Annotated in this window: 58 protein-coding genes and 1 pseudogene (1 of these 59 cut by a window edge); 42 read left to right on the plus strand and 17 right to left on the minus strand. The window is 56.3% G+C overall.

Annotated features, from left to right (window positions below; all coding sequences use genetic code 11):
- The 6 genes and pseudogenes from PMI26_RS25865 to PMI26_RS25845 form a co-directional block, all read left to right on the plus strand.
- Positions 1-434: aldehyde dehydrogenase family protein (locus PMI26_RS25865; RefSeq protein ID WP_007970764.1), on the plus strand; the 434-nt coding region annotated here is incomplete at its 5' end.
- 159 nt (positions 435-593) lie between these two features.
- Positions 594-1,033, plus strand: a pseudogene (locus tag PMI26_RS0129355) (4-hydroxy-2-oxovalerate aldolase); the annotation flags it as partial.
- 98 nt (positions 1,034-1,131) lie between these two features.
- A complete protein-coding gene (locus tag PMI26_RS25860; RefSeq protein ID WP_007970768.1) occupies positions 1,132-1,896 on the plus strand; it encodes an SDR family oxidoreductase in 765 nt (254 codons plus the stop codon).
- A gap of 75 nt (positions 1,897-1,971) precedes the next feature.
- Entirely contained in the window at positions 1,972-2,436 is a 465-nt protein-coding gene (locus PMI26_RS25855) for an SRPBCC family protein (RefSeq protein WP_007970770.1), read from the plus strand.
- Between the two features lie 54 nt (positions 2,437-2,490).
- On the plus strand, positions 2,491-2,883 hold the full coding sequence (locus tag PMI26_RS25850) for a nuclear transport factor 2 family protein (protein WP_007970772.1): 393 nt from the start codon (positions 2,491-2,493) through the stop codon (positions 2,881-2,883).
- Between the two features lie 103 nt (positions 2,884-2,986).
- Entirely contained in the window at positions 2,987-3,895 is a 909-nt protein-coding gene (locus PMI26_RS25845) for a LysR family transcriptional regulator (protein ID WP_007970773.1), read from the plus strand.
- A gap of 71 nt (positions 3,896-3,966) precedes the next feature.
- Here the strand turns inward: PMI26_RS25845 and PMI26_RS25840 are convergent, their stop codons facing one another.
- On the minus strand, positions 3,967-4,905 hold the full coding sequence (locus tag PMI26_RS25840; RefSeq protein ID WP_007970774.1) for a LysR family transcriptional regulator: 939 nt from the start codon (positions 4,903-4,905) through the stop codon (positions 3,967-3,969).
- Positions 4,906-5,040: 135 nt separating this feature from the next.
- Between PMI26_RS25840 and PMI26_RS25835 the strand changes: the two genes are divergently transcribed.
- A complete protein-coding gene (locus PMI26_RS25835) occupies positions 5,041-5,916 on the plus strand; it encodes a LysR family transcriptional regulator (RefSeq protein WP_007970775.1) in 876 nt (291 codons plus the stop codon).
- On the opposite strand, the gene PMI26_RS25830 is transcribed toward PMI26_RS25835, so the two are convergent.
- The gene (locus PMI26_RS25830) at positions 5,879-7,240 is read right to left on the minus strand and encodes an MFS transporter (protein WP_007970777.1); all 1,362 of its coding nucleotides are present in this window, start codon (positions 7,238-7,240) and stop codon (positions 5,879-5,881) included. The two genes, PMI26_RS25835 and PMI26_RS25830, sit on opposite strands and share 38 nt — an antisense overlap.
- Positions 7,241-7,343: 103 nt before the next feature.
- Here PMI26_RS25830 and PMI26_RS25825 point away from each other — a divergent pair, with 103 nt between their 5' ends.
- On the plus strand, positions 7,344-8,240 hold the full coding sequence (locus tag PMI26_RS25825; protein ID WP_007970779.1) for a LysR family transcriptional regulator: 897 nt from the start codon (positions 7,344-7,346) through the stop codon (positions 8,238-8,240).
- Positions 8,241-8,294: 54 nt separating this feature from the next.
- On the opposite strand, the gene salA is transcribed toward PMI26_RS25825, so the two are convergent.
- The gene (gene salA, locus PMI26_RS25820) at positions 8,295-9,557 is read right to left on the minus strand and encodes a salicylate 1-monooxygenase (protein WP_007970780.1); all 1,263 of its coding nucleotides are present in this window, start codon (positions 9,555-9,557) and stop codon (positions 8,295-8,297) included.
- Positions 9,558-9,688: 131 nt separating this feature from the next.
- Between salA and PMI26_RS25815 the strand changes: the two genes are divergently transcribed.
- The 6 genes from PMI26_RS25815 (at position 9,689) to PMI26_RS25790 (ending at position 15,253) form a co-directional block, all read left to right on the plus strand.
- Complete coding sequence (locus tag PMI26_RS25815) at positions 9,689-10,618, plus strand: LysR family transcriptional regulator (RefSeq protein ID WP_007970782.1); 930 nt, start codon at positions 9,689-9,691, stop codon at positions 10,616-10,618.
- A 195-nt stretch (positions 10,619-10,813) separates the two neighbouring features.
- Entirely contained in the window at positions 10,814-11,578 is a 765-nt protein-coding gene (locus PMI26_RS25810) for an SDR family NAD(P)-dependent oxidoreductase (RefSeq protein WP_007970784.1), read from the plus strand.
- 172 nt (positions 11,579-11,750) lie between these two features.
- Entirely contained in the window at positions 11,751-12,698 is a 948-nt protein-coding gene (locus PMI26_RS25805; RefSeq protein ID WP_007970785.1) for a SphA family protein, read from the plus strand.
- 161 nt (positions 12,699-12,859) lie between these two features.
- Positions 12,860-13,804, plus strand: coding sequence for an alpha/beta fold hydrolase (locus PMI26_RS25800; RefSeq protein ID WP_007970786.1), 945 nt, complete (start codon positions 12,860-12,862; stop codon positions 13,802-13,804).
- A gap of 83 nt (positions 13,805-13,887) precedes the next feature.
- Positions 13,888-14,622 carry a pirin family protein gene (locus PMI26_RS25795; RefSeq protein WP_007970787.1) on the plus strand — a complete coding sequence of 245 codons (735 nt, stop codon included), beginning with the start codon at positions 13,888-13,890 and terminating at the stop codon, positions 14,620-14,622.
- A 25-nt stretch (positions 14,623-14,647) separates the two neighbouring features.
- Complete coding sequence (locus PMI26_RS25790; RefSeq protein ID WP_007970788.1) at positions 14,648-15,253, plus strand: isochorismatase family protein; 606 nt, start codon at positions 14,648-14,650, stop codon at positions 15,251-15,253.
- 63 nt (positions 15,254-15,316) lie between these two features.
- Here PMI26_RS25790 and PMI26_RS25785 read toward each other — a convergent pair whose 3' ends face one another.
- The 5 genes from PMI26_RS25785 to PMI26_RS25765 are packed head-to-tail and all read right to left on the minus strand — an operon-like array spanning position 15,317 to position 21,170.
- Positions 15,317-16,435, minus strand: coding sequence for an FAD-dependent monooxygenase (locus tag PMI26_RS25785; RefSeq protein WP_007970789.1), 1,119 nt, complete (start codon positions 16,433-16,435; stop codon positions 15,317-15,319).
- 46 nt (positions 16,436-16,481) lie between these two features.
- On the minus strand, positions 16,482-18,002 hold the full coding sequence (locus PMI26_RS25780; protein WP_033047433.1) for an MFS transporter: 1,521 nt from the start codon (positions 18,000-18,002) through the stop codon (positions 16,482-16,484).
- A gap of 19 nt (positions 18,003-18,021) precedes the next feature.
- Positions 18,022-19,203: an efflux RND transporter periplasmic adaptor subunit gene (locus tag PMI26_RS25775; protein WP_007970791.1), complete on the minus strand. Its 1,182-nt coding sequence runs from the start codon at positions 19,201-19,203 to the stop codon at positions 18,022-18,024.
- Between the two features lie 48 nt (positions 19,204-19,251).
- Positions 19,252-20,088, minus strand: a complete 837-nt coding sequence (locus PMI26_RS25770) for a pirin family protein (protein ID WP_007970794.1) — start codon at positions 20,086-20,088, stop codon at positions 19,252-19,254.
- A gap of 11 nt (positions 20,089-20,099) precedes the next feature.
- The gene (locus tag PMI26_RS25765; RefSeq protein ID WP_007970796.1) at positions 20,100-21,170 is read right to left on the minus strand and encodes an alkene reductase; all 1,071 of its coding nucleotides are present in this window, start codon (positions 21,168-21,170) and stop codon (positions 20,100-20,102) included.
- Between the two features lie 403 nt (positions 21,171-21,573).
- Between PMI26_RS25765 and PMI26_RS31775 the strand changes: the two genes are divergently transcribed.
- Complete coding sequence (locus PMI26_RS31775) at positions 21,574-21,825, plus strand: DUF1214 domain-containing protein (protein ID WP_033047428.1); 252 nt, start codon at positions 21,574-21,576, stop codon at positions 21,823-21,825.
- Between the two features lie 932 nt (positions 21,826-22,757).
- Here the strand turns inward: PMI26_RS31775 and PMI26_RS25760 are convergent.
- Entirely contained in the window at positions 22,758-23,075 is a 318-nt protein-coding gene (locus PMI26_RS25760; protein ID WP_007970800.1) for a helix-turn-helix domain-containing protein, read from the minus strand.
- A gap of 91 nt (positions 23,076-23,166) precedes the next feature.
- Between PMI26_RS25760 and PMI26_RS25755 the strand changes: the two genes are divergently transcribed.
- Positions 23,167-23,601 (plus strand): hypothetical protein, encoded by a 435-nt coding sequence (locus PMI26_RS25755; RefSeq protein WP_007970801.1) that lies wholly within the window; start codon positions 23,167-23,169, stop codon positions 23,599-23,601.
- Between the two features lie 168 nt (positions 23,602-23,769).
- On the opposite strand, the gene PMI26_RS25750 is transcribed toward PMI26_RS25755, so the two are convergent.
- Positions 23,770-23,964 (minus strand): hypothetical protein, encoded by a 195-nt coding sequence (locus PMI26_RS25750; RefSeq protein WP_007970803.1) that lies wholly within the window; start codon positions 23,962-23,964, stop codon positions 23,770-23,772.
- Between the two features lie 117 nt (positions 23,965-24,081).
- Positions 24,082-24,522: a hypothetical protein gene (locus tag PMI26_RS25745; protein WP_007970804.1), complete on the minus strand. Its 441-nt coding sequence runs from the start codon at positions 24,520-24,522 to the stop codon at positions 24,082-24,084.
- A 295-nt stretch (positions 24,523-24,817) separates the two neighbouring features.
- Between PMI26_RS25745 and PMI26_RS25740 the strand changes: the two genes are divergently transcribed.
- The 9 genes from PMI26_RS25740 to PMI26_RS25700 all read left to right on the plus strand — a co-directional run bounded on the left by PMI26_RS25740 (position 24,818) and on the right by PMI26_RS25700 (position 36,316).
- Positions 24,818-25,822 carry a site-specific integrase gene (locus PMI26_RS25740; protein WP_081500931.1) on the plus strand — a complete coding sequence of 335 codons (1,005 nt, stop codon included), beginning with the start codon at positions 24,818-24,820 and terminating at the stop codon, positions 25,820-25,822.
- A 765-nt stretch (positions 25,823-26,587) separates the two neighbouring features.
- The gene (locus tag PMI26_RS25735; RefSeq protein WP_007970807.1) at positions 26,588-28,993 is read left to right on the plus strand and encodes a glucose/quinate/shikimate family membrane-bound PQQ-dependent dehydrogenase; all 2,406 of its coding nucleotides are present in this window, start codon (positions 26,588-26,590) and stop codon (positions 28,991-28,993) included.
- Between the two features lie 104 nt (positions 28,994-29,097).
- Positions 29,098-30,390 (plus strand): carbohydrate porin, encoded by a 1,293-nt coding sequence (locus tag PMI26_RS25730; RefSeq protein WP_007970808.1) that lies wholly within the window; start codon positions 29,098-29,100, stop codon positions 30,388-30,390.
- Positions 30,391-30,706: 316 nt separating this feature from the next.
- Entirely contained in the window at positions 30,707-31,399 is a 693-nt protein-coding gene (locus PMI26_RS25725; protein WP_007970809.1) for a 3-oxoacid CoA-transferase subunit A, read from the plus strand.
- 8 nt (positions 31,400-31,407) lie between these two features.
- On the plus strand, positions 31,408-32,049 hold the full coding sequence (locus PMI26_RS25720; RefSeq protein WP_007970811.1) for a 3-oxoacid CoA-transferase subunit B: 642 nt from the start codon (positions 31,408-31,410) through the stop codon (positions 32,047-32,049).
- Between the two features lie 169 nt (positions 32,050-32,218).
- Positions 32,219-32,647 carry a MarR family winged helix-turn-helix transcriptional regulator gene (locus tag PMI26_RS25715; protein WP_007970813.1) on the plus strand — a complete coding sequence of 143 codons (429 nt, stop codon included), beginning with the start codon at positions 32,219-32,221 and terminating at the stop codon, positions 32,645-32,647.
- 51 nt (positions 32,648-32,698) lie between these two features.
- Complete coding sequence (locus tag PMI26_RS25710; RefSeq protein ID WP_007970815.1) at positions 32,699-33,955, plus strand: M20 family metallopeptidase; 1,257 nt, start codon at positions 32,699-32,701, stop codon at positions 33,953-33,955.
- Positions 33,956-33,962: 7 nt separating this feature from the next.
- Complete coding sequence (locus PMI26_RS25705) at positions 33,963-34,607, plus strand: trimeric intracellular cation channel family protein (RefSeq protein ID WP_007970816.1); 645 nt, start codon at positions 33,963-33,965, stop codon at positions 34,605-34,607.
- Positions 34,608-35,059: 452 nt separating this feature from the next.
- Complete coding sequence (locus tag PMI26_RS25700; protein ID WP_007970821.1) at positions 35,060-36,316, plus strand: OprD family porin; 1,257 nt, start codon at positions 35,060-35,062, stop codon at positions 36,314-36,316.
- 95 nt (positions 36,317-36,411) lie between these two features.
- Here the strand turns inward: PMI26_RS25700 and PMI26_RS0129365 are convergent, their stop codons facing one another.
- Entirely contained in the window at positions 36,412-36,876 is a 465-nt protein-coding gene (locus PMI26_RS0129365) for a transcriptional regulator, SarA/Rot family (protein WP_033047430.1), read from the minus strand.
- A gap of 242 nt (positions 36,877-37,118) precedes the next feature.
- Between PMI26_RS0129365 and PMI26_RS25695 the strand changes: the two genes are divergently transcribed.
- From PMI26_RS25695 to PMI26_RS25680, 4 genes are all read left to right on the plus strand, one after another.
- Complete coding sequence (locus PMI26_RS25695; RefSeq protein ID WP_007970823.1) at positions 37,119-37,739, plus strand: TetR/AcrR family transcriptional regulator; 621 nt, start codon at positions 37,119-37,121, stop codon at positions 37,737-37,739.
- A 122-nt stretch (positions 37,740-37,861) separates the two neighbouring features.
- Entirely contained in the window at positions 37,862-39,370 is a 1,509-nt protein-coding gene (locus PMI26_RS25690; protein WP_007970824.1) for an efflux transporter outer membrane subunit, read from the plus strand.
- A complete protein-coding gene (locus PMI26_RS25685) occupies positions 39,367-40,554 on the plus strand; it encodes an efflux RND transporter periplasmic adaptor subunit (protein ID WP_007970825.1) in 1,188 nt (395 codons plus the stop codon). Before PMI26_RS25690 ends, PMI26_RS25685 begins: the two co-directional genes overlap by 4 nt.
- A 12-nt stretch (positions 40,555-40,566) precedes the next feature.
- The gene (locus tag PMI26_RS25680; protein WP_007970827.1) at positions 40,567-42,087 is read left to right on the plus strand and encodes an MFS transporter; all 1,521 of its coding nucleotides are present in this window, start codon (positions 40,567-40,569) and stop codon (positions 42,085-42,087) included.
- A 24-nt stretch (positions 42,088-42,111) separates the two neighbouring features.
- Here the strand turns inward: PMI26_RS25680 and PMI26_RS25675 are convergent, their stop codons facing one another.
- Positions 42,112-43,014 (minus strand): LysR family transcriptional regulator, encoded by a 903-nt coding sequence (locus tag PMI26_RS25675; RefSeq protein ID WP_007970828.1) that lies wholly within the window; start codon positions 43,012-43,014, stop codon positions 42,112-42,114.
- Between the two features lie 166 nt (positions 43,015-43,180).
- Here PMI26_RS25675 and PMI26_RS25670 point away from each other — a divergent pair, with 166 nt between their 5' ends.
- The 5 genes from PMI26_RS25670 to PMI26_RS25650 all read left to right on the plus strand — a co-directional run bounded on the left by PMI26_RS25670 (position 43,181) and on the right by PMI26_RS25650 (position 46,971).
- Positions 43,181-43,378: a tautomerase family protein gene (locus PMI26_RS25670; protein ID WP_007970831.1), complete on the plus strand. Its 198-nt coding sequence runs from the start codon at positions 43,181-43,183 to the stop codon at positions 43,376-43,378.
- 81 nt (positions 43,379-43,459) lie between these two features.
- Entirely contained in the window at positions 43,460-43,813 is a 354-nt protein-coding gene (locus PMI26_RS25665; RefSeq protein ID WP_007970833.1) for a putative quinol monooxygenase, read from the plus strand.
- Between the two features lie 70 nt (positions 43,814-43,883).
- A complete protein-coding gene (locus PMI26_RS25660) occupies positions 43,884-44,498 on the plus strand; it encodes a nitroreductase family protein (RefSeq protein ID WP_007970836.1) in 615 nt (204 codons plus the stop codon).
- A 97-nt stretch (positions 44,499-44,595) separates the two neighbouring features.
- On the plus strand, positions 44,596-45,963 hold the full coding sequence (locus PMI26_RS25655) for an MFS transporter (protein WP_007970837.1): 1,368 nt from the start codon (positions 44,596-44,598) through the stop codon (positions 45,961-45,963).
- A 54-nt stretch (positions 45,964-46,017) separates the two neighbouring features.
- A complete protein-coding gene (locus tag PMI26_RS25650; RefSeq protein ID WP_007970839.1) occupies positions 46,018-46,971 on the plus strand; it encodes an alpha/beta fold hydrolase in 954 nt (317 codons plus the stop codon).
- 27 nt (positions 46,972-46,998) lie between these two features.
- Here the strand turns inward: PMI26_RS25650 and PMI26_RS25645 are convergent, their stop codons facing one another.
- Positions 46,999-47,898: a LysR family transcriptional regulator gene (locus PMI26_RS25645; RefSeq protein WP_007970841.1), complete on the minus strand. Its 900-nt coding sequence runs from the start codon at positions 47,896-47,898 to the stop codon at positions 46,999-47,001.
- Between the two features lie 109 nt (positions 47,899-48,007).
- Between PMI26_RS25645 and PMI26_RS25640 the strand changes: the two genes are divergently transcribed.
- From PMI26_RS25640 to PMI26_RS25625, 4 genes are read left to right on the plus strand one after another with little or no spacing between them, the layout of a single operon-like run.
- Entirely contained in the window at positions 48,008-48,637 is a 630-nt protein-coding gene (locus tag PMI26_RS25640) for an NADPH-dependent F420 reductase (RefSeq protein ID WP_007970842.1), read from the plus strand.
- A gap of 19 nt (positions 48,638-48,656) precedes the next feature.
- On the plus strand, positions 48,657-49,499 hold the full coding sequence (locus tag PMI26_RS25635; protein WP_007970844.1) for a DODA-type extradiol aromatic ring-opening family dioxygenase: 843 nt from the start codon (positions 48,657-48,659) through the stop codon (positions 49,497-49,499).
- Positions 49,492-50,163 (plus strand): alpha/beta hydrolase, encoded by a 672-nt coding sequence (locus PMI26_RS25630; protein ID WP_007970847.1) that lies wholly within the window; start codon positions 49,492-49,494, stop codon positions 50,161-50,163. Before PMI26_RS25635 ends, PMI26_RS25630 begins: the two co-directional genes overlap by 8 nt.
- 16 nt (positions 50,164-50,179) lie before the next feature.
- Entirely contained in the window at positions 50,180-50,581 is a 402-nt protein-coding gene (locus tag PMI26_RS25625) for a DoxX family protein (protein WP_007970848.1), read from the plus strand.
- Between the two features lie 77 nt (positions 50,582-50,658).
- Here the strand turns inward: PMI26_RS25625 and PMI26_RS25620 are convergent, their stop codons facing one another.
- Complete coding sequence (locus PMI26_RS25620) at positions 50,659-51,540, minus strand: LysR family transcriptional regulator (protein ID WP_007970850.1); 882 nt, start codon at positions 51,538-51,540, stop codon at positions 50,659-50,661.
- Between the two features lie 157 nt (positions 51,541-51,697).
- Here PMI26_RS25620 and PMI26_RS25615 point away from each other — a divergent pair, with 157 nt between their 5' ends.
- From PMI26_RS25615 to PMI26_RS25600, 4 genes are read left to right on the plus strand one after another with little or no spacing between them, the layout of a single operon-like run.
- Complete coding sequence (locus PMI26_RS25615) at positions 51,698-52,714, plus strand: LLM class oxidoreductase (RefSeq protein WP_007970852.1); 1,017 nt, start codon at positions 51,698-51,700, stop codon at positions 52,712-52,714.
- A complete protein-coding gene (locus PMI26_RS25610; protein ID WP_007970854.1) occupies positions 52,711-53,511 on the plus strand; it encodes a sugar phosphate isomerase/epimerase family protein in 801 nt (266 codons plus the stop codon). The genes PMI26_RS25615 and PMI26_RS25610 overlap by 4 nt, the downstream gene beginning before the upstream one ends.
- A 15-nt stretch (positions 53,512-53,526) precedes the next feature.
- The gene (locus PMI26_RS25605) at positions 53,527-54,333 is read left to right on the plus strand and encodes a sugar phosphate isomerase/epimerase family protein (RefSeq protein ID WP_007970856.1); all 807 of its coding nucleotides are present in this window, start codon (positions 53,527-53,529) and stop codon (positions 54,331-54,333) included.
- Between the two features lie 44 nt (positions 54,334-54,377).
- On the plus strand, positions 54,378-55,361 hold the full coding sequence (locus PMI26_RS25600) for an LLM class flavin-dependent oxidoreductase (RefSeq protein WP_007970858.1): 984 nt from the start codon (positions 54,378-54,380) through the stop codon (positions 55,359-55,361).
- Between the two features lie 139 nt (positions 55,362-55,500).
- On the opposite strand, the gene PMI26_RS25595 is transcribed toward PMI26_RS25600, so the two are convergent.
- Positions 55,501-56,283 carry a (S)-acetoin forming diacetyl reductase gene (locus PMI26_RS25595; protein ID WP_033047432.1) on the minus strand — a complete coding sequence of 261 codons (783 nt, stop codon included), beginning with the start codon at positions 56,281-56,283 and terminating at the stop codon, positions 55,501-55,503.
- A gap of 87 nt (positions 56,284-56,370) precedes the next feature.
- Positions 56,371-56,908: the end of a carbohydrate porin gene (locus PMI26_RS25590; RefSeq protein WP_007970863.1), read on the minus strand. It continues 794 nt past the right edge of the window; 538 of the gene's 1,332 nt are visible here — the last part of the coding sequence; its start codon lies beyond the right edge, outside the window; its stop codon occupies positions 56,371-56,373.

Raw genomic sequence — 56,908 nt, forward strand, 5'->3', positions numbered from 1 at the left:
TGGCCAAGGTGCAAGAACACATCGCCGACGCCCTGAGCAAAGGTGCGACTGTACTGGCCGGTGGCAAGCCGATGGAAGGCAACTTCTTCGAGCCGACCATCCTGACCAACGTGCCGAACAACGCGGCCGTAGCCAAGGAAGAAACCTTTGGCCCACTGGCTCCACTGTTCCGCTTCAAAGACGAAGCCGAGGTGATCGCGATGTCCAACGACACCGAGTTCGGTCTGGCTTCGTACTTCTATGCTCGCGACATGGGCCGTGTATTCCGCGTGGCGGAAGCCCTGGAATACGGCATGGTCGGCGTCAACACGGGGTTGATCTCCAACGAAGTCGCGCCGTTCGGCGGCATCAAGGCCTCGGGTCTGGGCCGTGAAGGCTCCAAGTACGGCATCGAAGATTATTTGGAAATCAAATACCTCTGCCTGGGCATCTAAGCTCGGTAAAGGCAGTGCTTCAAGCGCAAAGGGCACGAGAGCGCTGTCCCTTTGCGCCGCTTCAAACGGACCTATCCTTTGTGGCCGGGAACGCTGTGGCAGTCGATCATCGCATGCTGCCGCCGTTGCTTCCCCGCCACTTAATCCTTGAACCACGCCCCCCATGCGAAGACGGGTATCCATGCCCACCACAACCTGAGCTTGGGCGTTGCCAACTCCATCGTCGCGGTGGTCAGGGTTGTGATCGCGTTGACGCCAGTCTGGCTGGGATGGGGGCCGGTGCAGGCAACACACCATTGGAGGTGTTCATCGCCGCTGCCGAGCAACTGGGCTGGAACCATGGCACCGATCTTTACACCCTGATGGATGTCGCCGATGACATCGCCGCCCTTCAGGACCGTCCAGTGGGTGTTGATCGCGAGACGCTGGCGCTGGGTTATGCAGGCGTTTACTCCAGCTTTCTTCGCCATGCCGAAGCGGCTGCCCAGCGCTACGGGTTGCGTACCGTCGACATCCTGGTCGAATTGGGTCGGCGAAAAATGGTCGGTGGGCAAGAGGACATGATCGTCGATGCGACGCTGGATTTGACCCGCTGCTAATTGGTGCAACAGCGCAACAGTCTTTGGTGGTTTTACGGGATTCCCGATCGTTGCCCCGGTAAATACAGTAAGTGGCATTACAAAACGAGAGTGTGGATATGAGCAACCTTGACGACTGGAACATCATTGTCACTGGCGCCTCAGGCGGTATTGGCCGTGCTTCCGCACTGGCTTTTGCCAAAGCGGGCGCCAGAGTTGTGCTGCTTGATCGCGATGCCCTAGGCATCGAAGAAACCGCCAGCGCTGTCACGGCTGCCGGTGGCAAGGCTTATTCAATCATCTGCGACGTTACCGACGAAGACGCTGTGGCCGCAGCAGTCGATGATGTCGTCACTCGATTTGGCCGTCTGCATGGCGCGTTCAACAATGCAGGGGTCGAGCAAAGCAATTTGCCTCTGCATGAAATTTCGTCTGCGGCGTGGAATCGCATTATCCGCATCGACCTGACCGGTGTTTTCTACTGCATGAAGCATCAGATCCGGGCCATGTTGAACAGTGGCGGTGGCGCCATCGTGAACACCGCTTCGTCCCTGGGCTCGGTAGCGATTGCCGCTGCCTCGGACTATATCGCTGCCAAGCATGGGGTGGTCGGGTTGACCAAGGCTGCGGCCGTCGACTATGGCACCCTCAACATCCGGGTCAACGCAATCATGCCAGGGATCATCGAAACGCCAATGATTGTGCGTGCGAGTGAAGAGCCCAATTTTGCCAAACAGTTCGCTGCATTGCGCGAACGACACCCTATCGGTCGTTTCGGAAAACCGGAAGAAATCGCCAAGGCTGCGCTATGGCTGCTGTCCGATGACGCCAGTTTTGTGACCGGTACGGCAATGGCCGTAGACGGTGGTTATCTCACCGTTTGAGCCCCCCTGAAAGACTGTCCCTGACGCTCGACAGGGAGTCGATCACTTTTGAACCTGAAACCCCGGAGTACCCCCATGATCAATGTAAGTCGTCGCTTGAAAGTCAATGCCCCTGAGGAGTCGGACGGTGTAAACCTGAACCGCAGCCAGGTATGGGAAGGGTTGGTGAGCAAGGCTCGCAATGCGGTGCCGTTCGTTGATGCCATTACCGAATGTAATGTCGTTGAGGACCAGGGCAATACCTTTATCCGCGAAGTGGTGCTTTACGGTGAGCGCCTTCAGGAAATGGTCCTTCTTACTGAAGAGCAGCAAGTCGAGTTCGTACGCCTCTCCGGTAATGCCCGTGGTCTGATCAAGAACGTCATCGAGGAAGAGGATGGCGAACTGTTCCTGCGCTTCTCCTTCGATTTCTCCCTGCCGGGCGTACCGGCGGGCAGCGAGAAGGAAGTCGAGTTCTCAACCGGCATGCAGACGTCCTACCTGAGCGCCGTACGATCCACCCTGCAAGCCATCCGTAACAAGGTCAGCAAAGCGGCATAAGATTCACCGCAGCGACCAGAAATGAAAAAACAAAAACAAGAAATGAGGCGTGCAATGAACCATGAATTGACAGGTATGTTTGAAAGTGTCGATCGGATGTCGGTCGAAGGTTTTTTGAGTTATCTGACCGATGACGTCGTGTTTCGGTTTGGCAATTCCCCGGAAGTAGTGGGGAAAGAGGGTGTCAGGGCGGCGATTGAGTCATTTTTTACCCAAATAGCCTCGCTGGAACACATTCTTCAAGGCGTGTGGAGCGAGGGCAACACGACAATCATGCGTTTTGATACCTATTACACCCAGCATGACGGCACGATTATCAATGTTCCTTGTTGTGTCGTTGTTCACTTCAATGCTTCCCGATTGATCAATGATTATCGAATTCACATTGATATTTCGCCCCTGTTCAGCAGCGCATCTGCTGGTAATGTTATCCAAGCGTCTGCATAACCACACATGAGTGCCAGTTGAGCTGCACTCGCCGGTCGAAGCCCACGCAGCTTTGCTGGCGAGTGCAGTGTTTTGGTTTGCGAATTTCAGTAAAGGCATTTCGATGAAGGATTTGAACCTGCTCTATACCTTTGAGGCGTTGTGGCGAGACCACTCAGCCTCCATTGCGGCGCAGAATCTGGGTGTTACGCAGGCTGCCGTCAGCGGTTCGCTCAAGCGGTTGCGAAACGATTATGGAGACAGGTTGTTTACGCTGGTCGGTCGCCGAATGGAGCCGACGCCATTTTGTGTCCATATCGCGCCGCGACTGTTGGCCTCCCTTGCGATGGTCAGGGAGGCAGGAAGCCAAATGCCGGTGTTCGATCCGAAAAATTGTGAAAAATCATTCGTCTTTAGAATGCGCGACATTGGCGAGGTCGTTTGTTTGCCGCCCATCTTGAGCGAATTGTCCAGGGTTGCACCTCAAGCTCGAATACACACCGTCGTGGGTGGGATGGATGAGACGCTCAATGGCCTGTCCACTGGCAGAATCGACCTGGCGCTCGGCTTTTTGCCGACCCTTCAGACTGACATTCACCGTACGCCTGTTATTTCTCAGTATTACGTCTGCGCCATGCGCAAAGACCACCCCTTGGCACATCGCGGCTTGAGCCTCGAAGCCTTTGTCGCCAGTGAGCATTTGTTGGTGGAGTCAGGTGGTGGCGGGCACCAGGCACTGGAGCGTGCTTTGGTCGATGCGGGCGGCAGAGACTGCATTAAAATGCGCACCCCTCAGTTCTTGTCCGCTCCGCACTTGCTGTTGGATACCGACATGATATGGACGTTGCCCATTTCCCTGGGTAAAACCCTGGCGCGCTTTTATCCTCTCGTCATACACCCTCTGCCCCTGCAAATACCCTCGTTCGAGATTGATCTGTACTGGCATGACCGATTTCACCGAGACCCTCAGAACAAGTGGTTGAGAGAAATGGTCGGCCAGGTACTGCGCAGCCAACAATCAGCCTGGCAATAGTCGCTTTCAAAGGGAACCGTGGCCATCAAGGCGTTGTGTTCCCCTCGCTCAAAACATCAACCGGCGCGGTATCAAGCGACACTCTCAACGGTGATGCTTCGTTCCTGGATGCTCTGGGGTAAATGGAGGCTCAGGTAGTCGATCAGGCTGCGAACGGAGGGCAACATACCCTTCGGTTTGGGGTAGAGCAGATGGATGATATGCGTTGCACCGCTCCAGGAGGGGATAACGACTTCCAGGGCCTTCGCGCGAACAGAGGCTGCAGCTATGGGTTCCGGCAACAACGCGACGCCCAATCCATTGACGGCGGCCTCCAGTTGCATGCGTAGATCATCGAAGATCAGACGTGGCTGATGGCTGACCAGCAGCTCCTCACCTGACGAACTGCTGAGGAACCATCGGCCGACGCCGTCATGGATGTCACCAGGACGAGAAAGCGTCTCGATGTCCGACAGGGCCTGGATCGTGGCAGGTCGCCCGACACGATCGAGAAAGCGCGGGCTTGCGACCAGGATCTGCCTGGTTGCCCCTAATTTCTTTGCGACCAACCCGGCCGTTTCTTCAATCCGGGTACGCGATCGCAAGGCCACGTCGAAGCGCTCTTCAAAGAGGTCGACCTCTCGATCGACTGCATTCAACTCAAGCCGTACCTTTGGGTGTTTCTCCATATACCCAGGCAGCAGGGGGGCCAGGTAACTCTGCGCCATCACCTGAGGACAGCTCAACCGTACCAACCCGACGGGTTCTCGTCGAAGATGTTCCACACTTTCATAAGCGGTATGCGCACCCTCGACAACGGGCTGGCTGAGCGTAAAGAAATGATGGCCGGCTTCGGTCAGCGAAACCTGGCGCGTTGTGCGATGTAACAGCCTGGCCCCCATTCGCAATTCAAGATCCGCGATATGACGACTGAGCAACGTTTTTTCAATGCCCGTTGCCCGTGCCGCTGCCGAGAAACCTCCATGTTTGACCACCAGTACGAAGTAATAAAGGTCATTAAGGTCTTTCATGCAGTTGACGCTCTCCTGCGGGGGTCGTTGAGCAACCGTTAACGGCAAAGGCTGATGTAACCATCATTGATCAAACTGGATGCGGGATAAACTAGCTACAATTGAAATGACTGATCCACTGATGGAGCAATCAACATGGAACTTCTGAACGACATGGCGTTGTTCGTCGAGGTCGTCAAAGCCCACAGTTTTCGCAAAGCCGCAGAAGCGATGGCGATGCCCAATTCGACCTTGTCGCGACGCATCAGCGGGCTTGAAAAGGCCATTGGCTTGAGACTGTTAAATCGCACCACGCGCAAGATCGAATTGACGGAGGCGGGGCAGTTGTACTTTGACCGGTGCAAGCGAATCGTTGACGAGGCGCGGCTGGCGCACGAGCAGCTGGGTGAAATGCTCGCGCATCCAAGCGGCCTTTTGCGCGCGTCACTGCCGGTGGATTTCGCCAACATTTACCTGGCACCGCTCATTGCTGAATTCGCTCGACGGTACCCTGGCATTAGCTTTGAATTCGACCTCACGCCACGCCAGGTTGACCTGGTCAGCGAACCCGTCGATGTGGTTATTCGCATGGGCGAACCGGCAGATTCGAATCTGATTGCACGCAAGCTGGCGAGCCTCACTCGTCGTTTGTACGCCTCGCCTCGTTATCTGGAACTCAATGGAGAACCCAGCGATCCGTCCGAGCTGGTAAACCACGAATGCTTGCGCCTGCGAAAGGCTGGCAAGTGGCAGCTTTCCCATTCAGGCGAAGTGGTTGAGGTCGAGGTGGGAGGACGGTTTCAACTGAATAGCGTCGGGATGCTTCGGCGATTGGCGACACTGGATCTGGGGATAGCGCTGCTACCTGAAGGCATTGCAGCGGACGATCTGCGCACTGGCTTGCTGCAACCGGTACTGCCCCAATGGCAGGCCAATCCGATCCCGGTGTATGCCCTCACTGAAACCCGTCTTTTGCCTGCAAAAACTCAACGTTTCATTGAGTTTCTGCGTGAGCACCTTGAGCACGCTTGATTGTCGGGTTCCGTCGAGTGCTGAGCCAATAAAGACCACCAATGGCTGTTGCGCCGATCAGCACAGGAAGCGCCAACCAATGGAAGAAGACCTGTGCTGTACCCGCGGTGGAAATAAACCAGGCGCCCAGCGTCGAGCCGACAATTGAACCGCAACGGCCGACGGCCATTGCCCAGCTCACCCCGGTCACGCGGGCGGCGGTGGGGTACAGGGTGGCTGACACCAGGTTGAGGCCGTTTTGCGCACCGGCTACACCGAAGCCGATGAGAAATACCATGGCAGCCAATTGATAGGGATCACCCATCAGATAGCCCGTGACGGCAATGACCACAGCCGTTACCGAGTACGAGAACGTCAGTACAGGGTAGGGGCCGACGCGATCCATCAGCAGGGCCATGAGAATGGCGCCGACGGTACCGCCCAGCGGCACCATGGCGCCAATACGCGAAGCGTAAGCGATATCGTAGCCGGCCTCTTTGAGCAGGGTAGGCAGCCAGCTGGTCAGCAGATAAAACACAAAGAGCGAGCAGAAGAAGGTCACCCACAGCAGCAGTGTGCGGACCAACCGACCGTCGATGAACAGGTGCGAGATCGGGGACCTGACCTGGGCCGGGCGTTCGTCATCGAGGATCGTTACACCGCTCCAGCTCTTTCGGGTGATGCGTTCGACCACCCGGCGCAAGGCGTCGGCGTGCTTGCCCAAGGACGCCATAAACCGAACCGACTCGGGCATTAACCAAGCCAACAGTGGCAGTAACGCCAGCGGCATGACGCCACCCAGTACCAGCACAGAACGCCAGCCGAATGCAGGAATCATGTGCGCGGCGAGCATGCCGCCCAAGGCAAGGCCCGCCGTGAAGCCACTCCAACTCAAGGTCACCATGATCATGCGTCGGCGGGCGGGGGAGTATTCGGCGCTCAAGGCAATGCACGCCGGCATCGCACCACCCAGGCCGATGCCGGTGATGAAACGCAGAACCGTAAGCGACTCGATCGATTGGGTGTAGGCGCTGGCCAGGGTGGCGAGACCAAACACCAGCACTGATATCAGTAAAACGCTTTTGCGCCCGATGGCATCGGCGAATGGCCCCAGTATCAGGCTGCCGACCATCAGACCAAACAGCCCTGTCCCGAAAACCGGTGACAACTGGGCAGGCAACAGACCCCATTCTTCGCGCAACGACGGGGCGATGTAACCAATGGCTGCGGTATCGAAACCATCCACCAGGACGATGAGGAAGCACAAGGCAAGGATGACGATCTGGTATGGCGAGATCTTCGCGCTGTCGATGATCTCGCCAATTCGGGCGTTGTCAGGGTTCATGCGGCTACCTTTTATTTTTTTTATCTGGACGTGATCGTCGCCAAGCGCTTTAAATAAAGGAAGCCAATTCTAATTATTCAAACTATCTGGTTTTGTTATACCTATGCGCACCGACCTCAACCTGCTCCGCGTCCTGCTAGCCGTTTATGAAACCGGCAATGTCACCTCGGCGGCGAAGCGGCTAGGCATGAGCCAGCCCGCAACCAGTGCGGCACTGGCTCGCCTGCGTCACTCACTGGGGGACCCACTGTTCATTCGCTCGGGTAACGTGATGGAGGCGACGCCACGGGCGCAAGGCATCATTGAGCGCACCCGCGAAGTGATCGAAATAATCGACCGGGACATCCTCAGCGGACCGACCTTCGACCCTGCTACCAGCGACCAGGAGTTCGTCTTTTGCCTGAGCGAAGTGGGTGAAGTGGTCTTTCTACCTGCGCTATTCCAGAGCCTGCGCAGCGCGGCACCGAATTCCCGCATTCGAACCGTCAGCCTGGCACCTGATGAGCTTGTGGAGAACCTGCATGAAGGCCGGGTCGATGCGGTGCTCGGCTATTTCCCCGACCTCACAACCCCCAACATTTACCAGCAGCGATTGTTCTCTCATGACCTGGTCTGTCTGATCCGTCTCGATCACCCTCTGGCAGGGGAGCGACTGTCCCTGGAGGATTTCCGCAGCCTCGAGCATCTGCAGGTACGTGATGGCAGCCGTCGCCAGGAAATGTTCGAAGCCCACCTGACCAAAGCAGGTATCCACCGCAACATCGTGCTGCAGACTTCTCACTACATGAGTGTGCCATCGATCATCGAACGCTCCGATTTGATCGTGGTGTTGCCACGCACCGTCGCCAACATGTACACGCACAATCTGAACGTGCGAATGGTCGAGCCTCCCGTGGACATTCCACGCTACGACCTCAAGCAGTACTGGCATGCACGTTTTCATGAAGCGCCGAGAAGTGTCTGGCTGCGGCGCTTGATCATGTCGGTATTCAATGGGTGACTATCAGGTCAATCTGGAATGATTGACCTGGCAGAAGGGGCGAGAAAAACGCGTTTAGCAGAGTGCCAGGGCTTTTTTCACTTCATCGTCCAGACTATGTTGCCAAACCCAATCTAGGCGCTGTTCCAACGCGTCCTTCAATTTCCGGGAATCGCGACCAACGGTTGGGTTCTTGTATTCGTACAACTCACCGGCTTCCCAGGACGTGCGCTGAACGCGCGAGGCACGCTCGCGTCGGACCTCATCGTAGGCCGCCAGCAGTGCGGGTACATCCGCCGCTGAAGCCGCCTCGTTCGAAAGCAACTCTGCCAGGAAGTAAGCATCTTCGAGGCCCTGGCCTGCGCCAGCACCCTGGTGTGGCAGCATCGCGTGCGCCGCGTCGCCAATGAGTGCTACTCGCCCGTGGACATAAGTGGGTAACGGCTCCACATCGTGAAGGGCCCAAAGCGTCGGGTTTTGAATGCATTGAAGTAGCGTTTTTACGGCAAGCCCTGAGCTTTCGAAACTGTTCAGCATTTGCTCTTTCGAAGCTGCTTTCACCCATGGCATGTCGGCCGGCCAGGAGGGATGTTCGACATGGCGGTCGGACACAAAGGCAACGATGTTGATCAGACGCCCCTTTTTAACGGGAAACGTCAGGACGTGGGCGTCTTCGCTCAGGTACATCTGAGGCACGTTGAGTAAGTGCTCATCCAGTGCTGCCGCACGATAAGCATCACGGAGTACCGCCGTTTCCACCAATCCCCTGAACGCTGACGTGCCGGTGAAGCGCGGCTTTACGGCTGAATGGCCAGCAGCAGCAAGCAGGGGATTACGCAGGGCTGATTTGATTCCGTCTGCGGCAATGACAACGTCGGCTGGGTAGGAGCTGCCGTCGGAAAACTTCAGTGATACTTCGTTATTGTTTTCTTCATAGCCGACGACTTGCCTGCCCAACGACGCAATGCCTTGCGGTAGGCGCTTGGTCAACAGATCGATGAAGTCGGCGCGATGGACAGATGATTGCCCTACGCCCGGCGCAACGCTGGTACCTATCAGTGAGGCATCGTGCGCATGACGCCACTCGAACCAGACGTCCTGCCAGGGGGCAGAAGTGCTGTCGGCAATTTCATGGTAGTCCTCGCCGATACCGAGCTGCTTGATAGCCTGTACAGCATTGGCGCCAAAAGAAACGCCGGCGCCGATTTCACCGAAAGCGGGGGCGACTTCAAACAGCTTGACGTGTGTCATTCCCTTTTTTATCAGGCCTAGTGCCAGGGCCGTCCCGGCAATTCCTCCACCCACGATGGCTACACGTAGCGCATGCTTGCGGTTCATTGAGTCACCTTTCTATTGTGATTATTGGTGGGCCATTTTTCGCAACTTTGATGCGCAGCGTCCAAGACTTTGTCCCTATGCACCATAGCCTCGCGGCTATACTAGGGAACCTCCCTGGTAGAAAGGCCGTCATGGATATCCGTCAAATCAAGCGTTTTATCGCGGTGGCAAGAACACGGAATTTCACCAAGGCAGCGCAGTCGCTGCACGTCGCGCAGCCGTCACTTAGCAAGCAGATCCATCTGCTCGAGGAAGAGTTGGGTTTTCAACTATTCCTTCGTGAGACACGCCCCATTCAGCTGACCCCGGCCGGTCAGCGATTCTATGAAGATGCCATAGCACTCGTTGGCAAATTCGAACAGATGACGGCAAATGCTCGTCAGACGGCCTTGGGCACACGTCAGACGTTCACGATCGGTTTCGTTGCCTCGGCCTTATATGGTGCCCTCCCGACGATTATTCGCCGTTTGCGAAGAGTTCGGCCGGACCTGGACGTGAAATGGGAGGAAATGACATCTGGTGAACAGATGGTTGCGCTACGGGAAAGGAAGATCGATGTAGGGTTTGGACGCATCCACACGGAGGCAGCCGAGGTCGATCGAATAGTGCTCAGAGAGGAGCGCCTTATGGCTGCCATAGCACCGGCCTTTGAGCTTGCTTCCATATCTACCCCTGTTTCACTAGCTGAACTGGGTGGCTGGCCGATCATTGTTTATCCCTCCCGATTCCATCCAAGCTTCGCTGATCAGGTGTTGAACATGATCAGAGCGAAGGGTGGCGAACCCTCGGAGGTACACGCAGTAGGCGATCTTCAGACAGCGTTAGGATTGGCGTCCGCGGAGTCGGGTTATTGCATCATTCCCGCCTCGGCTCGCCACCTCAGACGTGAGCTGGTTTATCGACTTGTAAGCGACAAAGAAGCGGTCTCACCGTTGATCATGAGTTACCGCCTTGATGATAACGATAGCGTCGTAGAACTCATCAAAGAGTTAACACGTACGTTGTACGCCGAAAAACCGGAGTGGTTAGAGCCGGAATATAATCGCATTTTGAATTTCTGACCCTGCCTGTCATTTCCCTTTTAGACCCTTTCACCGTGATTGGAGCGTGAGCGCAACAGTCCTTGGTGATTTTCGTGCCTAGTCAATAGGTAGTGGTCTACCTACAGTTCGGCAACTCATTAACCACCACGACTGATCGGGTGTGTTACTGCAAGATCTATTCTTATAAAAACAAGCAAGAATAACGGAGTGCTTATGAGTCATCGTCTGCAGGGTAAAGTTTGCATTATTACAGGTACTGGCGGGTCAATGGGGCGAGCGGCTGCATTAATGTTCGCGCAACAAGGCGCCAAAGTAGTGGGGTGTGACATATATCATGAGGCGGCTCAAGAGACGGTTGATGCCGTGAAGTCCATAGGTGGGGAGATGGTCTCATTAAACCATTGTGACTTGACGGACCCTGCCAACTGCACCCGTCTAGTTGAATTGGCGGTGTCGGAATACGGGCACGTCGATGTGTTATTCAATAATGCGGCGATGGCCTATTTTGGATGGATCGATCAGATATCAGACGATGAATGGCATCGAACAATCGATCAGGAGCTGAATCTGGTTTTCCACCTCGTACGTGCAGCCTGGCCGGAGTTAATCAAGTCTGCGGGCGCTTCCATTATTAACACGGCATCTGTTTCGGCATGGTCGACCTACCGCATGCTCCCTGGAATCGCGCATAGCGCGGCCAAAGGCGCTGTGCTTTCCATGACTCGCCAACTGGCACTGGAAGGCCGGGTCCATGGTTTGCGCGCCAACAGCATTTCCCCAGGTTTGATTGAGTCCAAGCAAACAATCCCGTTGCTGCAGGATCCCGAGTGGGCAGAAACGATGGTGGGCAAGGTGATGCTGGGACGTTTGGGTAAGCCCGAAGAAGTTGCGGCCACCGCTGTGTTCCTGGCCTCTGATGAAAGTTCTTTCATCACGGGTACTGATATTCGGGTCGATGGTGGAACCACTGTCTGGTAACTCTGCCTGACATTAAACTTGATTAATCAACTGGGCCTGCCTGAAACAAGGAGGGACTCTATTGCCTTGCAAATAATAAACACCCATTAGAGGCAGGCCCGTTGTTCTGTTTGTTCTGTTTGTTCGCATGAATCTTCGTAATCAAAATAATAATCCATACGAGATCATCCTTATGTTGCGCGTAAAAACACTGCGGCTCAGCAAACGCTCTCCCTTGCTCTGCACGGCAGCCATACTGCTGACTTGTACCCAAACTCACGCCACCGAAAATAACGGAACCGCTTACCCACTCGGTCTTGACACCGTATTGGCTGGGCGAATGCCGCCGCCAGGGTTAACCACCTTTTTTTATAGCTCCGCTTACGAGTCGACTGAACTAAAAGGTGCCAATGGGCGCAGTATGGCCGGGATTGAAGACTTCAATCTCAGTTACCAGTCACTCGCGGTATGCCTGGACTACGTTTATTCCGACTACACGTTATGGGGCGCAACACTGGCCAGTCGTGCCGCCTTACCCTACATAAAAGGGCAGGTGAGTTTTTATACCGAAACACCCCAAGGGCGTGTCCGCAACAGTGGCAAGGATGAAGGCTTCGCCGATCTAGCGTTTACGCCACTGTTTCTGGGCTGGAGCTCTCCACGTTTCCATCAGATGCTGGGTGTGGATTTTTATGCGCCCACCGCTTCGTATGACAAGGATCGGCTGTTCAATGTGGGAACCAATGTGTGGTCCTACTCGCCGTGGTACTCCTTCACGGCAAACCCGATAGATGAGGTGGAGATAAGCGCCAAGATTCTCTACATGATAAACGACAAGAATCGTGCGACTGATTACCGGTCGGGGCGCGAGATTAATGCTGACTATCATCTTGGCTACAGCTTGAACAAAAATTGGCAGGTTGGGGTCAGTGGGTATTTGTACAAGCAGGTGAGCGATGATGAGCGTCACGGTGAGTCGGTGTGGGAGGATGGCAATCGAGGTCGAGTGGTTGCTTATGGCCCTGTTGTGAAATATCAAACCCCCGAATTTGGCGTACTGATGAAGTGGCAGCATGAAACGCTTGTCGAAAACCGGGCCCGCGGCGAGCGACTCTGGCTCCAGGCGGTCGTGCGTTTTTAAGCCTGGTCTATTGGCCACAACTGCGAAGCAGGGGCGCCAGTCGTGGCCCTTGCGCCGTGATTGGTGCATCAGCACAACAGTCCTTGGTGATTTTCCTGTCTAGTCAGTCTCTGGTGCCTCATTTATGGTCTGGTGATTAGATCAATCAGGCGGGCTTTGGGATGCAGCAAAAGGAACACTTCAAAACGCTGAGCGGCTTCGGCTCCGTGCACGACGTACCCAAGCTGCCAACCGGTTTTACTGACGTCTTCGAAAGCTACGAGATCGCGGCCAACGGCGTGAAACTGCACGCCGTCATTGGCGGGCAGGGCAAGCCGTTGCTACTGCTTGGGGGCTGGCCGCAAAACTGGTTTGCGTGGCGTTACCTCATGCAGCCGCTGGCTCGCACGTTCACCGTGATCGCTGTCGATCCGCGGGGTGTCGGGCTCTCGGAAAAAGCGCAGGAGGGTTATGACTCAAGGACCTTGGCCCAAGACATGTTTGCGCTAATGGACGCCTTGGGGCATGAGTCTTTCGCCATGGCTGGCCATGACATCGGCATGTGGACCGGTTATGCCATGGCACACGATCAACCCGCCCGAATCGAGCGCATTGCGCTGGGCGAGGCGCTTATTCCAGGCTTATCCGACTCTCCGCCATTGCTGCCTGAGCAGCGCTGGCTCAGTGATTTTCTCTGGCATTTCAACTTCAATCGGGCGCTGGGCATCAACGAGCAACTGGTCAGTGGTCGCGAAGAACTCTACTTCGGTCACCAGTTCGCGACGAAAGCAGGGTCGCCACAGGCGGTACCTCGTTACGCGATCGACTTCTACATCGAACAACTCAAGCGCGATCCACAAGCCCTGCGGGCCAGCTTCGACTATTACCGCGCAATCGATCAGTCGATTCCACAGAGCCAACAGCGCAAAGCAACGCGCCTGACCTTACCGGTGTTGGCATTTTCGGGCGCGCTTGCCTGTGGCGACAGCGTTGAAGCCGAGTTGCGCACGGTCGCATCGAATGTCGAATCCGTGGTCATTCCGGATTGCGGTCACTATCCGGCGGAGGAACGCCCGGAGGCATTGCTGGCTGCGTTTGAGGCTTTTTTCGCGCCCTATGCACGATGACCAATTGCCGTTCGGTGAGAGATGGTGGGGCTACACTCATTATTGCGCATTGAACGACACCACCAGTACCAGAGGCTGCTGTCATGTCTGTCGTTATCGCCCCGCTTAGTCGCGCCAACCTCGGCGGCCATTTCCACGGTTTTGGTCTGCGCACCGAGGCAGAATTGATCTCCCCCTTCATCGGGGTCGACCACTACTGGATGGACGCGCCGACCTTTGGGCCACACCAGCATGCCGGCATTTCGGCGGTGTCCTACCTGCTTCCCGATTCCGAGACGGGCATGGCCAACCGTGACTCGATCGGTACCCAGAACGTGATTCAACCGGGCGGCCTGCACTGGACTACCGCCGGCGGTGGCGTGGTGCACGAAGAGGTTCCGGTCGAAACCGGCAAAAAGGTTCACGGACTGCAGATCTTCGTCGCTCTCGCTCCGTCGAACAGGGACATCGCTCCGTTCCCGCTGATACTCGAAGCGCAGGATGTGCCAGTCATGCAGGAGCCAGGTGCCAAAGTGCGGGTGCCGTTGGGGAGCTATCGTGAGATGCGCTCCCCGCTGAGTCCACCGACCGAGGTAACGATGCTCGACATCTCTCTGGAGGAGGGTGCCGAGCTGAGTGTGTCTATTGCCGCAGGCCAGTGCATGTTTGCCATGCCAATCGACGGCACGGTGGAGGTGGAGGCCCAGCGCTTCAATCGCGAGGACCTCAAGCTTCCGGTGTTCCCGGCGCAAAATACTCCACGCGAGGTCAAGTTGAGAGCCCCGCAGGGCAGTGCCAACGTCGTGCTGTTCAGCGGACCTCCGCTACCCTTTTTTTGAACCCAACGAAACGAGGATTTGTACTATGGCTGCCGTACGATTCACTGCAGAGAACGCCGCGTTGTTACTGATCGACCATCAGGTCGGCACGATGCAACTGATCAAAAACATCGACCGTGAGTTTGCCGCCAAGCAGTCGATTGCGCTGGCCAAGATGGCGAAGATCCTCAACATGCCGGTCGTGATTACGTCCAGCCAGGAAGATCAAGCCCAGGGCCCGATTCTTCCGGAAATCGCCGCGATACTCCCAGAAGCGCACGCGGCACGGATCAAGCGTCCCGGTGTGGTCAACGCCTGGGAATACGCCGACTTCCGCGATGCGGTGCTCGCCACTGGGCGCAAGCATCTGATCATGGCCGGTGTGACCACCGACGTTTGTCTTATCTTTCCGGCAATCGATGCTGCGCTCGAAGGCTTTGCCGTGCAGGCCGTGCTGGATGCTTCGGGCTCGCCCAGCGATCTTTCCGAAGAGTTCGCCCGTCAACGAATGCACGATGCTGGCGTCGTGCTCACCGCCACCAATACACTCATGGCGGAGATCGGACAGGATTGGTCCACACCTAACGGACAGCAACTGATTGGCTTGTTGTTCACCGATGTATTCCCGGCCTTGGGTGCCGGCATCCAGTAAAACTGCAATCCTGTCGCGCTGCTCGAAGTGCATGGCTCGTCGAGCAACGCGACAGTTCCCAGATCAGTTCACTTGCGCATAGCGAACATATTCGGCGCTGATCCGGTTTGAATGGCTGACCAGCCCGCGGACGAAGGGTAATCGTGCTGCCTCATAACGGGCCAGCACAGCGGCAACGGGTTCGTCTGCGCTTTGGTCTGCGAGCATTTGAGCCAGCACCGCCGCATCTTCCACTCCGGTCAAAAAGCCGCGCCCGGTCATCGGAGAAACGACGTGGGCAGCGTCGCCGATGATGGCCAGTGCGCCACGTGCCAACCGCTGCGGCTTGTATTCGGCAATCGGAGCGCCGCTCAATACATTCGCTGAGCGCACGCCGACAGTCACTGCCTCTGCCCACATTTCAGGCCAGACCTGAGGGACCTGGGCGACCAAGCCAGACCTCACGTCTTCATCGATCGTCCCGCGTCCGAGTGTGCCCACGATGTGGCCATCGGCGGTCAGACAGCCGGTGCTACGGAGCAATGCCTCCTGATGTACATCGAACCATGCGAATGTGACTTGACGCTGACCTGGCTCCATCGAGCCGTCGCGACCTGGAAGCACCGCGGCAACCAGACGATATCCGCCCACGAACTCAATCCATAGGCCGCCGTCCGATGGCCAGGGGACGGGACGCGTCAGCGCTCGCTCCTCGACCAGCCCACGCCACACCAGATAACCGGCGTAGCGGGCAAGCGGTGCGTCGGGCGTGATTGCCTGGCGAACTATGCTGCGATATCCGTCCGCCCCGATCACTGCGGCGGCAACCCTCTGCGTTCCGTCGGCAAAGGAGAGTTGTGCCCGATCGCCAAGGTCTGTGACCGAGGTGACGGCGTTGCCTTCTTCGAGGACGATGCCTGGTGTTGCGACAGCCCGGTCCCGTAGCCAGTTGTAAAGCGCCGGCCAAGTCGTCAATTCGCGATAGGCGGGTACCACGGGCAAAATGGGCGCAGCACGCGGATCATGGCCAACCGTCGCCGCGACCACGTCAAGATCGACACTCAGGCTGTCGCCACCGTGTACACGCCCGATGGAGCGCTCAACGACACGAACGGGCAAGCCCCTGGTCGCGCAAGCGAGCGCCAGCGTGAGGCCGGCAAGGGATCCGCCGACAATTATAATTCCCGGGTGTGTGGTGTTCATCGCGTGTAAGCACTCATAACGTCAACCTTCGTGAAAATATGCCGGTTCATCTAAAGGTCTTTTGCGTGACTGAAATGATCAGCGCGATCACCGCCACGCCGATCACGACCCAAAAGTATTCCATGCTGGCGACCAGGGTCGATTGCTGCTGCAGCATTTGTGCGTGCATCGCCACCGAGATTTGGTTCGCTGTCGTGGCGCCCACTTCGGATGACAGTGCTTGCGCCAGCTGTTGAGTCTGCTCCACATAGAGAGTGTCGCTGGCGCTGAAGTGCACGTTGAGGTTGTTGTATTGCAGGGTCGTACGCCATTGCAGAAACAGTGTGGCGGCCGTGGTGCCAATCGCCATGGCGATCTGTCCCATCATGTTTTTGATCTGATAGGCATGCGCGAAGAGCTTCTCTTCTTGCATCACGTCCCGAAAGGTCTGCATGGCGGCAGTCGACATGACCAACATCACAAAGCATCCATTGAGAATCAATGCCGGCAGAATGTTCGACCACATATTGGCGCTGGGCGTCAGCGAGGATAGCAGCCAGCCAAAGCCACCCAACGCGATGAATCCCAGAATGAAGAACTTCTTCGGGGCAGGGTACTTTGGAAGGAGAGTGGCCATGATGACCCAGGTGGCCAGGGTGCCGGTCAGTCCGATGGCCTGGAATGTACCGATGGTGTCCCAGGAGTAGCCCAGTCCCGTTTGCAGGAAGTACGGCAAGATGTAGTTATTGGCGCCCAGTAAAACGTAGGCGTAGCAAAACAGCGCCACACCCTGGAGGTAACGAGGCTGCATCAAGTCTCTGACTTTCAGGAAAGGCGTGGCCTTGTTGTGTTCGGCGTGGAAGAAGGTGTACATCCCCAGTGCTGCCAAGAATGCGCAACCGACGATGATGAAGGTGTCGTTATAAAAGTCGTAGTAGGACCGCTGCAAAATGTAGAGCAGAAAGAAACTGCTGACCGACAACAAGAGAATGCTTGCCAGGCTCGAGGGGGTTCGGTCCTCCTCGGGGATAGGGCTCGTCGGCAGAAAACGCACGCAAAGTGCTGCTGCAACCAGGGCGCCGACGATCAGTATCCAGAAGATGGCGTGCCAGGTATTTTCAGCCACCACCCACGACGAGATAAAAGGCGCCGCAGCCGTCCCGCCAGCGAGCCCGGTGGCAAATACTTTGATTCCAGTGAACCGGCCCGGGCCTGGGGGAATCAGGTTGATCATGAGGCGTGCCGACGTCATGAACGAGGCCCCACCCAGGGCCATGATGACTCGGCCTACGGTGAAACTGGTCAAATCAGCACTCACACCACACACCAAAGCGCCCAGCACGAAAACGCTGATTGAGCCGAGCATGAAATTGCGCCAGCCCAGGCGCTCCGTCAGCCAATGCTGTTTCGAAATCACCACTACTGCGATACAGGCATACAGGGCGGCCACCAGGCTGAATTCTTCAGGGCTGGCCTCGATTTCGCCGCGAATCGGTGCATTGGCAAAAGCGATCATGCCCGCCTGTAAATAATCCAGCGCACAAAGCAAGCCCACAGTGAACAACAAGGCAGCGTGTTTTCTGTATATGATCCGCCCAGTCAAAGCTTCAGGTTTTTGGGGCATGGTCACTGCCCTCATTGGCACTGATCACGTGTTCCACAACGTCATTGGCGTCCTTAAGTTCGTTCTTGAAAATCTCGGTGCTGTAAACCGGTTGCTGTGCACCGGTCTTGTTCAGGACGGGGCCATTGCGATCGGATGTATCGACTGAAACCCGCATGGATAAACCGAGGCGCAAGGGGTTTTGTGCGATTTCCTGCGGCCGCAAGGCAATCCTTACCGGCACCCGTTGAGTCACCTTGATCCAGTTGCCCGTAGCGTTCTGGGCCGGCATCAAGGAGAAAGCGCTGCCGGTACCGGCATCCAGGCCGATGATGGTCCCGTGGAAGATGACGCTGCGGCTGTAGGCATCCGCACGCAGTTCAACGGGTTGGCCAATACGCAGATCTTCAATCTGCGATTCCTTGAAATTGGCATTGACCCAGACTTGATCAACCGGCACCACCGACATCAGTGCGACGCCCGGACTGATTTTTTGTCCGACCTGCACACTGCGTTTGGTGATCACGCCGGCAACCGGTGAATAGATCTGGGTGCGATGCAAGGCGATGTAGGCATCACGCAGGTTGCTTGCCGCGACCAGCACATCCGGGTGAGTGCGAAGCGTGGTGTCGTCGACCATCGCGCGCCGAATGGAGAGCGCGTGTTGGGTGCCATCAAGCCCTGCTATTGCGTTTTTGAGTACGTCGGCGGTGTGGCTGATCTCTTCACGAGAAACGGCACCACTGTCGGCGAGTTGGTTGCGCCGACGCAAATCATCCCGAGCCTTGCGCACGTCGTTTCGACGCTGCTCGACTTCGGCCAGGAGTTGCTGGACCTGATAGTACTCAGTGCGTGCCAGGCGTACTGCGCGAGCGAGGTTCGACTGGGCGCGCTCGTACTGAATTTCGGCGTCCACGGCGTTCAATGTGACCAACGGCGCGTTGCTATCGACATGATCGGTGTTGTCGCCGTTGATTGCCGTTACGGTACCGCTGACTTGGGAGGTCACCTGAACCACATTGCCGTCGACATAGGCATCGTCGGTGGATTCGCTATCCAGTTTCAGCAGGTAGGCAACGCACAAGGCAACGACCATAAGGACGATGGCCAGGATCAGCAGCAATGTGGGGCGGTGCGATGTTCGCTGTTGAGTGGTAGCGGCTGGGGAGGGCGTAGTTGTCGTCATAGCGTCATTTACCTGCCAGGGAGGGCGCGTTGTTCGGTCAACATTGAGTTAACGAGGTTGCAGCTTTCCGAACGCACCGCGCTGGTAGCCATCAATGGCTTCGGTCAGCGCAAGCTGAGAAGCGAGCGCCAGCGAACCTTGCCAATACACGGGTTGATTCAACGGGACACCTGAAAACAGCACAGCCTTGGCGTTGCCCTTGGGGGCGCTCAACCTGACTGCGCGATCGTCATGCAGCGGCAGATTCACCGGCAGCGTGAGCTCGATGAGATTGAAGGGGAGGTCGTCGACCCACACTTCGCCGTCAATCGGCATCACGAACGCCACATGACCCTCGGGAATCGGGACGCTGACTTCAGCGCCGTCCTCGAGCGAGATGTCCAGCACGGTCACTTCGGTGGGCACCGATAATGGCGACGACACTTGGGCGAAACTGCCCAGCGGCACGCGCACCTTGACCCCTGGCAACCGCACCACGGGCACATCCTGCGCTTCGAGACTGAGCGCAAACGGAGCGTCCGCTTGGCGCTCCTGCGGCAGGTTGATGAAAATCTGCAGCATGTGCACCGTCTTGCCCGGCTCGGCCGGCACCTCCTCGTGCACCACCCCTTTACCCGCCGCCGTCCAGTGCAGCCCACCGGGTCGAATCAGGTTGCGGTTGCCCAGCGCGTCGCGGTTATCAATCCCGGTTTCGGAATCAAGAAACAGATAGGACACAGCCGAGAACCCGGCATGTGGGTGTGGTGGAAAAGTTGGCCCGCTGATCCAGGCATGATCGACAGCAAGGAACGGGTCGATAGGCTTGGCGAACTGACTTCCACGCAGACTGAAAGCCCGGAACTGACTGCCGTGATTCATGCGCTGCAGGCGTGCGATGGGTAACATGGCTGTGCTCCTCAGACGCGTTCCGCTGCGGGCAAAGTCGGGTAGTCGATATACCCTTGCGCACCCGGTGCGTAGAACGAATTCTTGTCCGGAACATTGAGCTCGGCGCCTGTGCGAAAACGCTCGGGCAGATCCGGGTTGGCGAGGAATGCGCTGCCAAACACGGCAGCATCAGCGCGGCCATCAGCGATCAGTGATTCGGCGGAGTGTTGATCGAGCCCGCCACCGATCAGGTAGCTGCCGTCAAACAGTGGACGTAACAAGCCGTGGTAGTCGACATTGGCGCCGAACAGGGCGACATGCAGATAGGCAAGATTCAGCCCATGCAGGTGTTCGACCAGATAGGTGTAGGTTTCTTGCGGGTTGGCATCGACGATGTCGTTGAAATTCATTTCAGGGGAGATCTTGAGACCCACCCGGTCACCACCGATTTCCGTCGCAATTGCGGACAGCGCGTCCAATACAAAACGCACACGGTTTTCAACCGATCCACCGTATTCATCCGTGCGCTGATTGCTGCCAGTCGAGAGGAACTGTTCAGGCAGGTAGCCCGACGCGGCATGCAACTCGACACCGTCGAAGCCAGCTTCAATGGCCAGACGCGCCGCTTGGCGATAGCCTTCAATGACTGCGGCAATCTCAACCACGCTCAGCGCATGGGGGGTAACGAAATCCTGAAGGCCCGTTGCGGTCCAGGTCTGGCCAGCGGGTTTGATCGCGGAAGGGGCCTGTGGCAGGGCGCCATTCGGTAGCAACGAAGGGTGCGAAATGCGACCGCTGTGCATCAACTGCATGAAAATCCGTCCGCCACGAGCATGCACGGCCTCAGTGACGTGCTTCCACGCAGCGACCTGCTCGGCGGTTTCGATACCAGGGGTACGGACATAACCCTTGCCCATAGCGATGGGGAACACGCCTTCACTGATGATCAGTCCGGCGCTGGCACGCTGAGCGTAGTAAGTCGCAACCAGTTCGCTTGGCACACCGTCATCGTCGGCGCGTGAGCGCGTCATCGGGGCCATGATCATGCGGTTGGAGAGGGTGTAGCGACTGAGCTGGACTTGGGAAAAGAGAGAATTCATTGCGGGCTCCTCAGTAGTGATGGGGCCATAATTGATCAATCCTGATCCGGGATAAACTGGGTGAAATTGAATTGACTGATCCACCATTGGAGCAATTTCTCTAGTGGATTCCGCGATAGCGGTCAGAAAATTGAGCTGAACCTTCATGCGCGACGTTCAGCATGGTAATCAGCGGCGTTTGTTCCTGTGATGAGGGCAGGGGAGAGAGCTTTAGGGAGGGGCGATATTCTCGAGATAACGCCCGACGTACTCGTCTCTCACACGAGCGGCAGATCCCTGGGCCATATAGTAAGTACGCTAGGGGCGATTGCTCATCGTCTCGACCGTCAATTTGCGCTCATGTTTAGAATCGTTGCAATTGAATGGCCACCAATCAGGATTCACTACGGACTCTCTTGAGATATTGCTGGACAGTAAGACGCTCGTTGCTGAGCTGGAGAAAATTGAGCTTGTGGAAGCCACCGAAGGTGTCGAACTGCGGCATAACACTGACGGCTCACTCGACCTCTATATACAAAACGAGAGTCCGGGCAATGACAAAGAAGCCAACTGGCTGCTCGCACCCAAAGGCCCGTTCAACCTGACCATGCGTCTTTATGCGCCTTCTTCTGACGCACTCACTGGAAAATGGAATCCGCCGCCAATCACTACCTGACCATCCTGCACAAGTAGCGGCACGTGCTGACCGGAAGAGAAACGGTTCTGAACCAATTTCACTGGAAGGTCTTCATTAAAAGGCCGTCATGAACATTTGGTACATGGCTCGTCGAGAGAACGGACGTCAGAAACGGTTTTGTCGAATCAGTGGCTTAGGCAGCTCATGAACATCTATGATATGACCTGTCGTTTAACATAATATACATTATGCGTACTCATAGGTATTCCACACAGACCGTCTCCCAGGTACATTTTAACCCCCAGCTACTGTGAATGTCAGCTAAAGACGGGAATGCTCGGCCTTTTAAAAACTCCACTTAAATCAATAAGATAGAAACACACCATCAGATCACTTTTTTATTGAAAACATCCGTTTCTTAGCGAAAATGTGTTCCAAAGCACTGATTAAATTGAAGAAATTCGTCGTGGTATTGCAACGGTAATAGCACCGCCGCTTAGCATTTGAAAACGGAACTGGTTGCGGGAAAAATGGGTAAATTGAGCCGTTTTTTCAGGATGGCGCTCCGTTCAACGCTAGGCAACCCGATCGGTGAAGAAATTTATTCCCCAAATTTATTCCTCTTTTAACTGTTAAATAGGTACTGCCATACAAATCCCCACCGGTCCCTCCAGTCGCCACTCAATGACTAACCAGAGGATTTATCCTGCTAAGAGCGGAATTATCGATGACGATTCACCGTAATTCGTGCCCCCGTGGATTGTTAAGATTACGCTTGGCACATCGCCTCAGGTGCAAATTTGGGCACTGATTGCGGTGAAAGCCAGCGAAGCGCGTGCCTACTCCCGGTTTTTGTCGCTACTCACGCGATAATAGCAGCGGACAAATCGAGATTTTCCGCTGACTCATTGATAATTCAACTAAACGGCTATTTAGTTGAGCTAATTCCATGCGCTCTATGATTATGAGGGTCAGATGTCACACCTGCCCTCCTTTTCCATTGTCGATGACATTCCAATGAGTTGCAGCTCATTCTCTACATGGGATAGAAATCTCCTGATATCCCCGGTGTTTTCTTTCCGCATATAGCATGCCGCCACCAAGCTGACCGGATGGATGCCGAGAGCGCTGCAAAGCTCTTCGAGCTTATCAAGCGTCGGGCTGGTGCCGCCTCGCTCGAGCAAGCTGACATTGGTCCGGCTACTGACAAGAGCAAAATCCTCCTGCGTAAGGTTTTTCTGAAGGCGAACCTGCCTAAGCGTTGCCCCAAATGCTTTCCTCAGTTCCATTTTGCGATCTCACAAAAGGAACGATAAAGCTTCATTGCACAATATATGACTACAACATATATTGGTCATTTGTGACACTGAGAGGCCTGCCATGAACCAGGAGCATGGACGATCGATGATCTTTTCCAGCCTATTCAACGACGATTTTCTTGCACGCCCCTTCGTTCGACAGACGGTAATGTGTCCATGGTTTTATCTGCACGCAGAGGTTCGTGAAGGCAAGGAGTTCGTGGGTGAGATGCTCATGGTCTCTTCGTTTGACTCACTGAAAGATATCCTTGAGCAGCAGCATGACTCCTTTCGAATTCGGTCTATCCACTATGTCACCCCTGGTTTTGTCAACAAAACTGGTCAGTGGTGCATGGAACCGCTTCTTGAGGCGAGCGAAGCGATCAATCAAGATGGGCAGAGAATACCGATTTTGACAGTTGCTGGCCGGTCGTATTCGCAATTGGAAATCAGCACCGAGATAGACCCAGCGAACGTCAAGGTATTGTTCACCCACAAGGCGGACGGGCATGACTGATTTTCCAGTAAAAAGGTCTCTGCCTCAGTCGTGGTGCCTGCCGTGCCCTTTCACCTCTGACGCACTCAGACGTGGTTTTTACGACTCAAGATATTGTAGGAAGCTGTGGTGCCTCAAAAGAGTGATCACATAAACCAAGCAATGCTCGATTTTTCATATCATCGGCAATCAGCCACGCGACGATGGATCGTCAAAAACCTTCGTACGCTTCAAGGGCACACCGGCGAAAGCGGTGCCTTCTACCTTACTAAAAGCATCAATAGCATCGACGTTAAAAAAGCTACGATACTTGGACGACTTTTGCAGACGCTCAAGCTTGGCTCGGGCATTAGCTGCGATATCGCTATCGACTTTAGCGCTCATTCTTTGCTCCCTTTTAAAGCACCGATACGTAAAAAAACCTGACGGAGACCTTGTCCGCGGTTTCGATACGCGTCTCGAGGATTTAGGCTGGCATTACCTCCTAACACTCAAAGACCGTCACTTTTTTCGGCGACGGGATTCTCGTTCAGTGAAATCAAAGCTCAATCCTGCGAGTGGGCCACACGGTTCTTGATCCGGATGATAATGGAGCAGGCTTTCACACAATTTGATATCCAGCTTATTCAGTGAAAGGCTGGCCTCGCTATCCTCAACCTCAACCTCAACCTCAACCTCTGACTCACTTTCCTCGTCTTCCGATACCAAAGATTCAGGGCTAGTCAAATAAAGAGCGAGCAATTTATGGTGTGGGTAGCGGTTCTCAAAATTCCTGACCAACCCCTTGAAAATGCTTTCACCCGTGGGTGTGCCAGCAACTCGGCGAATCACATAGTCAGCGATAGCCAGGCGCACCTCGATCTCGTTTGAATCGAGTGGAAGATCCTCGTACCCATCTTCAAATCGGCTATAGGGACGACATCCAACGGGCTTATCAGTCATCGTTCAGACCTCCTGCGCGGGTTTACTTTGATAGGTCAAACGGCCGTACACGAAACTCCGGTATTACGATTGAAGTGATCGTTTTTGCGGGATCTAGGTGCTACCTTCAAAGTACTTCAACACCAAAACAAATGGAACCACCGGAATCTCGTGTACGGCCAGCGAAATCCAGGAGAGAACGACCTGCGATCCCTTTCAGGCTGGAGGCCTCTGATATCCGATCAGCTGAGATTTCAGTTAACCAAGAGTGATCGCAGCGAACGTTCAGGAGACGCCAGTCTTTGACGAAATATTGATGATCAAGCGTCGAGCAATCGAGATGAGCAAGGCGGATCAGTACCTGCAGGCCGGCACCCGGGACAACACCCGGCGCAGTTACCGTGCCGCGGTGGAACACTTCGAAGTAACCTGGGGCGGCTTTCTGCCCGCGACCGGCGATGGCATCGTGCGTTATCTCGCCGAGTACGCCGATCAGCACACCATCAGCACGTTGAAGCAGCGTTTGGCCGCCCTCGCCCAATGGCACATCACCCAAGGCTTCCCCGATCCGACCAAGACGCCGGCGGTGCGGCAGATGATCAAGGGCATTCGCGCGCTGCATCCCGCCCAGGAAAAACAAGCCACTCCCCTGCTCCTGCAGCACCTGGAGCAAGCCGCTCAGTGGCTGGAGCAAGAGGCTGCGCAAGCGGCCGCCCGCCAGGATCTGGAAAGCCTGCTGCGTAGTCGGCGTGATATCGCCTTGGTGTTAATCGGATTCTGGCGGGGTTTTCGCGGGGATGAGCTGTCACGCTTGCAGGTAGAACACACTCAGGCGCAAGCCGGCGTGGGCATCACCTTTTACCTGCCGCACAGCAAAGGCGATCGCCAGCACCGCGGCACGACGTTTCGTACCCCGGCGCTAAAGAAGCTCTGTCCGGTCCAAGCTTACATTAACTGGATCACGGTCGCCGGCATTGTGCAAGGCCCAGTCTTCAGAAAGCTCGATCGTTGGGGGCATCTGGCTGAAGACGGCTTTCACGCCAACAGCCTGATTCCACTGCTGCGGCGAATTTTTAATCGCGCGGGCGTGTCTGGCGATCTGTACACCAGCCACTCGCTGCGTCGCGGTTTCGCCACCTGGGCAGCGGCGAACGGGTGGGATATCAAAGCGCTGATGACCTACGTCGGTTGGAAGGATATGAAGTCAGCTATGCGTTACATCGACACGGCAGATTCCTTCGGGGCGTTGGCGATAAGTCAGCCGCTCACTTCATCAGCTATTCCCCAAGACCAAGCGTTGACAGTGGTTGAAAATCCCTAAGGGCGGGATGAGGTATCGCGAATAAACTTGTTTCACCGTTGATGGAACGGTTGGACTCGGTTCGGTGGCGGGTGGCCACGATGAACAAGCCCGGCACATCGCCGATAGCATCCTGCCCTCCCTGCTCAATCGTGGGTTTAAATCTGAGCAAATCGCCATTCTTTATCGTGCCGCCTGGCTTGGAAAAAAAGTTGCTCAAGCGCTTGAGGCGGTCGGGACGACCTTTGTCCGCAACGACAGCGGTGCACTGATAAAAAGTAACTCACGTCTCGCCCGTGTAATCGAGTCCTGTGCTGCTTGGGTGACTGGTGGTTTGAGCAATGCAGATCCGCCTTATTGCCGGTTACCTAATAGCATCGATTGGGCGGAGGGTACTCCCCATTTCCACAACTGCTGTTCGACACCTTCGAGTGCCTCCACGAGCTCAATTTTTCCAGCTCAGCAACGAGCGTTCTACTGTCCAACAAGATCTCAAAAGTTTCTATGACAGTTGCCGCGCCGTTGACAGCTAATTGTCGGTAATTCGGGGCTGAGTCTGTTCGATTCGCACTACCACGCCGTGATCCATACCTGTCATAAATCCGCTCTCCCCTAACTAAAAAGAGCCTTATGTTTACGTTCAACGATCCCTGCAATCCCTGAGGCGCGCGGCTCTTCGATCGGGCGCGTAATTGAGCAGTGAAATACGCTTCATTCCGAATTATGATTTAACTAGATAGTTAGCTATCTATATAATGCACAGATCATTTCATCGGGACACTTAACGTGAAGCAGAGTCATCGCCTTTCGGGCATATCAAAATTTATTCTGGTCGGGCTGGGCGTGATCATCGCCCTGCTCGGCTTGGCACTGGCTGCAGGCGGCGTGAAATTGGTCAGTCTGGGAGGTTCCTGGTACTTCTTAGTAGGTGGTCTGGTAATGGCCACTTCCGGTCTGCTGATCGCTTGTTTCAAACCGGCGGGTGCCTGGCTGTTTGCAGCTTTTCTGGTGGGTACAGCAATGTGGGCCATCAGCGACGCGGGCCTGGTGTTCTGGCCGGTGTTCTCGCGCCTGTTCATGTTCAGCGCGATCGGCCTGGCCGTGACGTTGGTCTATCCACTGCTTAAGCGTGCCAACGGTGGCGTTCCGGGCCGTGGCGCCTATGGCATCGCTGCAGTACTGGCGATCGGGCTGGCGGTGGCCGCCGGCAATATGTTCGTTGCACACCCGACAGTCGCCGCGACCGGCACAGGCCCAGGACTGACGCCGGTCGAGCCAGCCAACGCGCAAAAGGACTGGGCTCACTACGGTAATACCGAGGGCGGTAGCCGCTTTGCGGCGCTGGATCAGATCAACCGCAATAACGTCGACAAGTTGAAGGTAGCGTGGACGTACCACACCGGCGACGTCGCCGAGAGCGATGGCAATGGCGCCGAAGACCAGCTCACCCCTTTGCAGATCGGAAACAAAGTGTTCATCTGCACCCCGCACAACAATCTGATCGCTCTGGATGCCGACACCGGCAAGGAACTCTGGAAACACGCGATCAACGCGAAGTCGAAAGTCTGGCAGCGTTGCCGTGGCATGGCTTATTTCGATGCCACAAAGGACATCGCTCAGCCAGGCAACTCGAGCATCATCGAAGCCAAACCTGCCCCGGCAGCCAACTGCCAGCGCCGTCTGTTGACCAACACCATTGATGCCCGCCTGATCGCGGTCGATGCCGACACCGGCGAGTTCTGCCAGGATTTTGGTAACAACGGTCAGGTCGATCTGAAGGCAGGCCTGGGTGATGTGCCGGACAGCTATTATCAGTTGTCTTCCGCACCGCTGATGGCCGGCACCACCGTGGTGGTTGGCGGTCGCGTGGCCGACAACGTGCAAACCGACATGCCGGGCGGCGTGATCCGTGGGTTCGATGTGATCACCGGTACCATGCGTTGGGCATTTGACCCGGGCAACCCGCAGGATCGCAACGCGCCGGCCGACGGCAGCACTTACGTGCGCAGCACGCCGAACAGCTGGGCGCCGATGTCCTATGACCCGGCGACCAACACGGTGTTCCTGCCGATGGGCAGTTCTTCCACCGACATCTATGGTGTCGAACGCAGCAAGCTCGATCATACCTACGGCGCCTCGATCCTGGCGCTGGACGCCTCCAGCGGTGAAGAGCGCTGGGTGTTCCAGACCGTTCACAACGACCTCTGGGACTTCGACCTGCCGATGCAGCCGAGCCTGATCGACTTCACCAAGGACGGCAAAACCGTACCGGCGCTGGTCATCGGCACCAAGGCCGGGCAGATCTACGTGCTCGATCGTGCCACCGGCAAACCGCTGACCGACGTTAAAGAAGTACCGGTCAAGGCGGCAAACATCCCTAACGAACCCTACTCGCCCACCCAGCCAAAATCGGTGGGCATGCCGCAGATCGGTGCTCAGCACCTGACCGAATCCGACATGTGGGGCGCGACGCCGTACGACCAGCTGTTGTGCCGAATCGATTTCAAATCGATGCGTTATGACGGCCTGTACACCGCGCCTGGTACCGACAACTCGCTGAGTTTCCCGGGTTCGCTAGGTGGCATGAATTGGGGCAGCATATCCACCGACCCGGTGCACGGTTTCATCTTCGTCAACGACATGCGTCTGGGCCTGTGGATTCAGATGATCCCGTCGCAGAACAAAGGCCAGGCCACGTCCGGTGGCGAAGCGCTGAACACCGGTATGGGCGCCGTGCCGCTCAAGGGCACGCCGTATGCGGTGAACAAAAACCGCTTCCTGTCGGTCGCCGGCATTCCTTGCCAGGCACCGCCGTTCGGCACGCTGACCGCCATCGACATGAAAACGCAGAAAGTTGCCTGGCAGGTTCCGGTCGGTACCGTTGAAGACACCGGCCCGCTGGGTATTCGCATGCACCTGCCGATCAAGATTGGTCTGCCGACCCTCGGCGGCACCCTGTCGACTCAAGGTGGCTTGATCTTCATCGCCGGTACTCAGGACTTCTACCTGCGCGCCTTCAACAGTGGCAATGGTGAAGAGGTGTGGAAAGCTCGCCTGCCAGTCGGCAGTCAGGGCGGCCCGATGACCTATGTCTCACCGAAGACCGGCAAGCAGTACATCGTCATCACTGCCGGTGGTGCGCGCCAGTCGACCGACCGCGGCGACTACGTGATGGCTTACGCCTTGCCGTAAGCCGCTGTGCCCGCCTCACTGGCGGGCAATCTCTCTGTGCGCGGCACCTGCGGGGTGCCACGCCGCTTTGCGAAATCATTCAAGATTCCACCAGGAAGACTCACATGTTTTTGGCTGTTCGCTTTTCTCATGCAGGCTGGGGCTTGCTGTTGGGCCTGACCTGCAGCACCTCCCTTCCTGCCTTCGCTGATACCGATTCGAACCTTTTTACCCGCAGTACCCTGACCGGCGATTGGGGTGGTCTGCGCCACCAGATGGATCAGGAAGGCATCAAATTCACCGGTGATTACAGCGGCGAAACCGCCTACAACGCCGATGGCGGCCTACACCGTTCGGCTCGTTACTCGCAGAACATCAAGCTCGGCGCGCAGTTCGACCTGAGCAAACTGTATGGCGTGGAAAACGCCGGCAAGATTCAGCTGACTATCAACGACCGACGCGGTAATAGCGCCTCCGAGGATCTGGTCGGCAACCGTCTGCCCATCCAGGAAAACTACGGCGGTCTTTACACTCGCCTGACTGAACTGAGTTACGAGCGCAGCCTGTTCACCCCGGCGCTCAATGTGAAGCTGGGTTACATGGCCATGGGTAACGACCTCGGTGGCCTGGACAGTGGCATTCTCTGCAACTTCATGAACGCCGGTTTCTGTGGTCATCCGCTGAACATGTCCGGCGGTAGTGGCTGGACCAACTACCCCAACGCCCACTTGGGCGTGCGCATGAAATACGACCTGTCGTCGTCTTGGCAGCTGCGTGTGGCGGCCTTCAATGTCGATCCTGAGAGCAATGGCAATTCCAGCCGTGCCTGGCATCTGGGCCCGAAACATACGACCGGCACTGTGGTGCCGATCGAACTGGTGTACAAGCACGCGGGTGAGTTGCCTAGCGAGTACAAGTTTGGCTACTACTACGATAGCTCCGACGTGAAACGCATCGGCAGCGATAAAGAAGTGTCCGGCCGCGGCGGTTATTATCTGCTGGTTGAGCAGGCCGTGTGGGGTTCGCAATCGTCCGAGGGGCGCAGCCTGCACGCCTTCGGCCAATACTCGTCGGCCAGCGAAGCAGCTTCACCGTTCACCAAGTGGTACGGCACCGGTGTGGTTCTGTACAAACCCTTCGAAGGTCGCCCGCGTGACACCGTCGCTCTGGGCTATGGCCGGGCTGTACCTAACCCGCGCAGCCGCGATGTGCAGGAAGACGCCGCGCTGGCCAATGGCACAACGTTCCCGAATTTGGACAGTGCCGAACAACTGATCGAGCTTGGCTATGGCTACCAAGCCACTCCTTGGTTGACGCTTCGCCCGAACGTGCAATACATCATCGAACCGGGCGCATTTTCCGGGCAAGACATCGACAATGCACTGGTGCTCGGTTTTCAGGTGAAAGCTGCGCTCTGAACTCTCGATCAGGGAACCTCAAAGAAACAGGAAAACCGGTGTATGACCGGTTTTTTTGTTGTTCGGTTATCCTCCCCGTCGACCGTCTCTCGCTGACGGCCGCGACACGCCGAAACCCTGCGATTGACGCCAAGGTCTTTTACTCATTCCCGTTCAACTATTCACGGTTTCGTTCGCTAATCGCACGACATCTCGTGCCGGGACACCCACCTCCACCCGTTGTTTGGCACGCTATGCACACCTAGCAGTCACGATGATCCAATCGGGTTTTCCATCAGATCATTCTGTTCAGCCAACACAAAAACGGGAGTACGTCTTGATCAACAAAACATTTGAATCCGTCGCTGCTGCACTGGACGGTATTGCCGACGGTTCGGTCATCATGGTGGGTGGCTTCGGCACTGCCGGGATGCCGTCGGAGTTGGTCGATGGTGTCATTGCTTCGGGTGCTCGCGAGCTGACCATCATCAGCAACAATGCCGGCAACGGTGAGATCGGTCTGGCCGCATTGCTCAAGGCCGGGCGAGTGGCCAAGGTCATCTGTTCGTTTCCACGCCAATCCGATTCCTATGTATTCGACGAACTCTACCTGGCAGGAAAGGTGCAGCTTGAGGTTGTGCCACAAGGCAATCTGGCCGAACGCATTCGCGCGGCAGGCTCTGGAATCGGTGCGTTTTATTCGCCAACCGGATACGGCACGTTGCTGGCCGAAGGCAAGGAAACCCGGGTGATCGACGGTCGCAACTATGTGCTGGAAATGCCGTTGCATGCCGATGTCGCACTGATCAAGGCTGAAAATGGCGATCGCTGGGGCAATCTCACCTATCGCAAAGCCGCGCGTAATTTTGGACCGATCATGGCAATGGCAGCGAAAACGACAATCGCCCAGGTCAAGCGAATTGTCGAGTTGGGAGAGCTGGACCCCGAGCACATTATCACGCCGGGGATCTTCGTTCAGCGCGTGGTTGCAGTGCCGCTCTCCCCTATCTCGAATGCCAACGTCAACTGAGGCTCGCCATGACTGTTATGAAAAAACTATCACGTAGCGAAATGGCCCAGCGTGTGGCCGACGATATTCTCGAAGGCTATTACGTGAATCTGGGCATTGGCGTACCCACGCTGGTGGCCAACTACTTGGGTGACAAGGAAGTGTTCCTGCACAGTGAAAACGGTGTACTCGGCATGGGACCGAGTCCTGCGCCGGGTGAGGAAGACGATGATCTGATCAACGCGGGCAAACAGCATGTGACGCTGCTACCCGGTGGCGCCTATTTTCATCACGCCGATTCGTTCTCGATGATGCGCGGCGGGCACATCGATATTGCTGTGCTTGGCGCCTTCCAGGTTTCGGTCAACGGCGACCTTGCCAACTGGCACACCGGCGCCGAAGGTTCCATTCCGGCAGTCGGAGGTGCGATGGACCTCGCGACGGGGGCACGTCAGGTGTTCGTCATGATGGATCACCTGACCAAGGCGGGCGAAAGCAAACTGGTGCCGCACTGCACCTACCCTCTTACCGGTATTGGCTGCGTGACCCGCATTTATACGGACCTGGCTATTCTGGACGTCACTCCCAAAGGCTTGCAGGTCAGAGAAATTGTTGCCGATATCAGCTTTGAGGCACTGCAAACCCTCAGTGGCGTGTCGTTGATTCGATAACGGATCGAGTTAGCGTTGTCACTCATGAATGTGCCGGACGGTTTTGTGCTTGTCCGGCAACGGGTATTCAGGGCTCCAGTGCTTAAGCCAAAGAGCGGCCAGTCACTGAAATTATAGTTGAATATTTCAACTATATAGCTATACTTCAGCCATCCGACTGGAGCCTGCCATGTATTCCGACTTTCTGAATTTCAAACTCGATATGACCAGTGCTTTGCTGATGGAGCGCGCGAATGACGTGTACCTTCAGCATTGGGATCTGGATGTCCGAGGATTGCGGGTTTTGCGTTTGATTCAGGCTAGCCCTGACATCACTCCGAAAGAAGTTTCATCGCGGGCCTTCCTGGAAAAGACACTGCTCTCCAAGACTTTGGCGCTGCTGGAGTCGCGTGAGCTCATCTCGCGAGCCCCTCACCCGGTCGACCGCCGTAGCGTTGGTTTGCGCACAACCGCCGAGGGCTCGCGGATCGCTGACGAGTCCTCTGTCGTCGGCTCCGAACTTGAAAATCAGCTTGTTTGCGCGCTCACGCCCAAGGAACGCGTGGCCCTTGATGGCCTGCTTTCAAAGCTGATGGAAAGTCTGCTTCCGCCTTCCTGACACCGTCTGCCGCTCACTTTTTTCGCCCTCTTTTACTTTAAGGAGTACCCCATGTCGTCCCTCGAAAAGTTGATTCCCGATCTCGATGCCTTGTTGCCTGAGCTGGAGGAGATCTACAAGGATTTGCACCGTCATCCTGAACTGTCGATGTATGAGTATCGCACCGCGAAAATCGCCGCCGACTACCTGGTGCGTTACGGGTACGAGGTAACACGCGAAATTGGTGTCACCGGCGTTGTCGGCGTGCTGCGCAACGGTGAGGGCCCGGTGGTAATGCTGCGCGCCGACATGGACGCGTTGCCCATGGCCGAGGCAACAGGCCTGCCCTATGCCAGCAACGTGGTCACCCGTGATGAAGATGGTGTGGAGGTTTCTGTCTGCCACTCGTGTGGGCATGACATGCATGTCACCTGGTTGATGGGGGTTGCTCGGGTATTGTCCGAAAACCGCGATACTTGGCGGGGTACTCTTCTGGCTGTTTTCCAACCGGGTGAAGAAGTGGGTGTGGGCGCGCAGAACATGATCGACGACGGCATGCTCGATCGCTTCCCTAAGCCAGACATCATTCTTGGTCAGCATGTAATGGTGGGGCCAGCCGGTACTGTGGGACACCGCAGCGGCACCATTCTTTCGGCCGGTGACAGTCTGAAAATCAAAATGTTCGGCCGTGGCGCCCATGGCTCACAGCCGCAAACTTCGGTAGATCCGGTAATCATGGCGGCATCAACGGTGCTGCGCCTGCAGACCATTGTATCGAGGGAAATCTCCCCGCTGGATCAGGCAGTCCTGACTGTCGGCTCGTTACAGGCTGGCACCAAGGAGAACATCATTCCGGACAATGCAACCTTGAAACTCAATATGCGCACCTACGATGAGGGCGTGCGCGAGCACATGCTCGGCGCCATCAAGCGTATCTGCTGCGCCGAATGCTCTGCATCCAATGCTCCACGCGATCCGGAGATCACAACAATCAACCGCTACCCGTTGACGGTTAATGATGAGCGCGCCTCTACCCGTTTGGCTGATGCATTTGGCGCCTGGTTTGGTGACAGAGCCTATGAAACGGCGCCGGCAGCGGCCAGTGAGGATTTCAGTGTGTTCGGCCGAGCCTGGAAGGTGCCCTACGTGTTCTGGTTCGTAGGTTGTACAGATCCTCAAGTGTACGAACAGGCCAAGGCCAAGGGAAAAATAAACAGCATCCCAAGCAATCACTCGCCACAGTTCGCACCTTTACTGCACCCCACATTGCGTACGGGGCTCGAAACGATGCTTTGCGCAGCATTCGCCTGGTTCGATAACGCTGAGTAGCGCAGCAATGGACACTCACCTCATATACACCGTCATAGATCTGCTAGGTACATTCGCATTTGGTGTAAGCGGCGCAGTTGCCGCACGCCAGCAGCGATTGGACCTGTTCGGCATCGCCTCCATCACGTTCATCGTCGCATGCGGTGGCGGGATTCTTCGCGACCTCTGCTTGGGTACACTGCCGCCAGCCGGGCTGTCGAGCTGGCGCTATCTGGTCGTGTCGCTGATCGCTGCTGCGTGGGTGGTGTGTGCTTATCCGATGGTGTGTCGAATGAAATCCCCCGTACAACTGTTCGACTCAATTGGCCTTGGGCTGTTTGCAGTGGCAGGCGCGAAAAAGGCACTGGCCGTTCAGGCCGGTGCCGAAGTCGCGATAGTACTGGGGATGGTCAGCGCTGTCGGAGGCGGAGTACTCAGAGATATTTTGCTGTCACGCGTGCCAAGTATCTTGCAGCGGGAGATCTACGCGTCGGCCGCTTTGGCAGGCGCAAGTGTTGAGGTTTTGCTCAGCTACAGCGGTGCAAATTCGGTAGTGATTTCGTGGTTGACTGCCGCGGGATGCACCGTGTTGCGGATGGCATCGCTTCACTACGGTTGGCGACTGCCTTCCATTGACAATGATTCTGACGGCTACCCAGGCAGTGGTCATTAGCCCCGGCACCCACTGGGCCCGATTATTACTTGTATGGTTGTAGCCTGGCGTTGGCAACGCGGCTATCAACGTCACGCAGGATGCAAGTAACACGCTGCGGATGGCGCACATAAAAAAGGCCCGCGCGTGGGCGGGCCAAAAAAAACACCAAAGGAGTGATGAATTGGAGATTCACCTGCACTAGGGTCGAGAGCCGCACCCTCTGCATTCATCCCGGTCAGCTTACCTGCATTTCGAACGCCTATATCATTGATTTAATAGATAATTAGAATCAAAAATAGGACTTATCTTCGAGGCGCTTTCAATAGTATTTATCGTCCCGCTGCAACGGGTGGGAACTCCTAGACGAACAATTTCTCCTGCCAGCAACCCATTTTTGATTGTGGTTATCAGCGACTTTTGCAGCCTCCTGCCAACACCAAAATCAAGAAAACAGCTATTGGGAGTATCTGATGTTTAATCCTAAACACGTCGCGATCGCGTGTACGTTGATGTCGGTAGGCACGCCCTGTGCGTTTGCAAGCGATCAGTCCGACGCCAAGGGCTTCATTGAAGACAGTGATCTGAAACTGCTGTTGCGCAACGCCTACTTCAATCGCGACTACAAGAACGACACCAATGACGCCAAGGTATGGGGCCAGGGCTTCATTGGTACATTCCAGTCTGGCTTTACCCAGGGAACAGTCGGTGTCGGCCTGGATGTTTATGGCTTGCTCGGTGTGAAGCTCGATAGCGGTCGCGGGCGCAATTACACAGCCTTTTTTGACGCCGACAGCGATGGCCACCCTGTCGACGACCTTTCAGAGGCAGGGGCGACACTGAAACTGCGCTTTTCCAACACCGTATTGCGCTACGGCAACCAGTTCCCGTCTATGCCAGTGCTCGCATACGACGACTCGCGTCTGTTGCCCGAAGCCTTTACGGGCACGCTTGTCACAAGCAAGGAAATCGAAGGGCTGGAACTGAATGCCGGACGGTTCACCGCGGACAGCCCGATGGGCGATCCGTCACGGGATCCGAATCATCTCAAGAGCATCGATGTGATTGGCGGCAGCTACAGTGTGACCGACGCCTTGAGTGTCGCGGCGTATCACTCCGACGTTAAGGACACCTACAAGAAATACTATGGCAACGTAAATTATACCGTGCCGTTTTCCGATTCCCAGGCGCTGAACCTCGACTTCAACATCTACCGCACCGACTACGCCAATGGCTCTCAAGCGGCATTGGATTTTGGTGGCGATGGCGTCAATGACACCAACACTATCTGGAGTCTGGCGGCTAAATACAGCGTCGGTGCGCATGCGTTTATCGTCGCCCATCAGCGTAACAGCGGCGATGCCGGCTACGCCTATGACTATGGCGACGGTGGTAGCGCCATTTATGTCGCCAACTCTTACTACTCTGATTTCAACCTGAAAGACGAGCAGTCGTGGCAACTGAGTTACGAGCTGGACTTCGCGGAGTTCGGCGTGCCGGGGCTTGCATACAAGACAGCATATGTACGCGGCAGCAACATCGATACAGGTGGAGAGCAAGACAATACAGAGCGTGAGTTCTTCAACCAGGTCAAATACGTGGTGCAGGAGGGCTCACTCAAGGATCTGTCATTCAAGTTGCGAAACTCGATTTACCGGGCAGACCGCGATGTCGGCCCTAACCTGAACGAGGTCCGAGCCTTCATCGAATACCCTCTAGACATACTCTAAGCAATCGCTCGGTGTAACTGAGCGATTCATCGAAAGTGACGCGGCGGCTTTGAGATTCAATAGCCGCCGCGACTCCATGGGTATCGCCATGCCGATTAAACGGCCGGATTTCTTTCCCGCAGCAGGTTTTTGACCAAATCCCCAACGGGGGCTAGAGTTGGGCCAGCGAAAAGTGCAGCCATTTGCTTTACATCGGTGCCGACATTACTCAGCACGTTTCGCCACTGCTCATTCAACGTGTTTAGAGCAAGCTCATATATTTCAAGACCCTCGTCAGATAATTGCAAAAAAACCATTCGTCTATCCGGACGGTCGCGACGACGCTGCACGTAGCCAACTTTTTCAAGTTTCTCCACACTTGAAGAAACTTTGGATGACATGATGTTTAAATGCCTGGCGCACTGGTCCATAGTGACTGTATTGCCTTGGGCCAAGCTATCAAGGATACGAAAATCCAGAACCGCCAGATTGTGGCTGGCAATGGACTTTTCTATCCAATCTCCCATCGCTTTATTAACGCTCTCAAGTACATTAAATACGTCAATTAAATGCGTAGCCACTCGTACCTCCAAACGTCTGTCGCGTGGGTATTTCTAATGAAAATCAGCAATAAATTAATAGCGCATGATCAAAATAATTATCACTGTAACATCAACTTCAGCAACAGATCATAACCTGGCACCATACTGACTATTCACGGATTGAATACTTGAAATGAGCTTCTCTTATTGACTGAAGGTATTTTTGAACTTATAAATACTCACAGTTTCTATAGGCCCTGCAAAACCATTCAGAACACAATATGACTTCCAATTCCGACCAGCCCAAACCCGTCAAGGCGCGTAGCCGATCCTCCATCGGCGCTGTGCGCAGCCCTCAGAGTACAGAAGCCATTCTTGAGGCAGCTGCGGCGATCCTTGAGGAGCGCGGGTATCAAGCATTTACGATGGATGCGCTGGTGGAACGTGCCGGTTCGAGCAAACCTACGATCTATCGCTGGTGGAAGAACAAGAGCGCTTTGCTCAGGGATGTGTATGAACGCACCGCATTGACGTTTGTGACACAACCGAACACAGGGGATCTGGAGAACGACCTGATCGTTCACTTGCGCTCCCTCTGGAACTGGTGGCGCACTTCAAGCGCGGGCGAAACATTGCGCAGCTTGATTGCCGAGATCCAGCACGAGCCCAAAACGCTTGAGGAGTTCAGGAAAGAGTTTTTGCCACGTCGCGAGCGCACGTTGCGAAAGATTTTTGCCCGGGCGGTGGAAGCAGGGGATATCCACGATGGTCCAGCCGTTGATAGCGCTGTCTCGATGTTGACTGGTATGTCCTGGCTTCACCTGGTCACGGCAAACCTCGAAAACCTGGACTACATCGACAGTGCCGTTGCCATTGTCGTGAAGGGTTTGAGGTCTGGATAAGCAGACAATGCCGCTTCGGCGGTTTTTTAATAAGTATAACGACACTAACAGTGTTTATTACCACTCTTGTTGAAACACCCTGCCCTTATTCATTTTCACCGCAGGCTTCAGAGAAATCGTTAATGAAAATTCCATCTACTCAGGGGGCAAAGGACAGGCCGCCCTTCACGACATCAGGCAGGAACGTATCGTTAGCGGTGGTGCTGGTGATGCTTTCTGGATGCACGTTCAGCGATCTGAAACCGCTATCACACATGTTGCAGCCTTCCGAGGTCAACGAGACGCTAGCCAACAGCGGAATCAAGCTCTCGGAGGCTTCGTGGCCGGCCGAAAACTGGTGGAGCAGTTTCAAGGATCCGCAACTTGACGAGTTGATGCATGAAGCCCTTGCCAACAACCCTACCCTCCGTTCCGCCGCTGCGCGCGTCCACCAGGCCAGCGCACTGGAAGCGATACAGGGTGCCCAGTTGTTCCCTGACGTCAGTGCGTCCATGAGCGTTACCCGCGAACGGTTCAGCTCCAACGGTACGACCCCTGCGCCCGCCAAGGGCACATGGCAGAACGTTCACCAAGGGACCTTGAATGTCGGCTATGAGTTGGATTTCTGGGGGAAGAACCGATCCTCAGTCGAGGCGGCCGTGGGCAGGCGAAAGGCATTGGAAGTCGATGAGCGCGCCGCGTCTCTCATTCTCTCCTCGTCCATCGTGCAAACCTATATCACCTTGCAAAATGTCTATGAACAAATCGACGTTGCGCAGGCCCTGCTCAACCAACAAGAGCAGATTGAGGAACTCACCAAAAAGCGTTTCGTCGCCGAGCTCGGTACGGAAATTGACATCAAGCAGTCTCAGGCAGCCTTACCTGCCAGCAGAGCCAATATCGCAGCGCTGAAGGAGTCCATCGAACTCAATCAAAACAAGCTCGCCTCATTGCTGGGCAAAGGGCCTGACCGTGGTCGCACAATCACCCGACCTCACCTGGAATCAAGTGACTCGGTCGTGATGCCATCGAATATCCCTGCTGAGCTGATCGGCCACCGCCCGGATGTTGTGGCTCAACGCTGGCGTGTGGAAGCCTCCGGTCATGAGATTGATGTGGCCAAGGCACGCTTCTACCCGGATGTGAACCTGACTGCTTTCATTGGATTGCAGAGCCTGGCTTTTGACACATTCAATGATCGCAGCAGTCGCATTTTGGGCGTCGCGCCGGCGATCAGCCTGCCCATTTTCGAAGGCGGCCGCTTGCGCGGAAACCTGGATGCTCAGGACGCGACCTACGATCTCGCTGTTGAAAACTACAACCAGACGGTCATCGATGCGCTGCGTGACATCGCCGATCAATTGTCTTCGCTGCGCTGGTTGAAGGAGCGCCTTGCTCAACAAAACGAAGCCGTGGCGACCGCCGTGGCCGCCGCAGATCTCGTTGACAAGCGCTATGCCGCGGGACTGGCTACCTACCTGCAAGTCCTGGCAACGCAGAACGCAACGCTCGTTGAAAAACGCCAGTTGGTCGACCTGCAATCCAGAGCGCTTTCCTTGCAAGCCAACTTGAGCCGGGCTTTGGGTGGTGGGTACCGCCCGGAACTGCCCATGACCGCCAATGCAAACTCTACCGTAGCCGATAAATCATGACGTCCAATACTTCCACCGCTGCTGAACCCGTCACCCGAAAACCCCCTGTCTGGCCTCGACTTCTTTTGATTTTCATCATCGCGCTGTTAGTGGTAACGCTGGGAGGCTGGTACGTTCTGAAACAGGGTACAGAAACCACCGACGACGCCTATGTGGACGGCAATATCGTTCAGGTGACGTCGCAGGTCAGCGGTACGGTGACGGTGATCAATGTCGACAATACGGATCACGTCGATACTAACTCGCCGCTTGTCACACTCAATGCCGTGGATGCCGAGATCCAATATGAGCGCGCGAAATCCAACCTGGCCCGGGCTGTTCGCCAGGCACGCACTCAGTATTATCAAGTGCAGCAGTTGCAGGCCGAGGTCAACCAACGACAAAACGACGTGCGCAAGGCACAGGATGATGTACGCCGCCGCAATCAGCTTGCCTCCAGTGGCGCCGTTTCCCGTGAGGAGATCAGCCATGCCGAAGAGGTTCTCAAAAATGCCGTGGCGGGTCTGGAAGGTACGCGGCATGCCTTGGCAGTTCGCCTGGCCATGGTGGACAACACGACGCTTCGAACCCACCCTGATGTTCTCGTTGCTGCAAGCAATCTGCGTGATGCTTACATCTCACTGCACCGCACGCAGGTCTACTCCCCTACCTCAGGCATCGTGACCAAACGCAGCGTACAAGTTGGCCAGCGGATCAGTCCGGGCGTGGCGCTCATGTCGGTTGTTCCCATGGATCAGGTGTGGGTGAACGCCAACTTCAAGGAATCTCAACTCGAACATTTGCGTATTGGACAATCCGTCCACCTCAGTGCCGATGCTTACAGCCGCCATGTGGATTTCCACGGAACGGTTGTCGGGCTGGACGCGGGCACTGGAAGCGCTTTCTCTCTGATGCCGGCACAAAATGCTACAGGCAACTGGATCAAAGTTACCCAACGCGTTCCTGTGCGCATTGCGCTGAAACCTCAAGAGGTTGCACAAAACCCGCTTCGCCTCGGGTTGTCCATGCGCGTTTCGGTGGACACCACTGACACCAGCGGCCCTGTTCTTAATACTCGAACACCGCCGCAACCTGCCTACAGCACTGACATTTTTGACAATGAGCTTAAAGATGCCAACGACATCGTCGAGCAAGTGATCAGTGCTAACGCAGATCGTCCTGGCTCCAAAGATATGAATCTGTAACGGGGCCAGACAATGTACAGAAAGAATGCCGCCTTATTGCTGACAGTGGGACTGTTATGCGCGTTGGAATATTTGCAGGCAGGCATGATTGCATTCGCCTCGGCGCCAATCCGCGGAGAAATCGACGCCAGTCCCGAAGAGTTCACGCTTGTCGCCGCGCTATATGCGTGCATCGCCGTTGTGGTGATTTCCAAGCAGCGCTGGCTGGTCGAACGGCTGGGCTGGCGTAACTTCATGCTCGGTTCAATCAGCATCTACGTCGTGGGCGCTTTCGTGTGTGGCGTGGGGACTGATCTGAGTACCTTTACAGTCGGCCGGGTCATCATGGCATTGGGTGGAGCGTCGTTCATGACATCCGCGCGCTTGATGGTCAATCTGCTCCCGCCCGGCCCTGGACGTTTTGCCGGGGTCAAGGTATTTGCGACTGGTCTGGCGGGCGGTACGGCCTCGGCGCCATTTCTTTCGTCACTTGTGGTGGTTGAGGACACCTGGCACGCGATTTTCGCGATATTGGCCGCAGGCGCATTGATAGCCGCTTTTCTGTGCACGCGTTTTTTGCCCAACACCCTCGCTCCGGAAGATGAAAGAACGCCCTCCAGCCCGGCCAATATCCTCTTGTTATCGGTCAGCAGTTTTTTCCTGCTTTATGTTCTGCAACGCTCTTACTACGACTTTTACAACGAGTCTTTCATTCTCATCGCCTTTGCTCTGCTCGCTGCGCTGGGCATCTACATCTTTTTTCATACCGAACACAGTAAACATGAACCTTTTCTCAAGGTTAAGGACCTGATGCAACACCGCTACATGTTAGGGGTGGCCCTCTTCTGCTTCACCTACATAGTACTGGGCGGCAACAACTACATCCTGCCGTACTTTCTGCAGACCGGACTCGGCTACTCGTGGGACACAATCGGTACCTTTCAGGCTTTCGGCCTGGCGGGAGCGTTGATCACCTGGGGCATCATGTCCGTCGTCATTCCGAAATTCCCTGCACCAAAGAAGTTCTTCGTGGCCGGGTTCGCAGCGTTGATAGGCTTCGGCTGGTTGTCCTCATCCCTTACGCCGGACGCGAACATGTGGTCAAACATCTTGCCTGCACTGGTGCTTAACGGCTGTTTCGTGATGCTGGTGCTCGCCACGGCGGCCATGCAGACATTTCGCGATGTGACACACCACGACACGTTGTTCGCCCACGCTTATCAGATCAAAAGTATGCTGGCTCAGATCGCCATGGCACTGGGTACAACCGTCGCGACCTTGTTCCTGCAATGGCGAACCACGCTGCAATACAACAACCTGAATAGTCACTTCGGCTCCGGCGATCCGCTCTACCTGGAACAGACTCATACGCTGACTCAGGCACTGACACCCTCTGTAGGCGCAGGGCCAGCCAGTCAGATTTCCGTAGCGACACTTGCCCAATCCCTGCACCAACAATCAACCCTGGTCGCGAGCATGGAGTACTTCTGGGCGGTCATCATTGTCGCCAGTGTTGCACTGGTCATTTCTATCACTCAAAAAACCTTCAAGTGAGGCCTTTTCCGCTATTGGACTGCATCACTGCCAATGCTCACAGAGCCTGACCAACTCATCGACCACATACCTGACCTTCGGTCGCAGGTGAGACACCTTCGGCCACACGGCATGCACATCGACAGCTTTGGGTTCATACCCTTGCAGAACCTCCACCAGCCTGCCCGCCTGGATATCCTCCTGGAACAGGCTGCGTGGCATCTGGCACAAACCGGCGCCAGCGACCGCCGCGAGAATCATGGCTTCCCCATCGCCAATCTGATGGGTCGAAGGTGGCGCGTAACGTACGGTCTGCCCTGTCTGCATGACCCGCCACGACAGCGGCTGGCCGCGTCGATGCCCGACAATGCAACGGTGCTGGCTCAGGTCTTCCAGGGTCTGCGGGACGCCAAAGCGCATCAGATAGTCAGGTGAGGCACAAATGACCCAGCGTTGTCGGGTCAGGCGTCGCGCCACCAGACCGCTGGTGTCTTGCAGTTCTCCAAAGCGAACCAGTAAATCGATGCCTTCCTCGAAGGGGTCAACCAGGTGATCGGAGAACGTCAGGCTCAATTGCAAAGCCGGGTACTTATTGGCGATCTCGAACAGCAATGGGGCCACGACCCGACGCCCGAATGCCACAGGAATGTCGACTCGCAGGCGTCCGGAGGGCTCGCCACCACCGGGCCCCAATCCGCTCTCTGCGGCACCGATCTCTTCAAGGGCGGAAGAACACGCAACGAAATAAGCCTCACCATCGGCGGTCAGGGAGATGCGACGCGTGGTGCGATGAAACAACTGTGTACCCAAGCGTTCTTCCAGGCGCGCAATGGCTTTGCCGACGGCGGATTTTGACACCCCGAGGCGCTCGGCAGCCTGGGTGAAGCTGATCGAACGCGCCGCCACGACGAAGGTGATGACGCCTTGAAACGATTCGATAGGGACCATGCCGATTCGCCAATTGTAGAGTTTTGATCTACCCACATTATAGTTTTAGGCCGTTTATCGCCACTATTCGCAACAGTAAGATGAGTTCCAGCAATGTAACGGTGCAGTTCGTGATCGCACGTCGCGCACCTCTTCCCGATCATCAATCCCCAAAAAGGACATCATCATGCCCGTCGTACGTGTGAGCTGGTTCGAAGGTAAAGAACACGCGCAAAAAGCCGCTGTTGCCGCCGAGATCACCGAAAGCATCGTTAAGCACACCGGTACGGATGCCAATTACATCTACGTCATTTTCGAGGACGTCGCGGCTTCGGATTGGGCCGGTGCTGGCAAGCTGTTCGGGGACGCGCCCGAGAAATCCTGACCCCATCAGCATCGAATGCATCGGCTTGGCCAGCGATGCATCCTCAATGGCTTTATCAAGCCTCTGACGCAAGGGCTAACCATGCACTCCTATATTTCCTGCCTGTTCTCCCTCGCTGTAAAGCCCGAAGCGTTTGCGGAGTTCAAGGCACTGATCTCCAATATCGTGGCCGCCACCCGCACTGAGGCTGGCACGCTGGTTTACGAATACAGCGTCAACGAAGACAACAGCACCGTTCACATCCTCGAACGCTATAACGCCGACGCCATCGTCAGTCACGTAGACACCACCTTCGCCCCCTTCGGCAAACGTTTCCTTGAGTTGTGCACCATCAAAAGTCTGGTGGTCTACGGCACGCCGGATGCTGAAGTGCGCAAACGCCTGGATCCGTTCGGCGCGGTCTACATGACCCCTTTCGACGGCTTCAGTCGCTAATTACATTGACTGCGCACGCCGACGGTAACCGCCGTGGCTGCGCACACTCCCGCCCTGCACAGAGACCACCATGTCCGGTATTGCTGAAGTTATTAAGTCCCGAATTTCCGCCAACAGCTACGACACTGAACGTGAGTTGACCGACCAACAGGTCAGCGACCTGATCGATCTGGCTACGCACGCCCCTTCGGCCTTCAACCTCCAAAACTGGAAGTTCCTGGCCGTTCGCAGCAGTGAAGCCAAGGCACGGTTGCTGCCGCTGGCCTACGGCCAACAGAAAGTCATGGACGCCGCCGTGACCTTCATTGTCTGTGGCACCCTCAATCCCCATGAAACCCTGCCTTCAGCCCTGAAACCGACGCTGGACGCCGGCATTATCGACCAGTCGATCTACGACATGTGGCTGGGCGCCGCTCAAGGCATGTACCAGCAAAACCCGCAGTTGCAACGCGATGAGGCAATCCGCTCGGGCTCGCTGGCGGCCATGACCCTGATGCTCGCCGCCAAAGGTCAAGGCCTTGTTTCGACGCCCATGATCGGTTTCGACCAATCGGCAGTGGCACAAGCGTTCGGTCTTGGCGCGACGGAGATCCCGGTGATGTTGATCACCGTTGGCTACCCAGGCTCGGCCAACTGGCCTCAAAAGCCTCGCAAAGCTGTTAACGAAGTTCTGCAATTCGTGTAAGCCATGCTGCCAGTGCTGCCAGTGCAGCCAGGCACTGCCTGGCTGCACTGGCATTTCATGATCAGCACGCGCCTACAACATGCCTGGACTTAAACCAGTGTCCGAAAAACCCATCTCACCCGCCTCGCTACGGGCGATCCTGATCGCCGCCTGTTTGGGATTCCTTGTCGTTCAACTCGATGTGAGTGTCGTCAACGTCGGCCTGGGCGCTCTCAAGACTGCTTTCGGTAGTGACCTCACCGGCCTGCAGTGGGTCATCAACAGCTACGCGTTGCCTTTTTCTGCCCTGCTCATCCTGGGGGGCGCCTGGGGCGACAAATGGGGAGCAAAATCCGTGTTTGCCGCGGGCTTCGCACTCTTTACGCTTGCCTCCATTGGCTGTGGTGCCGCCGCCAGCATGAGCATGCTGATCACCATGCGTATCGTGCAGGGCATTGGAGCGGCTTTTCTGATACCGACATCACTTACCCTGATTCGCGTGTCATTTCATGACACCGACTCGCGTCGTGCCGCTGTTGCACTTTGGGGCGCCTGTGGGGGTATCGCATTGGCTGCCGGTCCTGTGATTGGCGGTTTGATGATCGAGTACTTCGGCTGGCGAAGCGTATTTCTGCTGAATGTTCCGATCGGCCTGCTGGCAGTCGGGCTGATTCTGCGCTATGCCCCCGCCTCCCCTCGGGTTGATAAGCAGGTCGATTTGCCAGGGCAAATCAGTATCGCGATTTGCCTGGCGTCTCTGACCTATGGCTTGACCGAATCCAGCGCCAAAGGCTGGGCGAGCGAAACACTCACCGCATTGGCCATTGCCGCGATCAGTGCGGTGGCATTCATCCTGATCGAGCGTCGGGTTAAACATCCCATGCTGCCCCCCCGCCTGGCGAGGAACAAAGTGCTTGGGAGCATGGCGCTTGCAGGCGCTGCGATCAATTTGACGTTTTACGGGACGGTCTTTGTTTTCAGCATCTACTTTCAAGCCTTCCTGCACTACGACGCATTCAAAACCGGCTTGTCGTTTATCCCGCTGACAGCGGTGCTGACACTTTCCACGATGCTCTCATCGAGGTTCGCCCGGCGATTCAGTGCCACTCGCATTATCACGACGGGGTTCACGGTTCAGATCGTTGGGTTCATCGCGCTCTCGCAGACCACATCCAACAGCTCGCTCTGGCTGCTCAACGGTGCGTTGATGCTGGTGGGAATCGGTAGCGCCATGTCAGTTCCGTTCATCACCAACTCGATGCTGTCCTCGGTCACGCAGCATGACGCGGGCATCGCCTCCGGCCTGATGGCCTCCGCCCGGCAACTGGGCGGCGTGATAGGTGTTGCTGTGTTCGGCAGGATGATCGCTCATACGGACAAAGCCGATTTTTCTGCAGGGCTATCCAGCGCGATGCTGTTTTCAGCGTTGGTCCTGGCGCTTTGCATCGCGGTCAATCTGTATACGGCCACCGCTCGACGTCAATAGATCCCGGAGGGGGCTGCCCTCCGCGCCATTTCTTCAACCGGATTGGATTGCACTTTGAATTACCCACTGAACAATCAATCGCTGCTTTCACTGCTGGGCCAAAACTTCCACTTTCCCCATGAAATACCTGGCCAACCGGTTCGCGTTTCTGACTTTGATGGCCTGAAACTCAACAGCTTTGTCACCAGCGACGGGGTTAACCTCACCTATTGGGAGGCCGGGGCTGGCACGCCGTTGATTTTCATCCCGGGATGGTCAGCCAACGGCGCCTTGTATTTCCACCTCATGCACATCCTCAGCCAGCATTATCACGTGTACGTGCTGGATGTCAGAAACCAGGGATTCTCTGAAAAGGTAGCCTTTGGCAACCGAATTTCCCGACATGCCATGGACGTAAAACAGTTTGCCGATCACCTGAGCGTGCCCGAAGCCGATTACTGCGGTTGGTCGATGGGGGCGTCGATCCTGTGGGCCTATATCGACCTGTTCGGCACACAAGGCATGCGTACGCTGAGCATCATTGACCAGGCACCCTCCGTTTATTGTCACGAAGACTGGACGGAACAGGAGCGACTGCAAGCTGGGGCGTTCACCACCTCGCCCGAGCGCATGATTGCGTCCTACGCCAAAGGAGCGCCCACTAATCAACTGATCAGCGCGACTCGGGTGCTGGAACGCGCCACTGCCCTGGACTCACCCTGGTTTCACAACGTAATAAGCCTGGCTCAGGCCGTTATGAAGGATGACATGGCGTTTATGGAACGCGTGCTGTTCGATCACGTCACCAACGATTGGCGGGATGTCATCCAGGCAAAGATTGATGTTCCTACCGCGATTTTCACTGGCGAATACAGCGACTGGCTGGACAGCCAGCGCTGGATGAATTCGGTCGTTTCCGGATCTGCGCTGCATGTGTATACCAAGGCCGAACAGGGCGATCACTTCCTGGCGTTGAAAAATCCGGAAAAGTTCTCGGCCGACCTGCGAGGCTTCCTGGACAAGTATTGAGTCTGCCGCTGTCCGGCGAAGTCCTCTCTACTGCTCCCATTGAGGGTTGGCAAATCGCTCAGCGAGAAAGTTGATCAGCACCCGGACCTTGGTTGCCAAGTGCTTGCGCGTGGGATAGACCACGTAGATGCCCAGTTCGACGGATTGGTACTCAGGCAGAATCTCGATCAGGTCCCCTTTGCGCAGATCGTCGGCCACCATGAAGTTGGGCTGCAAGGCAATGCCGCCCCCCGCCAGGGCGATACTGCGACAGGTATCGCCATTGTTGCAGCGCACAATCGAGCGGGTGCGCACACTTTCGCTGCCATCAGGGCCCGTAAACTGCCATTCATTGCCACTGGCGAAGTTGGTGTACGCAATCACTCCGTGCCCTGCCAGGTCTGCCAACGTGCGCACTTGAGGGTGGCTCGCCAGATAGTCGGGTGACGCACACAGGCACATCCGCGTGCCAGCCAGACGGCGCCCTATCAGGGAAGAGCTTTCCATGCGGGCAATACGAACAGCGGCATCGAAGCCCTCCTCCACAAGATCCACCAATCTGTCGTTCAAGCTGATGTCCAACTCGACGTTGGGATAGGCCTTCATGAAGTCGCCCCATAACGGCGCCAAGTGCAGCACACCAAAACTGACCGGTGCATTCACCCGTAAAACGCCACTGGGTTCCGGAGCGGTAGACGATACGGCCTCCTCAGCCTGATCCATGAGCGCCAGGACTTCACGCGCCTGGTGGTAAAACTGACGCCCCTCCTCCGTCAATGAAAGCCGGCGGGTTGTGCGATGCAACAGCCGCGCACCGAGCCGTTCTTCCAGGCCGCTCACATAACGTGAAATGGCCGCCTTGGACATCTCCAGCGGTTCGGCCGCCCCGACAAAACTGCCTTTATCGACCACGGTGCAGAAAACCTGCATCTCAAGTGCTCTGTCCATCATTGTCTCGATAAGTGGAACGGTTAGTCGCATTTGGCCTTATTTATCTCAAGATCTCAACCTATAAACTGAGGCCATTGAAACGCACATCAAGGCAAATGAGGTCGCGATGAAAATCACAGTAATGGGTACCGGCAACATGGGTTCGGCGTTCGCCAAACAACTGTCCAGTGTCGGCCACATCGTCCGAATCACAGGTCGCGACCTCGACAAGGCTGAAAAGCTGGCCGCTCAATTTGACAATGTTCGTGCTTATCCGGCTGCCGAGGCACTGGGTGACAGTGAAGTCGTTGTGGTTGCAACCGCTTACGAAGACGCCGTCCGAGCTTTGCAAAGTCTGGGCGATCTGACAGGCAAGGTAGTCATCGATATCACTAACCCCCTGAGCGCCGACTACATGTCGCTGACCATCGGTCATGTGACGAGCGCTGGCGAGCAAATGGCCAAAGCCTTTCCTCAAGTCCATGTCGTCAAAGCGTTCAATACACTGTTCGCCCAGGTGCTCGCCGACGGCCCGAATTTCGCCAATGACCAGCGTGGCAGCGTGTTCGTCGCCAGCGACAGCGAACGCGCCAAACAGACGGCTATCGCCTTGGCACAGAGCCTGGGTTGGAACACGGTTGACGCAGGCGCGCTGGTCAATTCCCGTTACCTGGAGCCATTGGCTGGATTGAATATATACCTTGGCTATGGCGCGGGCATGGGCACCTCCATCGCCCCTGTGTGGCTTAACAAGTAATCATTGAGGAGCGATCATCATGAACACTTCGTTCCCCCTGTTATTTGTGTCGCATGGTGCGCCGATGTTCGCCATCGAGCCTGGTCTGGCGGGTCAACGTCTGGCCGAGATCGGTCGCGAACTGCCGCGACCCGATGCCATCGTCATTCTCTCCCCGCACTGGATGACCCGCGGAGAAGTCTGCGTTACCGCGAGCACCGCGCCCGAAACCATTCACGATTTCGGTGGGTTTCCCGACGCCTTGTACCAATTGCGTTACCCGGCGCCGGGTGCTCCGGCCCTCGCCGCCCATATCGTGGGCCTGCTACAAAACGCGGGATGGAAGTCTCGGCTTGACGCCCGTCGAGGCCTAGATCACGGCGCCTGGGTGCCTCTGCTTTATCTGGCCCCTGAAGCCGACATTCCCGTCGTTCAGGTATCCATGCCTGCCGGACTCGACACCTACCAGGCCTGGAAACTGGGCAAAGCGCTGATGCCGCTGCGCGATATGAACGTGCTGATCGTGGCTTCCGGGAGCCTGACCCATAACTTGTATGAGTTTCGCGGGGCTGCCAGCCATGGGGCGGACTACGTAAAAGAATTTGCCGCCTGGACCGCCAAAGCCCTGAAGGCAAGGGACACTGATCTACTGCTGAACTTCATGCAGCACGCCCCATCCGCCGAACGCGCACACCCGACTGACGAGCATTTCTTGCCGTTGCTCATCGCCCTTGGCGCGGCCGGCGAACACTATGAAACCCGTGTTCTTGAGGGCGGCGTGAGCTACGGAGTGTTGTCGATGGACAGCTACCTTTTTTCCTCTAACCACAAGAATGGACCTCAATCCTTTCAACTCAGTCAAGGCATGACAGACCATGGGTGACATGACATTTTCTGAAGCGGCACGCGAGCCGCAAACGGGCCTGTTTTTCCGCAAAGGGAGCCGTACTGCGGCGCCCAAGGGCCGTCTGCTTTTACTGCATGGTGTGGGGTCAAACGAAGCGAATCTCGCCTCGCTGGCCAAATGGTTACCGCAAGAGCTGGAAGTGATCCTGCTGCGTGGTCCGCTGCAAGTCGGCCCACAGGGCTTCGCCTGGTATCAGGTGAACTTCACCAGCAACGGCCCTTCGTTCAATCAAGAGCAAGCAGAGTCAAGCCGGCAACTGCTGCAACGCTTTATCGAAGCACTCCCCAAGTTGCCGACCGTGATCGCCGGCTTCAGCCAGGGCGGCATCATGAGCGCGAGCCTTGGGCTCACGGAGCCTGAGCAGGTTGCCGGTTTCGCCATTTTGAGCGGCCGAATGCTGCGTGAACTTGACCCTCGGATCGCCTCTGCCAATCGGCTCAAGTCCGTCCGCGCGTTCATTGCCCATGGACATCAGGACAATGTCCTGCCTGTGGCCTGGGCGAAAGAAGCGGACGTCTGGCTGGATCGAATCGGCGTTGTCCATGAAACGCACTTCTACGACATGGCCCACGAGATCATCGCTGAAGAACTCGCGGATTTTTCGCAATGGCTGAACCACACACTGTCTCTCTCCAAGTAAAAAAAGGAACTGCACCATGATCGATTCACGTACCGCTCCGTATGCCGCACTCGTTATGCGCCTGGCCCTTGGCATCATGTTCATTGCTCACGGCCTGACCAAGGTGCTGGTGTTCACCCCCGCTGGCACCGCAGGTTTTTTTGAGTCTATTGGTTTCCCGGGTTTCCTGGCGTACCCGGTCATGGCCTTTGAAGTCATCGGCGGCTTGATGCTGGTGCTGGGTGTCTACGCACGCTGGGTGGCCGCTCTGGCGGTGGTTCAACTGGTCGTGGCCGCTACCGTCCACTTCGGTAATGGCTGGAGCTTCACTAACGCCAATGGCGGCTGGGAATATCCTGTCTACCTGGCGGCAACAGCTCTGGTTGTCGCGTTGCTGGGCGACGGCGCCATGGCGACAAAAGCATCCAGCAACGCGTAAGTTACTGCTGGCTCAACATCCACCGACGCCCTGCCCCGGAGCGTCGGTGGTTTTCGTTTGAGCTCAGCCGTAAGTCATCACGTCAGGCGCGATGTCATGAAGCTCACGAACGCCTTTATCTTGGGCAAGGGATGGCGACTCGATGGCCAGAGAATGCTGAACGTGCGGTGGTCGCGAACGTAGCGATCCAGTACCGGCACCAATCGTCCTTCAGCAATCGCGTCCTCGACGAAAAAATCAGGGAGACAGGCGATTCCCAGCCCCGCCTCAGCCATTGCCATCAACGGTTCAATTGCGTTGGCGGTAGCTGACTGCCCCAGTTCAACGCTGGTCTGCCCCTTTTTCGTCATCAGAGGCCAGGGGTCGAGTTTACCGCTGGTGGGAAATCGGTAACGCAGACATGAATGGCTGGACAGTTCCGAGGGTCGTGAAGGAACACCTCGCAGTGAAAGATAGGCAGCAGATGCCACCAGGCGGTGACTGTAGCCGTTGAGCTTGCGCATCATCAGCCGCGAGTCTTCAACTTCACCGATTCGCATCACGGCATCGAAACCCTCCTCGATCACGTTGACCAACCGATCACTGAACTCCAGCTCCAGCTCCACGTCGGGATATGCCTGCTGAAACGCAATCAAGTGAGGCATCAGCCTCATCCCCAGCTGCGGCAAACCGAGGCGCAACTTTCCCTGGGGTTTACCGGCAGCCTGAGTGATCTCCCGTTTGGCGACTTCGTATTCCGCAAAAATTCGATGGCAGCGTTCCAGAAACAGGCTGCCCTCGGACGTCAGGGTGATGGCCCGCGTGGACCGATGAAACAGCCTCACACCCAGTTCTTCCTCCAATCGCGCAACCGCCTTGCCAACGGCAGATGACGACACGCCGGTTCTGCGCCCGGCTTCGGTAAAGCTGCGGGTTTGCGCGGCATGAACGAACGCGCCGAGCGCTCCAAAATGATCCATGGCCACCTCAATGTATTTGAGCTTTATTTTCGTAAATGATCGGAATTTCATCCTGTTTTTCTTTCCAATCATACAACTTATAGTCACCGCCATTGTGACTTCACCCGCTCTATCGCACCGCGAAGTTAACGTCATCTGACTACATGAGAGACCTCGAATGACTTCGATGCCTTCCCCCATTGAACTCGCACCGGCGCTCAAACAGCACCCCGGCTTCGCGCGGGTTTTTCAACCCGGCCATTTGACCTTCGGTTTTATTGCACCGCTTGAAAGCTATCCCGATAGCCCGGGCCCGACCCTGCAGGATCACGCGCAGTTAGCTCATAAGGTTGACGAAGCGGGGTTTTCTGCCATCTGGCTACGGGACGTGCCCTTTTACGATCCGAACTTCGGTGACGTGGGGCAAATTCTTGATCCGTTGGTATACGCCGGCTTCCTCGCTGCCGTGACCAAGCAGATAGCCATCGGTACTGCCGGCATTGTCCTGCCCCTGCGCGATCCGTTGATTGTTGCCAAGCAGGCCGCGAGTATCGATCAACTGCTGGGCGGGCGATTTATTCTGGGCCTGGCCACAGGTGATCGGCCGGTGGAATACCCTGCCTTCGGACTCGACTTCAGCAATCGCGCAGAGCGTTTCCGTGATGCGCTGGCAATCATCCGCGCCGCTTCGGAAACACACTGGGCCGTGCACCCGTCTCGGTTTTATGGCCAGTTGAATGGAGACATCGACCTCGTTCCCAAACCCGTGGGCTCACGCATGCCAACCATTATCATTGGTCAAGCCGGCCAGTCGTTTGAGTGGGTTGGTAAAAACAGCGATGGAATTCTTTCCTACATTTCCAACCCAGACTTGATTCCCCAGATCATCGAGCGGTGGCGTGCAGCCTGCGGCGACAACGTCTACAAGCCGTATGGCTACGGCACTCTGTTCGACCTGGACCGAGATCCGAACCATCCCCTCCAGGCGGGGCGCGTGCTGCGTGCCGGACGAAACGCGCTGATCGAACACTGGAAACGTCAGCAGGATCAAGGCGTCAGTCACGTTGCCCTGCACTTCAAACCCCAACGACGCCACGCCTCGGAAGTCATCGACGAGCTAGGCGAATACCTCTTGCCGCACTTTCCAAGTGTGCCCTTACCCGCCAAACCAACTACAGCGCAGACCCACTCATGAATCGTCCTTTGCATCACATGGATTTCATCTTTCAGACAGCCTTGGGGACCTATCCCCTGGCGGCGCAGTGCGAGATGCTTGCCGAGCTTGGCTACCAAGGGTTGACGATGTCTGCCTGGAGTAACGACCTGAAGTCGATCGCCCAGGTCAAACCCACCTGGGGCCTGGACGTCGGTGCGGTCTACCTGATCTATCGCAGGGGCCTGGAATCATTTGTGACCAACGTGTTCGAGACTATCGAGGGCTGCACCACCATCGAACTGGCCCTGCATTCCGGCGACGAAGTCACCAACTTCGACCGCCAAATGATCCAACGCCTACTCCCGATCTGCGAGCGCCGAGGCCTGGAGATCAGCTTGTATCCGCATGCCCGCTACGGCATGCAGACGACCACCGAAGCAGTGGCCCTTTGCAGGGAGTTCAACCATCCGCGACTCAACATCGTGTTCAATGGATATCACTGGTACGCGACTGAAGAACAGGCCTTGGAGCAGCGCCTTGACGCGATGTGGCCTTGGCTGAAACAGGTGAACATCGCCGGTACTCGGCGCTCCCCGCTCGGATGGGGCGGCCTGGCCACCATCGAACCGCTCGACGAGGGGGAAATGGATAACTTCGTGCTGTTGGGCGCGCTCGAACGACGCGGCTTTGACGGGCGGTTTGGCGTGCTCGGCTGGGAGAGCATGGGCGGCGATGTCTACGGCAACCTTCGCCGATCGGTCACCGCCTTCCGGTCCATGGAACAACGGTTGGCCGCCCACCCCGAGTGGGCCGTCTTGACCGACTCGCCCCGCTGAGCCAGGAGATAAATCATGGCTCAGCGCATCCATGCACTTGATTCCTTCTTCTACTCGTCGATGGGCGTATACGCCTTTCAGACACAGTGCGAAATGTTGGCCGAGATCGGCTACGACGGCATCACTGTCGCCGCCTGGGGCGGCACACCACTGACTGACCTTAGCCTGTTGCCCAGCGTCCGGGAAAACCATGGCCTGCACATTGAAGGCCTTTATCTGGTGCTACATGAGGGACGCAACGATTCCCTGATACGGCGCATCGTCGAAACCGTCGAGGGTGTAGAGCTGATCGAGTTGGCGATTCAGACCACCGTCAATGGCGCCCAAGCCATTTTGCGGTTTATCGAGTCGCTGCTGCCCATTGTCGAGCGACGCGGATTACGGATCGCCTTGTATCCGCATCTTCATCATGTCACCCAAACGACTACGCAAGTCGTACAGATTTGCGAGCTCTTTTCTCACCCACGCCTGGGGGCCTCGTTCAATGGGTATCACTGGTACGCCAGCCAGGAAGGCGAATTGGAGCGGCGCCTTGCAGCAATGAAACCCTGGCTCATGCAAGTGGTGACTTCTGGCAGTGCACTTTCGCAGTTGGGCTGGGGCGGCGTGGCGACGATGGAGCCAGTCGACCGCGGTGAGATGGACAACTTCGCCTTGATCGCCGCGCTGAATCGCGTCGGTTATACCGGCAGCCTTGGCGTGCTCGGCTGGGATTACGGGGGGGACATTTACCTCAAGCTCCAGCGTTGCCTGGCAACGCTACGGGAAATCGATCAACGCCTGGAACGTCATCCGTCCTGGTCGGATTTCACGCTGAAGTAGCGGATGGCCGCGTCACAGAACTCAACTCAAAAACGGAACATGCAATGACAGCCCTTTCTGTGCTTGACCTCATGATGATCGGCGAAGGAAAAACCTTTGCCAACACGCTGGATGACGCCGCCTCCCTGGCGCGACACGTGGAAGCCCATGGCTACAAACGCTATTGGATCGCCGAGCACCACGACCTTCCGGGAATTGCCTCTTCGGCGACCACCTTGCTCATCCAGCATCTTGCTATGGCAACCAGCACCCTGCGTATCGGTTCCGGTGGAATCATGCTACCCAACCACTCGCCTCTAATAGTGGCGGAGCAGTTCGGGACATTGAATACCTTGTTTCCCGGTCGCATCGATTTGGGCATTGGCAGAGCACCGGGGTCGGCAGGGCTGGCTATTCGCGCCATGCGCGGTGATGCCTCCGAGCGAGACTTTGCCCAGGATATCCAGCAATTGACGGACTACCTGGCGGACAACGGAAATCAACCGGTTCGTGCAATCCCTGAAACCCATGACGTTCCGCTATGGCTATTGGGTTCAAGCCTCAACAGCGCAGATCTCGCTGCAAAAATGGGGCTCCCCTACGCCTTCGCTTCACATTTCGCGCCTCGATTCCTGATGCAGGCCATCGCGCATTATCGCGCCTCGTTCCGGCCCTCGATGTTGCTTGACCGCCCTTATGTCATCGCTGGCGCTAATGTCTTCGCAGCCCCGTCACGCGCCGAAGCCGATTACCTGGCGAGTTCGCACCGTCATTGGGTGGCCAATTTATACGCGGGCAAAGCAGGGAAGCTGCCGAGCCCGCAAGAGGGTTACATGGAAAGGCTCGCCGACGCGGATCGGCATAATCTGGCGCAAGCCATGGCTTGCACTGCGGTAGGCGATCAGGATGATGTGGGAAGCTGGCTGCGTCAGTTCATCGCGACCACCAAGGCGGACGAGGTGATCATCGATGCGAGAATTCATGACCCCGACGCACGCTGCCGCTCCTATCAACTGGCCGCGCAATCCATTGCCGACCTGCTTGACTGAGACATCCATGTGCTGAGTTAACGCAAGAAAACGGTATTGGTGAATGCCCCGCTACAAGGCGTCGTCAATCCGCTTGAGTGATTGACGACGCCTGTTCGGCATGACATTGCTTCAGCAACGCATGGCCGTCAGTCAAGACTCAATTGAAAACCATGCCACCATCAATAATGACCGCCTGACCTGTCATGTAGTCAGAGTCAGGCCCGGACAGGAATGACACACAGGCCGCAACGTCCTCTGGCTGAGACAGTCTCTTCAACGCAATATGCTGGGCGAATTGCTGCATTCCCCATTCAAAGCTTTGGTTGGCATTGTCCGCCACATCTTGAGCCACCTTACGCATCATGGGTGTATTCACAATGCCTGGGCAGTAAGCATTCACCGTAATGCCGAGGTGGGCCAACTCCCTGGCCGCCGTTTGGGTGATGCCCCGTACGGCAAACTTGGTCCCGCCATACACCGCCAGGTCCGGATTGCCGACGTGACCGGCCTGCGAGGAGGCGCTGATGATTTTGCCGCCGTGCCCCAGCGTCTTGAATGCATCAACAGCCGCCTGTATACCCCACAGAACGCCACCCACATTGATATCAAAGGTTCTCCGATAAATCTCTGGGGTTATCGATTCAATCGGTGCAATCGGTGCAATGCCCGCATTATTGATGACCACGTGTAGATCACCCAGAGCCTCCACTGCTTGCTTCACGGCCTTGAAGACATCCTCACGATCGGCCACATCAACCCGTATCGCCAGGGCTCGGCCCCCCTTCTTATTGATTCTGTCCGCCACGAAACTTGCACTTTCGATGTTCATGTCAGCACAGGCCACTGCAAAACCATCTGACGCCAGTCGCATCGCAATGGCCTCACCGATTCCTTGACCTGCACCTGTGACAAAAGCAACTTTTGCGTGAGATTTACTCATTTCATTTTTCCTTCTCTATCGTTATGGGGAAATCAGACAGCGAGTATTAAAAAAGCCGTGTTGGCAGGCACGCCAGTCAGTCAACCGTCAGAAGCTGGCCTGGATTTTCACGCCTGCGACCAAGGCGTTATCCACTTCATAAACCCCGCCGGGGTGACGGACGTACTGCAGGTTCGGACGCACGGTCAGCCAGTCGGAAACATGAACCCCATAGTTGAGTTCGATGTCGTACTCACTGTGCTGAACGGGCACGAATTGCGGGTTATCGTAGTCGTCGATGCCCGAGCTTTCATTGATCTGGCGCTGGCGTTTGCTCACGTCATCGTTGACCAGTAGCCGAGCGACTCCCAAACCGATGTCATCCTTCGGCCGGGCATCGAAAGGTCCTCTGTAGACCGCGCCGATGTTCTGGAAACTTTCGATGCCGCTAGTGGCCTTGTCGTGTACGGTCACGCTGGCGAAGACGCTCAAGCCGCGTGAGGCATCGCCGTGATGGGTGGTGAGTTGCTGCTGGCCCATGATCCACGCGCCATGTTTGCTGCTGCGGGACTTGGGCGCCTGGCCGGTCAACCCTTGTGGCTGGCCGTTAACATCGTCGTACACATCATTCGCGCTGGCACTGCTG

Origin of the sequence: Pseudomonas sp. GM33 (assembly GCF_000282295.1) — a bacterium.
Lineage (GTDB): Bacteria > Pseudomonadota > Gammaproteobacteria > Pseudomonadales > Pseudomonadaceae > Aquipseudomonas > Aquipseudomonas laurylsulfatiphila.

Bases quoted from the DNA above. Each gene is read 5' to 3' on its own strand.
- PMI26_RS25860 (WP_007970768.1), top strand. From the start codon at position 1,132: ATGAGCAACCTTGACGACTGGAACATCATTGTCACTGGCGCCTCAGGC.
- PMI26_RS25855 (WP_007970770.1), top strand. From the start codon at position 1,972: ATGATCAATGTAAGTCGTCGCTTGAAAGTCAATGCCCCTGAGGAGTCG.
- PMI26_RS25850 (WP_007970772.1), top strand. From the start codon at position 2,491: ATGAACCATGAATTGACAGGTATGTTTGAAAGTGTCGATCGGATGTCG.
- PMI26_RS25845 (WP_007970773.1), top strand. From the start codon at position 2,987: ATGAAGGATTTGAACCTGCTCTATACCTTTGAGGCGTTGTGGCGAGAC.
- PMI26_RS25840 (WP_007970774.1), bottom strand. From the start codon at position 4,905: ATGAAAGACCTTAATGACCTTTATTACTTCGTACTGGTGGTCAAACAT.
- PMI26_RS25835 (WP_007970775.1), top strand. From the start codon at position 5,041: ATGGAACTTCTGAACGACATGGCGTTGTTCGTCGAGGTCGTCAAAGCC.
- PMI26_RS25830 (WP_007970777.1), bottom strand. From the start codon at position 7,240: ATGAACCCTGACAACGCCCGAATTGGCGAGATCATCGACAGCGCGAAG.
- PMI26_RS25825 (WP_007970779.1), top strand. From the start codon at position 7,344: ATGCGCACCGACCTCAACCTGCTCCGCGTCCTGCTAGCCGTTTATGAA.
- salA (WP_007970780.1), bottom strand. From the start codon at position 9,557: ATGAACCGCAAGCATGCGCTACGTGTAGCCATCGTGGGTGGAGGAATT.
- PMI26_RS25815 (WP_007970782.1), top strand. From the start codon at position 9,689: ATGGATATCCGTCAAATCAAGCGTTTTATCGCGGTGGCAAGAACACGG.
- PMI26_RS25810 (WP_007970784.1), top strand. From the start codon at position 10,814: ATGAGTCATCGTCTGCAGGGTAAAGTTTGCATTATTACAGGTACTGGC.
- PMI26_RS25805 (WP_007970785.1), top strand. From the start codon at position 11,751: ATGTTGCGCGTAAAAACACTGCGGCTCAGCAAACGCTCTCCCTTGCTC.
- PMI26_RS25800 (WP_007970786.1), top strand. From the start codon at position 12,860: ATGCAGCAAAAGGAACACTTCAAAACGCTGAGCGGCTTCGGCTCCGTG.
- PMI26_RS25795 (WP_007970787.1), top strand. From the start codon at position 13,888: ATGTCTGTCGTTATCGCCCCGCTTAGTCGCGCCAACCTCGGCGGCCAT.
- PMI26_RS25790 (WP_007970788.1), top strand. From the start codon at position 14,648: ATGGCTGCCGTACGATTCACTGCAGAGAACGCCGCGTTGTTACTGATC.
- PMI26_RS25785 (WP_007970789.1), bottom strand. From the start codon at position 16,435: ATGAACACCACACACCCGGGAATTATAATTGTCGGCGGATCCCTTGCC.
- PMI26_RS25775 (WP_007970791.1), bottom strand. From the start codon at position 19,203: ATGACGACAACTACGCCCTCCCCAGCCGCTACCACTCAACAGCGAACA.
- PMI26_RS25770 (WP_007970794.1), bottom strand. From the start codon at position 20,088: ATGTTACCCATCGCACGCCTGCAGCGCATGAATCACGGCAGTCAGTTC.
- PMI26_RS25765 (WP_007970796.1), bottom strand. From the start codon at position 21,170: ATGAATTCTCTCTTTTCCCAAGTCCAGCTCAGTCGCTACACCCTCTCC.
- PMI26_RS25760 (WP_007970800.1), bottom strand. From the start codon at position 23,075: ATGGAACTGAGGAAAGCATTTGGGGCAACGCTTAGGCAGGTTCGCCTT.
- PMI26_RS25755 (WP_007970801.1), top strand. From the start codon at position 23,167: ATGAACCAGGAGCATGGACGATCGATGATCTTTTCCAGCCTATTCAAC.
- PMI26_RS25750 (WP_007970803.1), bottom strand. From the start codon at position 23,964: ATGAGCGCTAAAGTCGATAGCGATATCGCAGCTAATGCCCGAGCCAAG.
- PMI26_RS25745 (WP_007970804.1), bottom strand. From the start codon at position 24,522: ATGACTGATAAGCCCGTTGGATGTCGTCCCTATAGCCGATTTGAAGAT.
- PMI26_RS25740 (WP_081500931.1), top strand. From the start codon at position 24,818: ATGATCAAGCGTCGAGCAATCGAGATGAGCAAGGCGGATCAGTACCTG.
- PMI26_RS25730 (WP_007970808.1), top strand. From the start codon at position 29,098: ATGTTTTTGGCTGTTCGCTTTTCTCATGCAGGCTGGGGCTTGCTGTTG.
- PMI26_RS25720 (WP_007970811.1), top strand. From the start codon at position 31,408: ATGACTGTTATGAAAAAACTATCACGTAGCGAAATGGCCCAGCGTGTG.
- PMI26_RS25715 (WP_007970813.1), top strand. From the start codon at position 32,219: ATGTATTCCGACTTTCTGAATTTCAAACTCGATATGACCAGTGCTTTG.
- PMI26_RS25710 (WP_007970815.1), top strand. From the start codon at position 32,699: ATGTCGTCCCTCGAAAAGTTGATTCCCGATCTCGATGCCTTGTTGCCT.
- PMI26_RS25705 (WP_007970816.1), top strand. From the start codon at position 33,963: ATGGACACTCACCTCATATACACCGTCATAGATCTGCTAGGTACATTC.
- PMI26_RS25700 (WP_007970821.1), top strand. From the start codon at position 35,060: ATGTTTAATCCTAAACACGTCGCGATCGCGTGTACGTTGATGTCGGTA.
- PMI26_RS25695 (WP_007970823.1), top strand. From the start codon at position 37,119: ATGACTTCCAATTCCGACCAGCCCAAACCCGTCAAGGCGCGTAGCCGA.
- PMI26_RS25690 (WP_007970824.1), top strand. From the start codon at position 37,862: ATGAAAATTCCATCTACTCAGGGGGCAAAGGACAGGCCGCCCTTCACG.
- PMI26_RS25685 (WP_007970825.1), top strand. From the start codon at position 39,367: ATGACGTCCAATACTTCCACCGCTGCTGAACCCGTCACCCGAAAACCC.
- PMI26_RS25680 (WP_007970827.1), top strand. From the start codon at position 40,567: ATGTACAGAAAGAATGCCGCCTTATTGCTGACAGTGGGACTGTTATGC.
- PMI26_RS25675 (WP_007970828.1), bottom strand. From the start codon at position 43,014: ATGGTCCCTATCGAATCGTTTCAAGGCGTCATCACCTTCGTCGTGGCG.
- PMI26_RS25670 (WP_007970831.1), top strand. From the start codon at position 43,181: ATGCCCGTCGTACGTGTGAGCTGGTTCGAAGGTAAAGAACACGCGCAA.
- PMI26_RS25665 (WP_007970833.1), top strand. From the start codon at position 43,460: ATGCACTCCTATATTTCCTGCCTGTTCTCCCTCGCTGTAAAGCCCGAA.
- PMI26_RS25660 (WP_007970836.1), top strand. From the start codon at position 43,884: ATGTCCGGTATTGCTGAAGTTATTAAGTCCCGAATTTCCGCCAACAGC.
- PMI26_RS25645 (WP_007970841.1), bottom strand. From the start codon at position 47,898: ATGGACAGAGCACTTGAGATGCAGGTTTTCTGCACCGTGGTCGATAAA.
- PMI26_RS25640 (WP_007970842.1), top strand. From the start codon at position 48,008: ATGAAAATCACAGTAATGGGTACCGGCAACATGGGTTCGGCGTTCGCC.
- PMI26_RS25635 (WP_007970844.1), top strand. From the start codon at position 48,657: ATGAACACTTCGTTCCCCCTGTTATTTGTGTCGCATGGTGCGCCGATG.
- PMI26_RS25630 (WP_007970847.1), top strand. From the start codon at position 49,492: ATGGGTGACATGACATTTTCTGAAGCGGCACGCGAGCCGCAAACGGGC.
- PMI26_RS25625 (WP_007970848.1), top strand. From the start codon at position 50,180: ATGATCGATTCACGTACCGCTCCGTATGCCGCACTCGTTATGCGCCTG.
- PMI26_RS25620 (WP_007970850.1), bottom strand. From the start codon at position 51,540: ATGGATCATTTTGGAGCGCTCGGCGCGTTCGTTCATGCCGCGCAAACC.
- PMI26_RS25615 (WP_007970852.1), top strand. From the start codon at position 51,698: ATGACTTCGATGCCTTCCCCCATTGAACTCGCACCGGCGCTCAAACAG.
- PMI26_RS25610 (WP_007970854.1), top strand. From the start codon at position 52,711: ATGAATCGTCCTTTGCATCACATGGATTTCATCTTTCAGACAGCCTTG.
- PMI26_RS25605 (WP_007970856.1), top strand. From the start codon at position 53,527: ATGGCTCAGCGCATCCATGCACTTGATTCCTTCTTCTACTCGTCGATG.
- PMI26_RS25600 (WP_007970858.1), top strand. From the start codon at position 54,378: ATGACAGCCCTTTCTGTGCTTGACCTCATGATGATCGGCGAAGGAAAA.
- PMI26_RS25595 (WP_033047432.1), bottom strand. From the start codon at position 56,283: ATGAGTAAATCTCACGCAAAAGTTGCTTTTGTCACAGGTGCAGGTCAA.